Annotated in this window: 40 protein-coding genes, 2 tRNA genes and 3 rRNA genes (2 of these 45 cut by a window edge); 23 read left to right on the top strand and 22 right to left on the bottom strand. The window is 66.0% G+C overall.

Going from position 1 to position 57,671, the window contains the following annotated elements:
- Positions 1-927, bottom strand: partial view of a hypothetical protein gene (locus ABD017_RS06535; protein WP_425543678.1) — the 5' portion only. 87 nt of this gene lie to the left of the window's left edge; 927 of the gene's 1,014 nt are visible here — the first part of the coding sequence; its start codon is at positions 925-927; its stop codon lies beyond the left edge, outside the window.
- Positions 928-1,087: 160 nt separating this feature from the next.
- On the opposite strand from ABD017_RS06535, the gene ABD017_RS06540 reads away from it, so the two are divergent.
- A complete protein-coding gene (locus tag ABD017_RS06540) occupies positions 1,088-1,282 on the top strand; it encodes an antitermination protein NusB (RefSeq protein WP_343881385.1) in 195 nt (64 codons plus the stop codon).
- Between the two features lie 331 nt (positions 1,283-1,613).
- On the opposite strand, the gene speE is transcribed toward ABD017_RS06540, so the two are convergent.
- Positions 1,614-2,468, bottom strand: coding sequence for a polyamine aminopropyltransferase (speE, locus tag ABD017_RS06545; protein WP_343881387.1), 855 nt, complete (start codon positions 2,466-2,468; stop codon positions 1,614-1,616).
- 308 nt (positions 2,469-2,776) lie between these two features.
- On the opposite strand from speE, the gene speA reads away from it, so the two are divergent.
- Both speA and ABD017_RS06555 read left to right on the top strand, forming a co-directional pair.
- Positions 2,777-4,666, top strand: a complete 1,890-nt coding sequence (speA, locus tag ABD017_RS06550) for a biosynthetic arginine decarboxylase (RefSeq protein ID WP_343881389.1) — start codon at positions 2,777-2,779, stop codon at positions 4,664-4,666.
- Between the two features lie 106 nt (positions 4,667-4,772).
- On the top strand, positions 4,773-5,573 hold the full coding sequence (locus ABD017_RS06555; RefSeq protein ID WP_343881391.1) for a 3-hydroxybutyrate dehydrogenase: 801 nt from the start codon (positions 4,773-4,775) through the stop codon (positions 5,571-5,573).
- 109 nt (positions 5,574-5,682) lie between these two features.
- On the opposite strand, the gene ABD017_RS06560 is transcribed toward ABD017_RS06555, so the two are convergent.
- The 4 genes from ABD017_RS06560 to radC all read right to left on the bottom strand — a co-directional run bounded on the left by ABD017_RS06560 (position 5,683) and on the right by radC (position 9,975).
- Positions 5,683-6,438 carry an SDR family NAD(P)-dependent oxidoreductase gene (locus tag ABD017_RS06560; RefSeq protein ID WP_343881393.1) on the bottom strand — a complete coding sequence of 252 codons (756 nt, stop codon included), beginning with the start codon at positions 6,436-6,438 and terminating at the stop codon, positions 5,683-5,685.
- Between the two features lie 27 nt (positions 6,439-6,465).
- Positions 6,466-7,188, bottom strand: coding sequence for an SPOR domain-containing protein (locus ABD017_RS06565; protein WP_343881395.1), 723 nt, complete (start codon positions 7,186-7,188; stop codon positions 6,466-6,468).
- A complete protein-coding gene (gene argS, locus ABD017_RS06570; protein ID WP_343881397.1) occupies positions 7,188-8,873 on the bottom strand; it encodes an arginine--tRNA ligase in 1,686 nt (561 codons plus the stop codon). The genes ABD017_RS06565 and argS overlap by 1 nt, the downstream gene beginning before the upstream one ends.
- 430 nt (positions 8,874-9,303) lie before the next feature.
- Entirely contained in the window at positions 9,304-9,975 is a 672-nt protein-coding gene (gene radC / locus ABD017_RS06575; RefSeq protein ID WP_343881399.1) for a RadC family protein, read from the bottom strand.
- Between the two features lie 96 nt (positions 9,976-10,071).
- Between radC and coaBC the strand changes: the two genes are divergently transcribed.
- The 3 genes from coaBC (at position 10,072) to ABD017_RS06590 (ending at position 14,104) form a co-directional block, all read left to right on the top strand.
- A complete protein-coding gene (coaBC, locus tag ABD017_RS06580; RefSeq protein WP_343881400.1) occupies positions 10,072-11,277 on the top strand; it encodes a bifunctional phosphopantothenoylcysteine decarboxylase/phosphopantothenate--cysteine ligase CoaBC in 1,206 nt (401 codons plus the stop codon).
- Positions 11,274-11,741 (top strand): dUTP diphosphatase, encoded by a 468-nt coding sequence (gene dut / locus ABD017_RS06585; RefSeq protein WP_343881402.1) that lies wholly within the window; start codon positions 11,274-11,276, stop codon positions 11,739-11,741. Before coaBC ends, dut begins: the two co-directional genes overlap by 4 nt.
- A gap of 74 nt (positions 11,742-11,815) precedes the next feature.
- Positions 11,816-14,104 carry a phosphomannomutase/phosphoglucomutase gene (locus ABD017_RS06590; RefSeq protein ID WP_343881404.1) on the top strand — a complete coding sequence of 763 codons (2,289 nt, stop codon included), beginning with the start codon at positions 11,816-11,818 and terminating at the stop codon, positions 14,102-14,104.
- A gap of 22 nt (positions 14,105-14,126) precedes the next feature.
- On the opposite strand, the gene ABD017_RS06595 is transcribed toward ABD017_RS06590, so the two are convergent.
- The 3 genes from ABD017_RS06595 to ABD017_RS06605 all read right to left on the bottom strand — a co-directional run bounded on the left by ABD017_RS06595 (position 14,127) and on the right by ABD017_RS06605 (position 16,090).
- Positions 14,127-14,771: a DUF4124 domain-containing protein gene (locus ABD017_RS06595; RefSeq protein WP_343881406.1), complete on the bottom strand. Its 645-nt coding sequence runs from the start codon at positions 14,769-14,771 to the stop codon at positions 14,127-14,129.
- 134 nt (positions 14,772-14,905) lie between these two features.
- The gene (gene pyrE / locus ABD017_RS06600) at positions 14,906-15,553 is read right to left on the bottom strand and encodes an orotate phosphoribosyltransferase (protein WP_343881407.1); all 648 of its coding nucleotides are present in this window, start codon (positions 15,551-15,553) and stop codon (positions 14,906-14,908) included.
- A 21-nt stretch (positions 15,554-15,574) separates the two neighbouring features.
- Positions 15,575-16,090 (bottom strand): GNAT family N-acetyltransferase, encoded by a 516-nt coding sequence (locus tag ABD017_RS06605; RefSeq protein WP_343881409.1) that lies wholly within the window; start codon positions 16,088-16,090, stop codon positions 15,575-15,577.
- 14 nt (positions 16,091-16,104) lie between these two features.
- Between ABD017_RS06605 and ABD017_RS06610 the strand changes: the two genes are divergently transcribed.
- Positions 16,105-16,875 carry an exodeoxyribonuclease III gene (locus ABD017_RS06610; protein WP_343881410.1) on the top strand — a complete coding sequence of 257 codons (771 nt, stop codon included), beginning with the start codon at positions 16,105-16,107 and terminating at the stop codon, positions 16,873-16,875.
- A gap of 4 nt (positions 16,876-16,879) precedes the next feature.
- On the opposite strand, the gene ABD017_RS06615 is transcribed toward ABD017_RS06610, so the two are convergent.
- From ABD017_RS06615 to ABD017_RS06625, 3 genes are read right to left on the bottom strand one after another with little or no spacing between them, the layout of a single operon-like run.
- A complete protein-coding gene (locus tag ABD017_RS06615; RefSeq protein ID WP_343881412.1) occupies positions 16,880-18,196 on the bottom strand; it encodes an AmpG family muropeptide MFS transporter in 1,317 nt (438 codons plus the stop codon).
- A gap of 9 nt (positions 18,197-18,205) precedes the next feature.
- Positions 18,206-19,342, bottom strand: coding sequence for an anhydro-N-acetylmuramic acid kinase (locus ABD017_RS06620; protein WP_343881414.1), 1,137 nt, complete (start codon positions 19,340-19,342; stop codon positions 18,206-18,208).
- Positions 19,343-19,355: 13 nt separating this feature from the next.
- A complete protein-coding gene (locus tag ABD017_RS06625) occupies positions 19,356-20,801 on the bottom strand; it encodes an OapA family protein (RefSeq protein ID WP_343881416.1) in 1,446 nt (481 codons plus the stop codon).
- Between the two features lie 180 nt (positions 20,802-20,981).
- Between ABD017_RS06625 and tyrS the strand changes: the two genes are divergently transcribed.
- The 7 genes from tyrS (at position 20,982) to ABD017_RS06660 (ending at position 28,961) form a co-directional block, all read left to right on the top strand.
- Complete coding sequence (gene tyrS, locus ABD017_RS06630; RefSeq protein ID WP_343881418.1) at positions 20,982-22,193, top strand: tyrosine--tRNA ligase; 1,212 nt, start codon at positions 20,982-20,984, stop codon at positions 22,191-22,193.
- A 458-nt stretch (positions 22,194-22,651) separates the two neighbouring features.
- A 16S ribosomal RNA gene (locus ABD017_RS06635) occupies positions 22,652-24,196 on the top strand.
- 173 nt (positions 24,197-24,369) lie between these two features.
- Positions 24,370-24,446: transfer RNA gene (locus ABD017_RS06640), tRNA-Ile, on the top strand.
- Positions 24,447-24,464: 18 nt separating this feature from the next.
- A tRNA-Ala gene (locus ABD017_RS06645) sits at positions 24,465-24,540 on the top strand.
- Between the two features lie 206 nt (positions 24,541-24,746).
- Positions 24,747-27,629, top strand: a 23S ribosomal RNA gene (locus tag ABD017_RS06650).
- 255 nt (positions 27,630-27,884) lie between these two features.
- Positions 27,885-27,998, top strand: a 5S ribosomal RNA gene (rrf, locus tag ABD017_RS06655).
- The 16S, 23S and 5S rRNA genes sit together here with 2 tRNA genes alongside, the layout of an rRNA operon.
- 279 nt (positions 27,999-28,277) lie before the next feature.
- Positions 28,278-28,961, top strand: a complete 684-nt coding sequence (locus ABD017_RS06660; RefSeq protein ID WP_343881419.1) for a rhomboid family intramembrane serine protease — start codon at positions 28,278-28,280, stop codon at positions 28,959-28,961.
- Here the strand turns inward: ABD017_RS06660 and ABD017_RS06665 are convergent.
- Positions 28,926-29,729 (bottom strand): glutamine amidotransferase, encoded by an 804-nt coding sequence (locus ABD017_RS06665; protein WP_343881421.1) that lies wholly within the window; start codon positions 29,727-29,729, stop codon positions 28,926-28,928. The genes ABD017_RS06660 and ABD017_RS06665 overlap by 36 nt on opposite strands.
- Positions 29,730-29,760: 31 nt before the next feature.
- Complete coding sequence (gene tfpB, locus ABD017_RS06670; RefSeq protein ID WP_343881423.1) at positions 29,761-31,584, bottom strand: type IV pilus assembly ATPase TfpB; 1,824 nt, start codon at positions 31,582-31,584, stop codon at positions 29,761-29,763.
- An 80-nt stretch (positions 31,585-31,664) separates the two neighbouring features.
- On the opposite strand from tfpB, the gene glyQ reads away from it, so the two are divergent.
- Entirely contained in the window at positions 31,665-32,597 is a 933-nt protein-coding gene (gene glyQ / locus ABD017_RS06675; protein ID WP_425543697.1) for a glycine--tRNA ligase subunit alpha, read from the top strand.
- Positions 32,590-34,728 carry a glycine--tRNA ligase subunit beta gene (glyS, locus tag ABD017_RS06680; protein WP_343881427.1) on the top strand — a complete coding sequence of 713 codons (2,139 nt, stop codon included), beginning with the start codon at positions 32,590-32,592 and terminating at the stop codon, positions 34,726-34,728. The genes glyQ and glyS overlap by 8 nt, the downstream gene beginning before the upstream one ends.
- A 184-nt stretch (positions 34,729-34,912) precedes the next feature.
- Here glyS and ABD017_RS06685 read toward each other — a convergent pair whose 3' ends face one another.
- On the bottom strand, positions 34,913-35,311 hold the full coding sequence (locus tag ABD017_RS06685) for a hypothetical protein (protein ID WP_343881429.1): 399 nt from the start codon (positions 35,309-35,311) through the stop codon (positions 34,913-34,915).
- A gap of 412 nt (positions 35,312-35,723) precedes the next feature.
- On the opposite strand from ABD017_RS06685, the gene ABD017_RS06690 reads away from it, so the two are divergent.
- Both ABD017_RS06690 and ABD017_RS06695 read left to right on the top strand, forming a co-directional pair.
- Entirely contained in the window at positions 35,724-38,786 is a 3,063-nt protein-coding gene (locus tag ABD017_RS06690) for a TonB-dependent receptor (protein ID WP_483430738.1), read from the top strand.
- Between the two features lie 270 nt (positions 38,787-39,056).
- The gene (locus ABD017_RS06695; RefSeq protein ID WP_343881433.1) at positions 39,057-39,929 is read left to right on the top strand and encodes a YbaY family lipoprotein; all 873 of its coding nucleotides are present in this window, start codon (positions 39,057-39,059) and stop codon (positions 39,927-39,929) included.
- An 85-nt stretch (positions 39,930-40,014) separates the two neighbouring features.
- Here the strand turns inward: ABD017_RS06695 and ABD017_RS06700 are convergent, their stop codons facing one another.
- From ABD017_RS06700 to mnmG, 4 genes are all read right to left on the bottom strand, one after another.
- Positions 40,015-41,982: an autotransporter domain-containing protein gene (locus ABD017_RS06700; RefSeq protein WP_343881435.1), complete on the bottom strand. Its 1,968-nt coding sequence runs from the start codon at positions 41,980-41,982 to the stop codon at positions 40,015-40,017.
- A gap of 226 nt (positions 41,983-42,208) precedes the next feature.
- Positions 42,209-44,560, bottom strand: a complete 2,352-nt coding sequence (locus ABD017_RS06705) for a Tex family protein (protein ID WP_343881437.1) — start codon at positions 44,558-44,560, stop codon at positions 42,209-42,211.
- Positions 44,561-44,825: 265 nt separating this feature from the next.
- Positions 44,826-45,575, bottom strand: a complete 750-nt coding sequence (locus tag ABD017_RS06710; protein WP_343881439.1) for an RDD family protein — start codon at positions 45,573-45,575, stop codon at positions 44,826-44,828.
- Positions 45,576-45,642: 67 nt separating this feature from the next.
- Positions 45,643-47,520 (bottom strand): tRNA uridine-5-carboxymethylaminomethyl(34) synthesis enzyme MnmG, encoded by a 1,878-nt coding sequence (mnmG, locus tag ABD017_RS06715; protein ID WP_343881441.1) that lies wholly within the window; start codon positions 47,518-47,520, stop codon positions 45,643-45,645.
- Positions 47,521-48,131: 611 nt separating this feature from the next.
- On the opposite strand from mnmG, the gene ABD017_RS06720 reads away from it, so the two are divergent.
- Positions 48,132-48,311, top strand: a complete 180-nt coding sequence (locus tag ABD017_RS06720) for a hypothetical protein (protein WP_343881443.1) — start codon at positions 48,132-48,134, stop codon at positions 48,309-48,311.
- 19 nt (positions 48,312-48,330) lie between these two features.
- On the opposite strand, the gene pepN is transcribed toward ABD017_RS06720, so the two are convergent.
- Positions 48,331-50,982 carry an aminopeptidase N gene (gene pepN / locus ABD017_RS06725; protein ID WP_343881445.1) on the bottom strand — a complete coding sequence of 884 codons (2,652 nt, stop codon included), beginning with the start codon at positions 50,980-50,982 and terminating at the stop codon, positions 48,331-48,333.
- A gap of 67 nt (positions 50,983-51,049) precedes the next feature.
- Here pepN and ABD017_RS06730 point away from each other — a divergent pair, with 67 nt between their 5' ends.
- The gene (locus tag ABD017_RS06730) at positions 51,050-52,057 is read left to right on the top strand and encodes an aldose 1-epimerase (RefSeq protein WP_343881447.1); all 1,008 of its coding nucleotides are present in this window, start codon (positions 51,050-51,052) and stop codon (positions 52,055-52,057) included.
- Entirely contained in the window at positions 52,054-53,007 is a 954-nt protein-coding gene (locus ABD017_RS06735) for a pyridoxal-phosphate dependent enzyme (RefSeq protein WP_343881449.1), read from the top strand. Before ABD017_RS06730 ends, ABD017_RS06735 begins: the two co-directional genes overlap by 4 nt.
- A gap of 17 nt (positions 53,008-53,024) precedes the next feature.
- On the opposite strand, the gene ABD017_RS06740 is transcribed toward ABD017_RS06735, so the two are convergent.
- Positions 53,025-53,915, bottom strand: coding sequence for a DMT family transporter (locus tag ABD017_RS06740; protein ID WP_343881451.1), 891 nt, complete (start codon positions 53,913-53,915; stop codon positions 53,025-53,027).
- Positions 53,916-54,245: 330 nt separating this feature from the next.
- Between ABD017_RS06740 and pyrC the strand changes: the two genes are divergently transcribed.
- Complete coding sequence (gene pyrC, locus ABD017_RS06745; protein WP_343881453.1) at positions 54,246-55,298, top strand: dihydroorotase; 1,053 nt, start codon at positions 54,246-54,248, stop codon at positions 55,296-55,298.
- Between the two features lie 154 nt (positions 55,299-55,452).
- The gene (locus tag ABD017_RS06750; RefSeq protein ID WP_343881456.1) at positions 55,453-56,043 is read left to right on the top strand and encodes a DNA-3-methyladenine glycosylase I; all 591 of its coding nucleotides are present in this window, start codon (positions 55,453-55,455) and stop codon (positions 56,041-56,043) included.
- Between the two features lie 152 nt (positions 56,044-56,195).
- On the opposite strand, the gene treF is transcribed toward ABD017_RS06750, so the two are convergent.
- A protein-coding gene (gene treF / locus ABD017_RS06755; RefSeq protein ID WP_343881458.1) for an alpha,alpha-trehalase TreF crosses the window boundary here: on the bottom strand, positions 56,196-57,671 show its 3' portion. The gene runs 120 nt beyond the window's last position; only the last 1,476 of its 1,596 coding nucleotides appear in the window; its start codon lies off the right edge, out of view — the gene reads right to left on this strand; its stop codon occupies positions 56,196-56,198.

Genomic DNA, 57,671 nt, shown 5'->3' on the forward strand with positions numbered 1-57,671 from the left:
GCCGTTGCGCGCCAGCGCGAGCAGGTGCTGGGCCACGGCGGGGTCGGTTTGCGCGCGCGCGGAGAGTGCGGCGAAGTTCTGCACCTGCCATGTCAGGTTGCGGCGCGCCTGGCGGGCGTCATCCTGCTGGGCGGGGTCGTCGGCCAGGGTTTCGCGCAGGTGCAGGCCCAGCGAGCGGGCCAGCGGACTGGAGCCCCATTCCAGGAGTTTGCCGAGCTTCAGGCAATCGCTTTTCAGTGTGGCATCGTCGGCCGCGTCGTCGCACAGCTTCGCCGTGGCCGGCAGGTTCGGTTGCGGCTGGGCGCGGGCGCTGCCGAACACCATCATCACCTGCAGGCCGGCGGCGCCACCGGTGCTCTTCGGGTCCAGTGTGGCGGCCGGTGGCGGCAGGATGGTGACGGTGCTTGCCAGGGCCTTCAGGCTGATGCCGGCGTAGTCGTCATACAGCTTTGCGCCGGCGGCACGGGCCAGGTCCTGGCGCACCGCGTCGCCATGCAACTGGCGCTGGTCGTCGCCCAGCTTGAGCAGCCACACCGCGGCGTTGTCGGGGGCCTTGGCCTGCAGGGCGGCCAGCGCGTCGCCGTTGGGGCAGGCATCGGCCCTGGCGTCGCAGTCGGCCAGCCGCACCCAGTCGATCGCCGGGCCCGCATCCTGCGCTTTCGCCGCCCGGTCGATCAACGTGTGGAAACTGCTGTGGTCCGGCTGGTTGGGCAGCGGCCGCGCCAGCAGCGCGGCGCCCAGCAGCGGCAAGGCATCGGCGCGCGGCGCCAGTACGCTGACCAGGTCGCGCTGGAAACCGACCAGGGCCTTGTCGCGGGCCACGTCGGCCTTGTGGCCGGTGGCCGGCCCGTGCTGGCGAGCGGCCCAGGCCGGGCCCGTCATCGTGACCAACGCGCAAATCATCCATGCATGGCGCCATCCGCGCATCGCGCTCTCCCGGCAAGCAAAGTGCCCAGCTTAACGGTCGAATCTTAAGCGGGGCTGATCGCGCGGTTTGCACGGCGGGCGGGCATGCGCGAGGCTTGGAGGCTACGAACGTGGCCGCCTGTTCCGCGCGAGGCGCGGCGTCAACCTGAAGGAGACCGGCGTGAATCACTTTTCCACATGGGCCGACGGTGCGCCCTGGTTCGCAGGCTGGGGCACGCTGGCGCTGATCAACGCCGCCCTGGCGCAAGGCAAGAACCGCAGCGGCTTGCTTTGGTTTTTGCTGTCCCTGGTGCTCGGACCGCTGGCGACACTGGTGCTGGTGCTGCTGCCAAAAGTGCGATCGAAGATGTTCTGAGCGCACTAGCGGCGCGGTTCATGCAAAGCCGCAACTGCCGAACCTCAACGCCAGATCAGGCCGTAATACCCTCTCCCCTTGGGGAGAGGGCAGGGGAGAGGGCAGGGGAGAGGGGGACACGCCGCGGGGAAGCCCCAGCGAAAACAGAGCAGGCCGCGGGAAAGCCCCAACGACGCCGTCCACGACGCCGAAAAGCCGCGCCAACCCGCTTCCCCGCAAGCACCGGCCCCTCTCCTGTGTCCTCTCCCCAAGGGGGAGAGGAGGTCACGGTGTCTTCGGGCTTTTCCGTCTATCGATAAGGCGGGAACAGGACACGCCGCGGGGAATCCGCCTACTCCCCCAGTTCTTCCCGCATGAACTCCGGCTGCGCCAGTGCGCCCTTGTGCACCTCGGCGTTGTAGTAGCGGGTGGGGAAGTTCTTGCCGGCGGCGCCGCGCTCGCGGAAACCGGACAGATCGCCGCCCTTGCGCGCCATGGTGCAGCTCCACCAGCCGGTGGGGTAGCACGGCTGCGGGAACGGCAAGGTCTTCACCGCACTGAAGCCCGAGGTGCGCATGGCCGAACGCATCGACTTGATCAGGTCAAGGTGCGCCAGCGGCGATTCGCTCTGCTGCACCAGTAGGCCGCCGTGGCGCAGCGCCTTGAAGCAGCTGGCGTAGAAGGCGGCATTGAACAGCCCCTCGGCCGGGCCGACCGGATCGGTGGAATCGACGATGACCAGGTCCAGCGATTCGGGCTCGCATTCGGCCATGTACTTGATGCCGTCGATGAACAGCAGTTCGGCGCGCGGGTCGTTGTTGGCCTCGCACAGCTCCGGGAAATACTGCTCGGCCAGCCGCGTCACGCGCTCGTCGATCTCCACCTGCACCGCGTGCTCGACTTCCTCGTGCTTGAGCACCTCGCGCAGCGTGCCGCAATCGCCGCCGCCGATGATCACCACGCGCTTGGCCCGCGCATGGGTGAACAGCGCCGGGTGGGTCATCATCTCGTGATAGAAGAAGTTGTCGCGCGTGGTCAGCATCACGCAGCCGTCGATCACCATCAGGTTGCCCCAGTCGGTGGTCTGGTAGATCTCGATGTTCTGGAACGGGGTCTTCTCCGCGTGCAGCAGTTGCTCGGTGCGAAAGCCGATGGAGGAGCCGGAAGCCTGGTGGGCTTCGGTGAACCAGCTGAGCTGCTGCGACATGGCGGGTGTCCTGGAAAACCGTGAGGGAGCGGCCGCCCATTGTAGCGGCAACGCCCGCTACCGTGCGGGGTGCCGGCATCGTGTCCCCATCGTCACGGGCGGCCATTACAATGCCCGTCTGGCATCCACCGGCGCTGTGCACCGGTTGCCGACAAGCCCGATCGGCCCCGCGGCGTGCGAGGCTTCCGGTCGCCCGGGCCTGGTGGTTTCACCGAGCACCCCGTCAAGGTCCGCCGCTGCGACGATCATCCGTGGAAACGTGGCCCGCGACGGCAACCGTCGCGCTGGCTGCACAGGAGATGACATCGATGGCGAAACAGTGGACTACCGACGACGCCCGCCACATCTACGCCGTGCCGCACTGGGGCGATGGCTACGTGGACGTGAGCGCCGCCGGCGAGATGGTGATGCAACCGCGCGGCCCCGGCGGCCCGGCGCTGTCGCTGCCGGCGATCGTGGAGCGCGCCCGCGCCGACGGCCTGCGGCTGCCGCTGCTGCTGCGCTTTCCCGACATCCTGGCCGACCGGCTGGCGCACATGCAGGCCGCGTTCGCCCAGGCGATTGCCGAATACGACTACGCCGGCGGCTACACCGCCATCTACCCGATCAAGGTCAACCAGCAGCGCGGCGTGGCCGGCGAGCTGGTGGCCGCCGGCACGCACGGCTTCGGCCTGGAAGCGGGTTCCAAGCCCGAGCTGATGGCGGTGCTGGGCATGGCGCGGCCCGGTTCCATCGTGATCTGCAACGGTTACAAGGACCGCGAGTACATCCGCCTGGCGCTGATCGGCCGTCGGCTGGGCCTGCGGGTGCACATCGTGATCGAGAAACTGTCCGAGCTGGACCATGTGTTCAGCGAGGCCAAGGCGCTGGGCGTGGAGCCGCTGCTGGGCGTGCGCGTGCGCCTGGCTTCCATCGGCGCGGGCAAGTGGCAGAACACCGGCGGCGACAAGGGCAAGTTCGGACTGTCGCCCAGCCAGGTGCTGACCCTGGTGCAGCGGCTGGATGCGGCCGGCCTCAAGCACACGCTGAAGCTGCAGCACTTCCACATGGGCTCGCAGATCTCCAACGTGCGCGATATCGCCAACGGCATGCGCGAGGCCACACGCTACTTCGTGGAACTGAGCCGCATGGGCGTGCCGCTGGAGATCGTGGACGTGGGCGGCGGCCTTGGCGTGGATTACGACGGCTCGCGCTCGCGCAGCTACAACTCGATCAACTACTCCATCGAGCAGTACGCCTCCACCATCGTGCAGTCGCTCTCCGAGGCGGCCGCCGCCCAGGGCCTGCCGGCGCCGCACATCCTCACCGAATCGGGCCGCGCCATGACCGCGCATCATGCGGTGATGGTGGTCAACGTGACCGAGGTCGAGCAGGTGCCCGCCGGCACGATTCCCCCCCCGGCGGCAGATGAGCCGATGGTGCTGCGTCACCTGCGCGAGATCTGGGCCGAACTCGATCGGCGCCCCCCGCTGGAGCTGTTCCACGAAGCCCAGCACCACCTGGCCGAAGGCCAGACGCTGTACGCGCTGGGCCAGCTGGCGCTGGCCGACCGCGCGCGGCTGGACGAGATGTACTACGCGGTGGCCAATGCCGTGCGCACGCGCCTGCTGCCTGCCGAACGCTCGCACCGTGGGGCGCTGGACGAGCTGGACGAGAAACTGGTGGACAAGTACTTCGCCAATTTCTCCGTGTTCGAATCGATCCCGGACGTGTGGGCGATCGGCCAGATCTTCCCCATCGCGCCGATCGCGCGACTGGACGAAGAGCCGACGCGCCGCGGCGTCATCGTCGACCTCACCTGCGACTCCGATGGCCGCATCGACCACTACGTCGATGCCGACGGCGTCGACGTGAGCCTGGCGCTGCATGCGCTGAAAGACGACGAAAGCTACCGGCTGGGGATCTTCATGGTCGGCGCCTACCAGGAGACCCTGGGCGACATCCACAACCTGTTCGGCGACACCGACGCGGTGAACGTGAGGGTGGAAGGCGACGGCTTCGTGTTCGGCCACCCGCGCCGCGGCGACACCACCGACCTGATGCTCGACTACGTGGGCTACGACCTCGAGGCCTTGCGCGGCAGTTATCGCGAGCGCATCGCCGCCGCCGGCGTGACCGGCGCCGAGGCCGAACAGCTTTACCGCCAGCTCGATGGCGGCCTCACCGCCTATACCTATCTGGCCGAGGACAAGCACTGACGATTGTAGGAGCGCACCGTGTGCGCGATGCTCCGCCTGCCAAAAGCATCGCGCACAGGGTGCGCTCCTACAAAAAGCCACGATTCACGCAACGCAGGAGCAACGCATGACAAGTCTCAATGGCAAGGTCGCCCTGATCACCGGCGCGGCCAGCGGTATCGGCAAGGCGATCGCGGAGGTGTACGCGCAGCGCGGCGCGAAGGTGGCGATCGCGGACATCCGCCAGGAGGCGGCCGACGCCGTGGCCGCGCAGATCAACGCCGCTGGCGGCACCGCCATGGGTATCGCGATGGACGTGACCGACGAGGCCTCGGTCGATGCCGGCACCGATCACGTGGTGGCCGCGTTTGGCCGTCTGGACGTCCTTGTTTCCAACGCCGGCGTGCAGATCATCAACCCGATCGACCAGTTCGACTACGCCGACTGGAAGAAGGTGCTGGCCATCCATCTGGACGGTGGTTTCCTCACCACCCGGGCCGCGCTGCGCCACATGTACCGCAAGGACGACCAGGGCCGCAGCCATGGCGGCATCGTGATCTACATGGGCTCGGTGCATTCGCACGAGGCCTCGCGGCTGAAGGCGCCGTACGTGGCGGCCAAGCACGGCCTGCTGGGGCTGGCGCGCACGCTGGCGAAGGAGGGCGCGCCGCACAATGTGCGCTCGCACGTGATCTGCCCGGGGTTCGTGCGCACCCCGCTGGTGGAAAAACAGATTCCCGAGCAGGCGAAGGAACTGGGCATCAGCGAGGATCAGGTGGTCAGCGACGTGATGCTCAAGGACACCGTCGATGGCGTGTTCACCACGGTGGAGGACATCGCGCAGACGGCGCTGTTCCTGGCCACCTTCCCGAGCGCGGCCTTGACCGGGCAGTCGGTGGTGGTGAGCCACGGGTGGTTCATGCAGTGAGGCCGCGGGACACGGATAACTTGTAGGAGCGGCTTCAGCCGCGATGCTCTTGCTCTGATGCGAACGAGCGCAAAAGCGTCGCGGCTGAAGCCGCTCCCACAGGTGCCGATCAGCTGTCGCGATGCACCTGCAGACCCGCGGCCGACTGGTTCACCGGCATCACCTCGACGCGGTTGATGTTGAGGTGCGCAGGCAGGTTGGCGATCCACCAGATCGTGTCGGCGATGTCGGTCGCGGTGATCGGATGTACACCGGCATAGAGCTGGTCGGAGGCGGCCTGGTCGCCGCCGGTGCGTACCAGGGTGAATTCGGTCTCGGCCATGCCCGGCTCGATCGAGGACACCCGCACGCCGGTGCCGAGCAGGTCCACGCGCAGGTTCTGCGAGAACTGGGTGACGAAGGCCTTGCTGGCGCCGTACACGTTGCCGCCGCGGTAGGCGTAGCTGCCCGAGATCGAACTGATGTTGACGATGGCGCCGCGGCGCTCGATCAGCTGCGGCAGCAGCAGGTGGGTGATCGTGACCAGCGCGGTGACGTTGGTGTCGATCATCTGCTTCCATTGCGAGAGATCCGCCTGCTGCGCCGGCGCGGTGCCCAGCGCCAGGCCGGCGTTGTTGACCAGCAGGTCGATGCCCGCAAAGGCCGGCGGCAGCGCTGCATGCGCTGCGCGCAGGGCGGCCTCGTCGCGCATGTCGAACGCGGCGACATGCACCCGATCGGCACCGTGGCGCTCCACCAGCGGTTGCAGCCGCTCGGCTCGTCGGCCGCTGGCGATCACCCGCCAGCCACCGGCCACGAAGCGTTCAACGGCGGCAGCGCCAAACCCGGAGGTGGCGCCGGTGATCCATGCAGTCTTGGTGGTCATGTGCCGAAGCCTGGGCAATGAGAGGAACTAGCGGCCTTCCTTCAGCGCGATCGCGTTGATGCCCGCGCCGGCCAGCCGCTGCTTGGTGGATTCCAGATCGGTGGCGGAGGGGAACGGGCCCAGGCGTACTCGGTGGTAGGTCTGGCCGTTGACGTTGACGGTCTGCACGTTGGCCATGAAACCCTGCATCGCCAGCTTGGCTTTCAGGGTCTCCGCGTCGGCGGCGTTCGGGAACGCGCCCACCTGCAGCAGGTAACCGCTGCCTGAAGTGGCCGTCGGCGTGCTGCGCGGCGCGGCGACGACATCTTCGCTGACCGCGGCCGGCGCGTTCGGGTTGTTGGCCGGCGCCGTCGCCACCGGGGTGGTGCCGGCCGCCGCCTGTTGCTGGGCCTGCGTTGCCGCCTGTTGCTTCTGCAACTGCTCGGCGCGGGCCTGTGCGCTGATTTCGGCATCGGGGATGCGCACTTCGCGCTCGGACAGCACCGAATAGAAATCGTATTGCGGCTTCCTGGGCGCCTCGTCGTTGCTGCCCGTTTCCAGCACGCCCGGTTCGCTGGCGTGCTTGGCGGTGGCCTGCGGATTGGCCTGCGGGCCCTCGGGCTTGTGCAGGCTGGTGAGCAGGCTGCCGCGCAGCATCATCACCATCAGCACGGCGCCGACCAGCACGCCGACGATGGCGTAGCCCCAGGCCGGGAAACCGCCCTTCTTGTTGCGCACGGCCTGCCGGCCCTTGCCCTTGCGTGTTGCCATTACATCTTCTCCGGGGCGCCGAGGCCCAACAGGCCCAGGCCATTTTTCAAGACTTGTTGCGTGGCCACCACCAGCGCCAGGCGCGCGTTGCGCAGCGCGCCGTCGTCGACCAGGAACTGGTGCGAGTTGTAATAGGTGTGGAACGCGTTGGCCAGTTCGCGCAGCCAGCCGGCGACCAGGTGCGGCTCCAGGTTGAGCGCGGCGGTCTCGACGATTTCGGGGAACTTCGACAGCTCGGTCAGCAGGATCTGTTCGTGTTCGTTGTCCAGCCGCGCCAGCTGGGCGAGGCCGTCGGCGAGGTCGAAACTGAAGCCCTTCTCCGGCGCCTGCCGCAGCACGCTGCAGACGCGGGCGTGGGCGTACTGGATGTAGTAGACCGGGTTGTCGTTCGACTGCGAGCGTGCCAGGTCGATGTCGAACACCAGTTGCGAGTCGCTCTTGCGCGAGATCAGGAAGTAGCGCGTGGCGTCGCGGCCCACTTCGTCGATCAGGTCGCGCAGGGTTACGTAGCTTCCCGCGCGCTTGGAGATCTTCACCTCCTCGCCGCCCTTCATCACCGTCACCATCTGGTGCAGCACGTATTCGGGCCAGTTCTTCGGGATGCCCACGTCCAGCGCCTGCAGGCCGGCCTTCACCCGCGCCAGCGAGCCGTGGTGGTCCGAGCCCAGCTCGGTGATGGCGCGCTCGTAGCCGCGCTGCCACTTGCTGAGGTGGTAGGCCACGTCGGGCAGGAAATACGTGTAGGTGCCGTCGGACTTGCGCATCACGCGGTCCTTGTCGTCACCGAAATCGGTGGTGCGCAGCCACAGCGCGCCGCCTTCCTCGTAGGTGTGGCCGTGCGCCACCAGCTCGCGCACGGTTTCCTCGACCTTGCCGTCGCTGTAGAGCGAGGACTCCAGGAAGTAGGTGTCGAACGCCACGCCGAACGCCTGCAGGTCGAGGTCCTGCTCGCGGCGCAGGCTGGCCACGGCGAAGCGGCGGATGGCGTCCAGGTCGTCCACGTCGCCGCTGGCGGTGACGGTCTCGCCATCGGCGACCACGGCGTCGCGATCGAGGAACGCGCGCGCCACCTCGGCGATGTAGTCGCCGCGGTAGCCGTTCTCCGGCCAGTTGCTGTCCTCCGGCGTGATGCCGCGGGCGCGCGCCTGCACCGAGACGGCCAGGTTGGCGATCTGCACGCCGGCATCGTTGTAGTAGAACTCGCGCTTGACGTTCCAGCCGGTGGCTTCCAGCAGGCGGCTGAGGCAATCACCGATCGCCGCGGCGCGACCGTGGCCCACGTGCAGCGGGCCGGTCGGGTTGGCCGAGACGAACTCCACGCCCACGGTCTTGCCGCTGCCGGCATGGCGGCCGTAGGCGTCGCCTTCGGACAGGATGCGCCGCAGCTCGGCGTGATACGCGCTGGCGGCCAGGAAGAAGTTGATGAAGCCGGGCCCGGCGATCTCCACCCTGGCCACCAGGTCGTTCGCCGGCAGCGCCGCGACCAGCTTTTCGGCCAGGTCGCGCGGTTTGGCGCGCGCGGGTTTGGCCAGCAGCATCGCCACGTTGCAGGCGAAATCGCCATGGTCGCGGCTGCGCGCGCGCTCGATCACGAAGCCCGGCAAGGCCAGGTCGGCGGGAAGGGTGGCATCGCCCTGCAGGGCCTGGATCGCCTGCAAAATCAGTTCGCGCAGCTGTTCTTTCACGGGCTTTCAATAGCGTGATGGAACCGACAATCCTAGCAGACCGCCACGGTCCGGGCGGAGCCGGCGCGCCGCCATTACCGCGGTGGCGCGGCAAGCGCGTGGTTTTGCTGCAATGCAGTGGACACGCCTGTGGATAAGTCTGTGGGGAAAGCGCCGCCCGGTGGCCATCTGCCGCGTTGGTGCGGCGGCGCATAAGCGGGTTTGCGGGATAAATCGTTTCAGGTCAAAAGGATGCGGCGAGAACTTAGGGTGAAGATGGCGGGATGACCGCCAAGTTGCCGTCCGGTCGATTTGTGCATAAGTTTCGACGACTTGCCACGCCCGGATGCGCCCGGAATGCGCAAAGGGAAGGCGGCCGGGCGGCCTTGGAGGGCGAGGGGATGCGATCGTTGCGGGCAGGTTGTCGCCGGCCCGTGGGCATCGTGACCCGTCAGATCAGCCCGCGCGCCGCCATCGACACCGGCTCGCCACTGCCGATCACCAGATGGTCGAGCACGCGTACGCCGACCAGGCGCAGCGCGTCGCGCAGTTCGTGGGTGATCGCGCGATCGGCGGCGCTGGGCTCGGCCACGCCGGAGGGGTGGTTGTGGGCAAAGATCACCGCGCACGCGTTGTGCTGCAGGCAGGCGCGCACCACTTCGCGCGGGTGCACGCTGGCGCCATCGACGGTGCCGCGGAACAGTTCCTCGAACGCCAGCACGCGGTGGCGGTTGTCCAGGTAAAGGCAGCCGAACACTTCGTACGGCAGGTGGCGCAGGCGGGCGCGCAGGAAGTCGCCGCTGTCGCGCGGGTTGCCGAGGCTGGGCGATTCGCGCAACTGCTCGGCCAGGCTGCGGCGGGCCAGCTCCAGCGCGGCGGCAATGCGCGCACGCTTGGCCGGCCCCAGCCCACCGACCTGGATCGGATGATCGGGCCGCCCCAGCAACGCGCCCAGGCTGCCCGCGCCGGCGATCAGTTCGCGGCCCAGCGCCAGCGCATCCTTGCCGCGACTGCCGCTGCCCAGCAGCACCGCCAGCAACTCCGCGTCGGACAGCGCGCCGCTGCCGCGTGACAGCAGCTTTTCGCGGGGGCGTTCACCTTCGGGCCAGTCGCGGATACTCATCGCCGTAGCGTGTCCCGCCAGGGATCGGCGGGATAGCAGACAGCCTGAACGATTCCGGTAAGCTAGGCGTCTGCCCGTCTGTCAGGCCCGCCTTACATGTCTCTTGCCCAACGCCGCATCCTGCTGGGAGTGTCCGGCGGTATCGCCGCCTACAAGTCCTGCGAGCTGGTACGCCGGCTGCGCGATCTCGACGCCGACGTGCGCGTGGTGATGACCGAGGCGGCTACCCATTTCGTCACCCCCACCACGTTCCAGGCGCTGTCCGGCCAGAGCGTGCGGGTCAGCGGCTGGGACGCGCAGGCGGAGGCGGCGATGGGCCATATCGAGCTGGCGCGCTGGGCCGAACGCATCCTGATCGCACCGGCCAGCGCCGACCTGCTGGCGCGGTTGGCGCACGGGCTGGCCGACGATCTGCTGTCCACGTTGTGCCTGGCCAGCGCCGCGCCGCTGTACCTGGCGCCGGCGATGAACCAGCAGATGTGGGCGCATGCGGCGGTGCAGGCCAACCTCGCCACCTTGCGCCAGCGCGGCGCGCAGGTGCTGGGCCCGGCCGCCGGCGAACAGGCCTGCGGCGACGTGGGATCGGGCCGCATGCTGGAGCCGCTGGAGCTGCGCGACGCGCTGGCCGCGTCCTTCGGTGGCGGTGCGCTGGCGGGCCTGAACATCCTGGTGAGTGCCGGCCCCACCTTCGAGGACATCGATCCGGTGCGCTTCATCGGCAACCGCAGCTCCGGCCGGATGGGTTTCGCGGTGGCGCAGGCGGCCGCACAGCAGGGCGCGCATGTCACCCTGGTGGCCGGCCCGGTCAGCCTGTGCACGCCGCCGGGCGTGACACAGCGCATCGACGTGCGCAGCGCCGCGCAGATGCACGACGCGGTGCTGGCCCATGCGGCGCAGGCGCACATCTACATTGCCGCCGCGGCGGTGGGCGATTACCGCCCCAGCGAAGTCTCGCCGCGCAAGCTGAAGAAGCAGGCCGGCGCCGACCTGTCGCTGCAGCTGCGGGAAAACCCCGACATCCTGGCCAGCCTCTCGGCGCAGCCCTCCCATCCGTTCCTGGTCGGCTTTGCCGCCGAAACGCATGACGTGGCGCACTACGCGCAGGGCAAATTGCAGCGCAAGGGCCTGGACATGATCGCCGCCAACCAGGTCGGCGAGGGGCTGGGCTTCGAGACGGCCGACAACGCCATCAACCTCTATTGGGAGGGCGGCATGCTGGAACTGCCGCGCGCGGGCAAGGCCGAGCTGGCCCATCAGCTGCTGGCCTGCGTGGCCGAGCGCTACCGGGCGGCGCGCGGATGAGCCGCCCCGTCGTCGACATCGAACTGAAGATCCTCGATCCACGCCTCGGCGACAGTATCGCCCTGCCCGAAGCGGCCACCGCCGGCAGCGCGGGGATGGATCTGCGCGCCGCGCTGGAGCAACCGCTGACCCTGCGGCCGGGCGAAAGCGCGCTGGTGCCCAGTGGCATCGCCATCCACATCGGCGACCCGGGCTGGTGCGCGGTGATCGTGCCGCGCTCCGGGCTGGGCCACAAACACGGACTGGTGATGGGCAATCTGGTAGGTGTGATCGACGCCGACTACCAGGGGCCGTTGATGATTTCATGCTGGAACCGCGGCGCGGCGCCGTACACCATCGAGGTGGGCGACCGCATCGCCCAGCTGCTGCTGCTGCCGGTGGCACAGGCGCGGATGAACATCGTGTCCGCGTTCGCGCCCAGCCAGCGCGGCGACGGCGGTTTCGGTTCCACCGGCATCAACTGAGTGGCGGCCTGCGTGGCGGGCCACGCCGCGACAACCTGCGGGGGCGGGGATTGGCAATGAAAATGGCAACGGGGATGTCATTCGAACGACGCGGACTGCTGCCCCTGGCGGCCGGTACGCTGCTGCTGTTGCTGGGCTTGTTCTGCGCCTGGCAGGCCTGGCTGATCGCCGACGAGGGGCAGGCGGCGGCGCGCGTGCATGTCGCACGGGACCAGGCGGTGAAGGCGCTGGCGCAGGAGATCGCCGCGCAACGCGGTGCGGTGACCCGTGCACTGGCCACGCTGGACCCGGCCGTGGCCATGCAGGACCCGGCACTGGCCGTGGCCACGCTGCGCCAGCGCCTGCCCCATGCGCTGGCGGTGGAGCTCTACAGCGGCACGCTCAACGAAGTGCTGCACGCCAATTACCGCGAATTCGGCTACGCCAAGGCAGCGCAGTTGATGTCGGCGCAAACGGCCGACGGCACGCCGCCGGCGCAAAGCGTGTCGCATGGCGGCAACGATCGGCGGCTCAGCCTGGTCGTTCCGCTGGGTGCCGCGGACCGGCCGCAGGCCTGGGCCTGGGTCGAATTGCCGTTTGCCCCGTTGCGCCAGCGGCTGGACGCGATCGACCCGGCCGGCGGCCGCCTGGATCTGCGCCAGGGCGACGAGCGCGGCGACATGCGGCTGCTGTCCCATGGCGCCGCCTCGGCCGAAACCGAAGCGGACGGCAAACCGGTGCCCGGAAGCGCTTTCAGCGTCGGCGCTGCCCTGCCGCGCGCGTTCATCGTGCTGCCGCATTCAGTGGTGCTGGCCGCCTTGCTGGCCCTGGTCGGTCTGGGCGCGGGGGCGTTGCTGTTGTGGCGACGCGCGCGCCCGGCGGCCGAAACATCATCAGAACCCGAGGAGCAAGTCGTGCCCACCGAAATTCCCAGGATCGTGCGCGAACCCGCGCGGGCATCGGCGGCGGCCCCGCCGGCGCTGTCCCGCGACGAGGCCAGGGCCGCCGTGGACCCTTCCATTTTCCGCGCGTACGACATCCGCGGCATCGTCGGCAAGACCCTCAATCGCGACGTGGCGCACCTGTTGGGCCAGGCGATCGGCAGCCTGATGCGGGAGCGCGAACTGCGCGAGATCGTGATCGGCCGCGACGGCCGCTTGTCCGGGCCCGAGCTGGCCGGCGCGCTGGCCGACGGCTTTCGCGCGGCCGGCATCGACGTGATCGACATCGGCGCAGTGCCCACGCCCGTGGTCTATTTCGCCACGTTCCATTTCGAGACCGGCTGCGGCGTGGCCGTGACCGGCAGCCACAACCCGCCCGACTACAACGGCTTCAAGATCATGGTCGGCGGCGAGACGCTGGCCGAGGATGCCATCCAGGACCTTTACCAGCGCATCGCCAGCGGCGCGCTGGCAAGCGATGGCCAGGGCGCCTACCGGCATGTGGACGTGGTGCCCGACTACATCGACCGGGTCACCTCCGACGTGCTGGCCGAACGCAGCCTCAAGGTGGTGGTCGATTGCGGCAACGGCATCCCCGGCGCGCTGGCGCCGCAGGTGCTGGAGGGGATCGGCTGCGAAATCATCCCGCTGTATTGCGAGGTGGATGGCAATTTCCCCAACCACCACCCCGATCCCTCGGACCCGGCCAACCTGCAGGACCTGATCGTCTCCGTGCAGAAATCCGGCGCGGACCTGGGCGTGGCGTTCGATGGCGACGGCGACCGGCTTGGCGTGGTCACCCGCAGCGGCGAGATCATCTACCCCGATCGCCTGCTGATGCTGTTTGCCCGCGATGTGCTGTCGCGCCAGCCCGGCGCCACGATCATCTACGACGTCAAATGCACCGGCCACCTGAAAGGCCAGATCCTGGATGCCGGCGGCAGCCCGCTGATGTGGCGCACCGGGCATTCGCTGATCAAGGCCAAGATCCGCGAGACGGACGCGGAGCTGGCCGGCGAGATGAGCGGCCATTTCTTCTTCAAGGAGCGCTGGTTCGGCTTCGACGACGGCATCTACGCCGCCGCGCGGTTGCTGGAGATCATTGCCGGGGACGCGCAGGGGCGTTCGCCGGACGAGATCTTCGCCACCTTGCCCAAGGGCGTGTCGACCCCCGAGTTGAAGGTGGAGATGGCCGAGGGCCGCAACTACCGCTTCATGATGAATTTCCGCAGCAAGGCGGTATTCGAAGGCGCCACGCTGATCACCATCGACGGCGTGCGCGCGGACTGGCCCGACGGCTGGGGCCTGGTGCGCGCGTCCAACACCACGCCGGTGCTCGTGCTGCGTTTCGACGCCGACAATCCCGCGGCGCTGCAGCGCATCCAGAACGTGTTCCGCGAGCAGATGCTGGCGGTCGACCCGGCGTTGCGGCTGCCGTTCTGACGGCGCGGCAGCCGCCGGATCGCTACGGTTCCGGCGGCGCGTCCTCGGCCGCCTTGAGTTCGCGATAACGGGCCAGTTGCCTGGCCTGCGCGGCCACCGTCCTGTCGCGTTCGGCCTGTTGCCGCGCCAGCGCGTTGCGCTGCGCTGCCACCACGTTGCGCTGGGTGGAAATGTTGTCCGCCATGAACTTGGGTACCGGCTGCTTGGCCTGCTCGAGTTCGGCGGCGCGGTCGAGCAGGCCGGTGAGCGCCTTTTCCTGGCTTTGCAGGTTGATCCGCGTGGTGCGGATCTGCTGGTCCATGGCATCGACCGTCTGCTGCAGCGACATCTTGTAGGCGGCCTCGTCCGGGTAGGCGCTCATCATCTGCGCCTCGGCGCGGGCGACGTTCTGGCGCGCGCGCTCCTTCGCCGCCGCCTCGGCCGCCAGCTTGTTGGCCACCGCGCGCTCGGCGGCGGTCAGCTGGCGCGGTACCCGCTGCACCACCATGCCGCGATCGTTGACCACCTCGTAGCCCGACTTCATCGCCTCGGCGGTCAGGCTGTCGCTGTAATGCGCCAGCCCCTGCGTGTCGATCCACTTGTAGCGGTAGCCGTTGGTTTTCTGGGCGTGCGCGGCCGTGCCGGCCAGCAAGGCGCCCGTGAGGATGACCGACAGAAGCTTGCGCATGAATGCCCCCCTTTGCGGGCCAGTATAGCCGTGGCGTTCGTGCGGGCGGGCAGCGGACAAGTGCCGCGCCGTCACGTTTTCGCACACGAAAGGATGGTTTTGCCGTCTCGCCGGGCGCTTGCGTGAACCGAGGGCTACGGCGCCACGCCGTAGCGTTCGCGATAGCTCAGCAGGCGGTCGTGCTCGGCGGCCAACTGCGGCTTCTCGCCCGCATAGGCGAGCACGTCGTCCAGGCTGGTGATCGCGATCACCGGGATGCCGTGGTCGGCGGCGACTTCCTGCGCAGCCGACCGATCGCCCTGGCCGCGCTCCTGCCGGTCCAGCGCGATCAGCACGCCGGCCGGCGTGGCGCCGTGCGCCTGGATCAATGCCAGCGATTCGCGCACGGCGGTGCCGGCGGTCATCACGTCGTCCACGATCAGCACGCGGCCTTTCAGCGGCGCGCCCACCAGGGTGCCGCCCTCGCCGTGGTCTTTCTCCTCCTTGCGGTTGTAGGCCCAGGGCAGGTCGCGCTGATGCCGGTCGGCCAGCGCGATCGCGGTGGCGGCGGCCAGCGCGATGCCCTTGTAGGCGGGGCCGAACAACATGTCCACCTGCAAGCCCGAATTCACCAGCGCATCGGCGTAGGCGCGGCCGAGCTGGGCCAGCGCGGCGCCGGAATCGATCCGCCCCATGTTGAAGAAGTACGGGCTGAGGCGGCCGGATTTCAGGGTGAATTCGCCAAAGCGCAGCACCTCGCGCGCCAGGGTGAGTTCGATGAAGTCGCGCTGGTAGTCGTGCACGGGCGGTCTCGCGGCAGAGGGTCAGGGGAGGGCGCGCAGCAACAACCGCTGCGACCCGCAACGGCCGCCATGGTAACGCGCGCCGTCCTCCACGAAGCCGGCGCGGCGGTACATCCGCAGGGCAGCCGCGTTGTCGTCGTCGACGGTGAGCACCAGCAGCCTCGTGGAGGGATGGCGCACGGCAAGATCCGCCAGCAGCAGGGCGAGCGCGCGCGTGCCGATGCCGCAGCCTTGCCAGTGCTCATCCACGAACAGCGAGCGCAGACCGCGAGCCGGTTGCGCGAAATCGCGGCCGGTCACGCTGCGCGCGCCGGGATCGATGCGGTAGTAACCGATGGGCGCGTCGCCGCACATGATCGCCATCGGTTCGCAGCCCGGACATTGCGTCACGTCCGCCAGCAGGTCGGCCATGGCCCCCACGCGATCACGCTGCGCCGGCCGCACACGCAGGCGCAGCAGCGCGCGATGCAGCGGCGGCTGCACCGGCACCACGCGCAGCGTTTCGGCGGCGCTGCGATTGCTATGATCAGCGGTCACTTTCGGGAGGTCCCATGCGCATCATCAGCCTCAACGCCAACGGTATCCGCTCGGCCGCCAGCAAGGGCGTGTTCGAATGGCTGCGTGACCAGAACGCCGATGTGGTGTGCCTGCAGGAGACCAAGGCGCAGGAGCATCAACTGACCGACCCGATGTTCCGCCCGGACGGCCATCATTGTTTCTACCACGACGCCCGCAGCAAGAAGGGCTACAGCGGCGTGGCGATCTACGCCCGGCGCGAGCCCGACCAGGTGCTGACCTCGCTGGGCTGGGATGAATTCGACAACGAGGGCCGCTACATCGAGGCGCGGTTCGGCAACCTGTCGGTGGTGTCGCTGTATTTCCCCTCCGGCTCCTCCGGCGAGGAGCGCCAGCAATTCAAGTTCCAGGCGATGGAGTGGATCACGCCGATCTTCGATACGTGGCTGGCCAGCGGCCGCGACTACGTGATCTGCGGCGACTGGAACATCGTGCACACGAAGAACGACATCAAGAACTGGACGTCCAACCAGAAGAACTCCGGCTGCCTGCCGCAGGAGCGCGCCTGGCTGGATCTGCTGTTCCTGCAGCGCGGCTGGGTGGACAGTTTCCGCTCGATCCGGCCCGATGCGGTGGAATACACCTGGTGGTCCAACCGCGGCCAGGCGCGGGCCAACAACGTGGGTTGGCGCATCGACTACCAGGTATGCACGCCATCGCTGCGCGAGCGCCTGCTGGACTGCTCGATCTACCGCGACCAGCGCTTCTCCGACCACGCGCCGTATATCGTCGACTACGCCGATTGAGCACTCAGGCCGCGGCGCGCACGTCCACTTCGGCGATGGCGCGGTCGACCAGGCCACGGTGCATCATCCAGCCGAACAGCGCCACGCCCGGCAGCGCCACCACCGTCGTCATCAGGTAGAAATCCACGTAGCCCATGCTCTGGATCAGGCCGCCGGCGGTGGTGCCGGTCACCAGCCGGCCCACGACGGACGCGGCGGCGGAGAGCAGCGCGTATTGCGATGCGGTGTAGGACAGGTTGCACAGCGCCGACAGGTACGCCACCACGGCCACGCCGCCGATGCCGCTGGCGGCGTTCTCGAAGCCGATGGTGAACGCCAGCATGTCGTTGTTGTGGCCCATGTGCGCCAGTGCGGCAAACGACAGGTTGGACACGGCCATCAGCACCAGGCTCAGCAGCACCGCGCGTTTCATCCCCAGCCGCACGTACAGCACGCCGCCGATGAAGATGCCCGCCAGATACGCAATGAAGCCGAAACCCACGTCGTAGGTGGCGATCTCCTGGTTGCTGAAATGCAGGTCCTGCAGCAGCAATCGCACGGTGAGGTTGGCCAGCGTGTCGCCGATCTTGTGGATCAGCACGAACAGCAGCACCAGCCAGGCGCCGCTGCGGCGGAAGAATTCCGACAACGGCCCCACCACCGACGACAGCGCCGCGCCCAGGCCCTTCATCGGTACGGGATCGCGATGGCGGGCCGGCTCGCCCAGCCAGAACCCCACGAACGTGGCCGGCAGCACCAGCAGCGCGCACAGCGTATACGCCAGCGTCCAGCCCGATGACGCCGCCACCAGCAGCGCGACGGCACCGGCGCTCACCGAGCCGATGCGCCAGCCGTACTGCGACATGCCCGAGCCGACGCCCAATTGCCGCGGCTGTAGGATCTCGATCCGGTACGCGTCGATCACGATATCGAACGTGGCGCCTGCCACGCCCACCAGCACGGCGGCCAGCGCCACCGTTTCGAGACTGGCCTGCGGGTTGGCCGCGCCCAGAAAGACCACCGATGCGGCCACCGCCAGCGCCGCCAGCCACAGCCACGAGCGCCGTTGGCCATACCGGCCGAGCAAGGGCAGGCGCACCCGGTCCACCGCCGGCGCCCACAGGAACTTCAGGTTGTAGACCAGGAACGCCAGCGAAAAGGCGGTCACGCTGCGTTTGTCGATGCCGTCCTGCGCCAGCCGCGTGGTCAGGGTGGCGCCGATCATGGCGTACGGAAACCCGGAGGAGATGCCCAGCAGCAATGCGCCGATCGGCGCGGGCTCCAGATAGGGTTTGAGCGAGGCAAGCATGCCCGGGGAGCTGCGCGAGGCCGTGTTGGTCATGGGCCTATGCTAACGGGCTGGCGCGTTGCCGATGGGCGCGGCGTGCAACGCACCCAAAATGCGCGGGCCGCGCGCGCCGGTCACCGCCGGCAGGTTGCCGGCCAGCCCCAGCAGGCGCTGACGCGCCAGCCAGGCAAAGGCGGTCGCTTCCAGGTAATCCGGATCGACGCCGTCGCGGGCAGTGCTGACCAGCGCGCGCGGCGCCAGCAACTCGCCCAGTCGACGCATCAAGGCGCCGTTGTGCACGCCGCCACCGCAAACGAGCACTTCGCCGGCGGCAGGGGCGTGACGGTCGATCGCTTCGGCCACGCTGCGTGCGGACAGTTCCAGCAGCGTCGCCTGCACGTCGGCGGCATCGAGCGCCACCAGCTGCGGATGACCGGCCAGCCACGCCAGGTGGAAATGCTCGCGCCCGGTGCTCTTGGGTGGGGCCAGCGCGAAATAGGGATCGTCCAGCAACGCCCGCAGCAAGACCGGGTCGACCCTGCCGCTGGCGGCGAGCGCGCCGTCGCGGTCATACGCTTCGCCACGGTGGCGCTGGCACCAGGCATCCATCAGCCCGTTGGCGGGGCCGGTATCGAAGCCGAAAACGCTGCCGTCGGCAGCAAGCACGGTGATGTTGGCGATCCCGCCCAGATTCAGCACCACCCGGGCGTGTCCGGGACGCCCCAGCAGCATCGCGTGCACCGCCGGCAGCAAGGGCGCGCCCTGGCCACCGGCAGCGATGTCGGCGCGGCGAAAGTCGGCCACCACATCGATGCCGCAACGTTCGGCAATGACGGTGGGGTCGCCCAGTTGCAGCGTGAAAGGGTAGTCACCCGATGGCCGGTGCCGCAGGGTCTGGCCGTGCGATCCGATCGCCCGCACCTCGCTCGCCGCCGTGTCGCTGCCTTGCAGCAGTGCCAGTGCGGCGTCGGCAAAACAGTGCCCGATTCGGACGTCCAGACGTCCAAACGCATCGAGGTCAAGCGGTTCGTTGCCCTGTGCGATCGCCAGAATCTGCGTGCGCAAGTCCGCGGGCCACGGATGGTTGTGTGCCGCCTGCAGCTGCGGCTTGCCTTCCGGAAAGCGGACCAGCACCGCATCGATGCCGTCGGCGCTGGTACCCGAAATCAGGCCCAGGTAAAGGGCCTCCTCGCTATCCATGGGGCGTCGCAGGTCAGCTGTCGGCGTTGCGGGTGGGCTTGTCGTTGCGCGCCAGTCGCATGCGCGAATCGAGCGCCTCCAGGCGCGCCAACTGGGGCTTGACGACTTGTGCCTTGAACTTGGCCAGCTGCGCGGCCGGCAGCGGCTGGGGCTGCGGCAGGGTCACGGTTTGCGGATTGCGCTGCACGCCGTTGACGCGGAATTCGTAATGAAGATGCGGGCCGGTGGCCAGCCCGGTCATGCCGACGTAGCCGATCACTTCGCCCTGGCGCACATGTTCGCCCACGTGCTGGCCCTTCACGAAACGGGACATGTGGCCATACGCCGTGCTGATGGTCTTGCTGTGCTGGACCACCACGAAGTTGCCGTAGCCGCGCTCCCAGCCGTGGTACTTGATCACGCCATCGCCGGCGGCATGGATCGGCGTGCCGCTGGGCGCGGCATAGTCCACGCCCTTGTGCGCGCGCATGCGGCCAAGGATGGGGTGCATGCGTGCGGTGGTGAACTTGGAGGAGATGCGGGTGAAATCCACCGGAATGCGCAGGAAGGATTTCTCGATCGGCCGGCCGTCCTCGCTGAACCAGCCGAACTCGCCATTGGCCTTCTTGAACCGATAGGCGGTATAGCGCTTGCCCTGGTTGACGAATTCGGCAGCGATGATGTCGCCGTGGCCATAGCGCTGGCCGTCGCGGTACACGTCATCGTAGATCACGGTGAAGCGGTCGCCCGCGCGCAGGTCCTGCACGAAATCGATGTCGTACTTGAACAGGTCGGCGAGCTTGCCGACCATCGCCGCATCCATGCCGGCCTGGCCCGCCGCTGCATAGAGGCTGCTGTTGATCACGCCGTGGGCCACCTGTTCGCGCACATCCATGTCGCGCTTCTGGATGGCCAGCGTGGGCTGCACGCCATCGAGCCGGATGGTGGCCAGGCTGGCCGTATCCTTCTCGAAGCGGAAGCCGTCCAGGCTGCCATCCTTGTCCTGCAGAAACTCGAATTCCTGACCTGGCCGGATGCTGTGCAGGGCGCTGCTGGCGCCGCCAGCCGCGTCCATCACCGCCTGCAGGTCGCTCATGCTGAGGCCGCGGTCGGTGAAGATGTCCGACAAGGTCTGCCCCGGCCGTACGCGAACCGATTCCCAGTTGTCGTGTTCCGGTACCGCGATGGGCGAGGTGATCTCGGGTACGGCAAGCGGCAGCAGCGCGTGGACCTCGGGCAGCGGCGAGGGACGCATCGCGCTGGCCCAGGCGGGCATGATGAAGCCGGAAAGCAGGGTGATCAGCATGGCCGTGCCCGCCAGTACCCAGCGCTCCCGGTGCCACGAAATCGGTTCGATCTCACCGCTGCGGTTGAACGACCAATGCGAACAGCGCTCGTAGAAGTGGGAATGCCGCCACTGCGCCTTTCGGCAAATCGCTTGCCTGCGCGCCAGCCGCGCCCCCTTGCTGTCTTCTGCCATGCCCTACGCCCCGCGGTACAAAGTAACAAACTGCGCGTACCATAGCGGCCACGTGTAAATGGCGTCAACGCCTTTCCCATCAAGGGTTTGCGCGATATTTCTGGTTAACGCACAATTAACGCGAGCAGCACAGTCGATCACGGCTGCGGCGTGCATCCACGATCCATCAGAGAGGAATACATGAGCGAGCTGGAGCAGGCGCTGGCCACGATTGCGCGTGGTGCGGACGAAATCATCAAGCGGGAGGATCTGGCCGAAAGACTCAAGAGCGGGCGCCCCCTGCGGATCAAGGCCGGCTTCGACCCCACGGCGCCGGACCTGCATCTGGGCCATACCGTGCTGTTGAACAAGATGCGGCAGTTTCAGGACCTGGGCCATCAGGTGATCTTCCTGATCGGCGACTTCACCGGCATGATCGGCGACCCCACCGGCAAGAACGTCACCCGCAAGCCGCTGACCCGCGAAGACGTGCTGGCCAACGCCGAGACCTACGCCGAGCAGGTCTACAAGGTTCTCGATCGCGAGAAGACCGAGCTGCGCTTCAATTCCGAATGGTTCGGCCAGATGTCCGCCGCCGACATGATCAAGCTCGCCGCGCAGCACACGGTGGCCCGCATGCTGGAGCGCGACGATTTCACCAAGCGCTACGCCGCGCAGCAACCGATCGCCATACATGAATTCCTCTATCCGCTGGTGCAGGGCTACGACTCGGTGGCGCTGAAGGCCGACGTCGAGCTGGGCGGCACCGACCAGAAGTTCAACCTGCTGATGGGGCGCGCGCTGCAGGAGCACCACGGCCAGCCACCACAGATCGTCCTCACCATGCCCCTGCTCGAAGGTCTCGACGGGGTCAACAAGATGTCCAAGTCGCTGGGCAACTACATCGGCATCGACGAGCCGGCGATCGACATGGTCACCAAGACCATGAAGATCGGTGACGAACTGATGTGGCGGTGGTTCGAGCTGCTGAGCTTCGACGTGTCGTTGGACGAGCTGGCGCAAATGAAGCGCGATATCGCCAGCGGCGCACTCAATCCGCGCGATGCCAAGTTGCGCCTGGCCCGCGAACTGACCACGCGTTTCCACAGCGCGGCGGCGGCAGAACAGGCCATTGCAGGCTGGCATGCGGTGGTGCGGGGCGAAGGCGATACCTCCCTGCTGCCGCAGGCCGACATCGCGGTACCCGCCGAGGGCCTGCGCCTGGCCGCGCTGCTCACCGCGGCCGGGTTGACCGCGAGCAACTCCGAAGCCAGCCGCAAGTTGAAGGAACGCGCCGTGCGCATCGATGCCGAAATCGTCGAGGACGCGCAGCGAGTGTTCGTCGCAGGTTTCGAGGGCGTGCTGCAGGTCGGCAAGCGCAACTTCGCCCGCGTACGACTGGTCGCCGGTTGATCGCCCCGCTTTGCATCCGGCACGTACGAGCACGCACCGACCAGAAAAATTCGTCGCTTCCACAAGCGCTTGCGGAATCTCCGTGAAATTTCTCTGAAGAAACGCTTGCCAAATAATTTACGGGCCGTATTATTCGCAGCCCGCAGTCGCCCAACGTCGCAAGACGGACCGCCGGGACCTCGAAAAAAGCTTCAACGAGGGTGTTGACGGACAGGAAAAGCGATGTAGAATGGGCGGCTCACCTAGGACGAAACGTCTTGGGGCGGTACCGGGAAAAGCCGGTGCCAGGCGAACGATCTTTGACAGTGTGCGCAGGTGAATTGTGTGGACGTCTTGTGCTGATGGGTTGCGACCTGTCCAAGCAATGCAAGCGTCCCACCAAAGAAAGTCAGTAATGAGTTTTTTCGGTTGGGAAAGACGCTTCAGAAAGATAGATTGTCTTCGGATGATCGAAAACTTAAGTGAAGAGTTTGATCCTGGCTCAGATTGAACGCTGGCGGCATGCCTAACACATGCAAGTCGAACGGCAGCACAGGGGAGCTTGCTCCCTGGGTGGCGAGTGGCGGACGGGTGAGTAAAGCATCGGGACCTACCCAGACGTGGGGGATAACCTCGGGAAACCGGGACTAATACCGCATACGTCCTACGGGAGAAAGCGGGGGACCTTCGGGCCTCGCGCGGTTGGACGGACCGATGTGCGATTAGCTAGTTGGTAGGGTAATGGCCTACCAAGGCGACGATCGCTAGCTGGTCTGAGAGGATGATCAGCCACACTGGGACTGAGACACGGCCCAGACTCCTACGGGAGGCAGCAGTGGGGAATATTGGACAATGGGCGAAAGCCTGATCCAGCAATGCCGCGTGTGTGAAGAAGGCCCTCGGGTTGTAAAGCACTTTTATCAGGAACGAAATACCACGGGCTAATACCTTGTGGGGCTGACGGTACCTGAGGAATAAGCACCGGCTAACTTCGTGCCAGCAGCCGCGGTAATACGAAGGGTGCAAGCGTTAATCGGAATTACTGGGCGTAAAGGGTGCGTAGGCGGTTATTTAAGTCTGCCGTGAAATCCCCGGGCTCAACCTGGGAATGGCGGTGGATACTGGATAGCTAGAGTGTGTCAGAGGATGGTGGAATTCCCGGTGTAGCGGTGAAATGCGTAGAGATCGGGAGGAACATCAGTGGCGAAGGCGGCCATCTGGGACAACACTGACGCTGAAGCACGAAAGCGTGGGGAGCAAACAGGATTAGATACCCTGGTAGTCCACGCCCTAAACGATGCGAACTGGATGTTGGTCTCAACTCGGAGATCAGTGTCGAAGCTAACGCGTTAAGTTCGCCGCCTGGGGAGTACGGTCGCAAGACTGAAACTCAAAGGAATTGACGGGGGCCCGCACAAGCGGTGGAGTATGTGGTTTAATTCGATGCAACGCGAAGAACCTTACCTGGCCTTGACATGTCCGGAATCCTGCAGAGATGCGGGAGTGCCTTCGGGAATCGGAACACAGGTGCTGCATGGCTGTCGTCAGCTCGTGTCGTGAGATGTTGGGTTAAGTCCCGCAACGAGCGCAACCCTTGTCCTTAGTTGCCAGCACGTAATGGTGGGAACTCTAAGGAGACTGCCGGTGACAAACCGGAGGAAGGTGGGGATGACGTCAAGTCATCATGGCCCTTACGGCCAGGGCTACACACGTACTACAATGGTCGGTACAGAGGGTTGCGATACCGCGAGGTGGAGCCAATCCCAGAAAGCCGATCCCAGTCCGGATTGGAGTCTGCAACTCGACTCCATGAAGTCGGAATCGCTAGTAATCGCGGATCAGCTATGCCGCGGTGAATACGTTCCCGGGCCTTGTACACACCGCCCGTCACACCATGGGAGTGGGTTGCTCCAGAAGGCGTTAGTCTAACCGCAAGGAGGACGACGCCCACGGAGTGGTCCATGACTGGGGTGAAGTCGTAACAAGGTAGCCGTATCGGAAGGTGCGGCTGGATCACCTCCTTTCAAGAAACGACGGCGTGAGTCATCACGCAAGACGTCCACACAAGACACCTGTACTTTACGCGAAGTCCGTTTCGCGAAGAGCAAAACCGCACATCCGTGTGCGGACTCTTCGGGAACAGCCGCTTCGAACCGAATGCCAGCCAGCCTGGTGAGGTTCTGGGGGTTCAATCTCTGGGTCTGTAGCTCAGGTGGTTAGAGCGCACCCCTGATAAGGGTGAGGCCGGTGGTTCGAGTCCACCCAGACCCACCATTATGCCAAGGTTTCCTTGGGGCCTTAGCTCAGCTGGGAGAGCACCTGCTTTGCAAGCAGGGGGTCGTCGGTTCGATCCCGACAGGCTCCACCAAGGTTCGATCGGACGCGTGAAGTATCAGCACACAAAAGATTTTGAAATCGACCGGCATTGAGGCCGGCACGATGTTCTTTGAAAACACGTAAACGAGTGACAAGCGTCTTGGTTCAATCGAACCGAGGCAAGTGTTAAGGCACGAAACGAAGTAACTTGGCTGCACCTGATGAGGGTGCATGCCCCGAGGCGACTTGGGGTTATATGGTCAAGCGACTAAGCGTATACGGTGGATGCCTTGGCAGTCAGAGGCGATGAAGGACGTGGCAGCCTGCGAAAAGTGTCGGGGAGCTGGCAACAAGCTTTGATCCGGCAATGTCCGAATGGGGAAACCCACCGCTTAGGCGGTACCGTGCACTGAATCCATAGGTGTACGGGGCGAACCCGGGGAACTGAAATATCTAAGTACCCGGAGGAAAAGAAATCAACCGAGATTCCCTCAGTAGCGACGAGCGAACGGGGACTAGCCCAAAAGTATCTTGTGTTCTAGTCAAACGGGATGGAAAGCCCGGCCATAGATGGTGATAGCCCAGTCGACGAAAGGGCACTTGATATGAAATTGAGTAAGGCGGGGCACGTGAAACCTTGTCTGAACATGGGGGGACCATCCTCCAAGGCTAAATACTCCTGACTGACCGATAGCGAACTAGTACCGTGAGGGAAAGGCGAAAAGAACCCCGGAGAGGGGAGTGAAATAGACCCTGAAACCGTATACGTACAAGCAGTGGAAGCCCGCAAGGGTGACTGCGTACCTTTTGTATAATGGGTCAGCGACTTACTGTCAGTGGCAAGCTTAACCGTATAGGGGAGGCGAAGGGAAACCGAGTCTGAATAGGGCGCATAGTCTCTGGCAGTAGACCCGAAACCGAGTGATCTATCCTTGGCCAGGTTGAAGGTGCGGTAACACGCACTGGAGGACCGAACCCACATCTGTTGCAATAGATGGGGATGAGCTGAGGATAGGAGTGAAAGGCTAAACAAACTCGGAGATAGCTGGTTCTCCTCGAAAGCTATTTAGGTAGCGCCTCGGACGAATCTTCCTGGGGGTAGAGCACTGTTATGGCTAGGGGGTCATCGCGACTTACCAAACCATGGCAAACTCCGAATACCAGGACAGACTATCCGGGAGACACACGGCGGGTGCTAACGTCCGTCGTGAAAAGGGAAACAACCCAGACCCGCAGCTAAGGTCCCCAAGTTCTAGCTAAGTGGAAAACGATGTGGAAAGGCATAGACAGCCAGGAGGTTGGCTTAGAAGCAGCCATCCTTTAAAGAAAGCGTAATAGCTCACTGGTCGAGTCGGTCTGCGCGGAAGATTTAACGGGGCTAAGCTAGACACCGAAGCTCGGGGTGTGCAGTTTCGACTGTACGCGGTAGAGGAGCGTTCCGTAAGCCTGTGAAGGTGTGTCGTAAGGCATGCTGGAGGTATCGGAAGTGCGAATGCTGACATGAGTAACGATAATGGGGGTGAAAAGCCCCCACGCCGAAAGCCCAAGGTTTCCTCGCGCAACGTTCATCGGCGCAGGGTGAGTCGGCCCCTAAGGCGAGGCAGAAATGCGTAGTCGATGGGAAGCTGGTTAATATTCCAGCACTTTTCTCAAGTGCGATGTGGGGACGGAGAAGGTTAGGTCTACCGGGCGTTGGTTGTCCCGGGGAAAGGCGGTAGGCATGCATCTTAGGCAAATCCGGGATGCTTTATGCCGAGCACCGAGACGAGTCCTCTTTGGACGAAGTGACTGATACCACGCTTCCAGGAAAAGCCACTAAGCTTCAGCTTGAGAAAAACCGTACCGTAAACCGACACTGGTAGGCAGGGTGAGAATCCCAAGGCGCTTGAGAGAACTCGGGTGAAGGAACTAGGCAAAATGGCACCGTAACTTCGGGAGAAGGTGCGCCCCTTTTGGTGGCTACGTGCGTAGCTGAGCTGAGAGGGGTCGCAGTAACCTGGCCGCTGCGACTGTTTATCAAAAACACAGCACTCTGCAAACACGAAAGTGGACGTATAGGGTGTGACGCCTGCCCGGTGCTGGAAGGTTAATTGATGGGGTCAGCCGCAAGGCGAAGCTCTTGATCGAAGCCCCAGTAAACGGCGGCCGTAACTATAACGGTCCTAAGGTAGCGAAATTCCTTGTCGGGTAAGTTCCGACCTGCACGAATGGCGTAACGACAGCGGCGCTGTCTCCACCCGAGACTCAGTGAAATTGAATTCGCTGTGAAGATGCAGCGTTCCCGCGGCAAGACGGAAAGACCCCGTGAACCTTTACTATAGCTTTACACTGAACGTTGAGTTCTTCTGTGTAGGATAGGTGGGAGGCTACGAAACCGAGACGCCAGTTTCGGTGGAGCCATCCTTGAAATACCACCCTGAAGTGCTTGACGTTCTAACCTCGATCCGTAATCCGGACCAGGGACCGTGTATGGTGGGTAGTTTGACTGGGGCGGTCTCCTCCCAAAGCGTAACGGAGGAGCACGAAGGTACGCTCAGCGCGGTCGGACATCGCGCACTGTGTGCAAAGGCATAAGCGTGCTTGACTGCAAGATCGACGGATCAAGCAGGTACGAAAGTAGGTCTTAGTGATCCGGTGGTTCTGTATGGAAGGGCCATCGCTCAACGGATAAAAGGTACTCCGGGGATAACAGGCTGATACCGCCCAAGAGTTCATATCGACGGCGGTGTTTGGCACCTCGATGTCGGCTCATCACATCCTGGGGCTGTAGCCGGTCCCAAGGGTATGGCTGTTCGCCATTTAAAGTGGTACGCGAGCTGGGTTCAGAACGTCGTGAGACAGTTCGGTCCCTATCTGTCGTGGGCGTTGGAGATTTGAGGGGGGCTGCTCCTAGTACGAGAGGACCGGAGTGGACGTTCCGCTGGTGTTCGGGTTGTCATGCCCATGGCATTGCCCGGTAGCTATGAACGGAAGTGATAACCGCTGAAAGCATCTAAGCGGGAAGCACGCCCCAAGATGAGATCTCCCGAGAGCTTGACTCTCCTTAAGGCACCATCAAGACCAGGTGGTTGATAGGTCCGGTGTGGAAGTGCAGCAATGCATGAAGCTAACGGATACTAATGAGCCGTGCGGCTTGACCATATAACCCCAAGACGCTTCACGTGCAGATCCCTCTGCGAAAGCCCAGCCATCCCTGGCCGGACTCCTCGAAAGAGCGATCGCCCCGAAGCATTTGCCGAATCGTTCGATCGATCTCGACGCTTGTCACTCGTTTATGTCTTATTTGACGCGAAGTCCTTTTCGCGAAGAGCAAAAGCCGTCCTCCATGGCGGACTCTTCAGAAGGGCTTTGCTCCCAGACTGAAGCGGGCGCAATCTGCGCTGCTTCAACCCCTTCCCTGGCGGCCATAGCGGCGTGGTACCACCTGATCCCATCCCGAACTCAGAAGTGAAACGCGCATGCGCCGATGGTAGTGTGGCTCGCCCATGCAAGAGTAGGTCACCGCCAGGGGCTTTATCCCGAACAACCCTCACCGGAAACGGTGGGGGTTTTTCTTTGGTCGACGTTTTGCGCTGATGATCCTGCGCAGCTGGCGAAGCGCAGCATTCGGTGTTGGATGTGGCGCGCTCGCCGTACGTTGTTGGTATCGCCGATTTATCCAGGTGACGCGGCCGAATGGTCGCCGCGGCTGGCGTGACGCATGTCCCTTGAACGGAGCCGTGTGTCGTAGGTGCTGCCCCGATGGTCATCTATGATGGGGCGCGCCATGTCGCGTCCAGGAGTGCGCACTTGTTTGTCCATGTCGAAACACGTCGACGTACCCGTTGGCATTGGGCGACAGCGCTGATCGTCTGTCTTTGCGTCATGTGTTTCGTGGGTCTCGCGTTGACGCCCGCGCCGACGCGCATCGCGTTGCTGCTGGAGTGGGGCACGGTACCCGCCAATATCTTCGACACCCACGAGGCATGGCTGCCGCAGTTGGTCGATCCGGCCTTGCTGCGCCTGTTCACCGCGTTGTTCATTCACGTCACATGGTTGCACTTGATGAGCAACCTGCTGTTCCTGCTGATTTTTGGTCTGCCGGGCGAGCGGGCGCTGGGGTCGTTGCGGTTTCTGGCGCTGTTCGTGATCGGGGGGATCGCGGCCAATCTGATTGGTGCCCTGTCGCTGGCAGGCGTGCGGCTGCCGATCATTGGCTGCAGCGGCGCGGTATCGGCGGTGGTGGGCACGTATGTGGCGCTGTTCCCACGTGCCAAGCTCGGTCTGGTGCTGCCGCTGGGGCTGTATCTAGAGTTCGTCCGCGTGCCGGCCTATCTGTTGATCGGCATCTGGGTGCTGCTGCAGCTGCTTTTCAGCTATGCCGGCCCCAGCTACGGCGCCTACGTATGGTGGGCGCACATCGGGGGATTCCTGGTCGGCCTGGTATTCGCGCTGTTCTCACGCGACGCCGTGGCTCGCCGCCTGCGCTACTGAGTTGGCGGGAATATCCGCGATGTTCGGTCCCATATGCAGCTGGACGAACCGGCGGAACAATCCGCGCGCCACGGGCGTTGCGGCCACCTCTCGGAAGATCCGCCGCGGATCGGACCCTTCCCGCTGCATGTCGGCATGTTTGCGGCGGATGTAGGCGCGCATGACCTCGGCGTTGAATTCCGGGTGGAATTGCGCGCTATAGGCCTGCTTGCCGTAGCGTAGCAAGTGATTTGGATCGCGATCGGAGCGTGCCAGCACCGTGGCGTCGGCTGGAATCTCCACCACGCTTTGCTCGTGCGTGGTATGGGCGCGGAAGCTGGCCGGCATCCCTTCGGTGAGGGCATCCAGCGGTGCGTCGGCCAGGAACCTGATCGGCAGGGTGCCGATCTCGCGCCCGCCGGATAGATAATCGACGCGGCCGCCCAAGGCGTGCGCCATCAGCTGATGCCCAAAGCAAATGCCGAACATCGGCAATTCGGCATCCATCGCGTTGCGTATCCATCCGGCCGTGCGTTCGCTCCATGTGGCGCGCTCGGTAACCATCGCCGCCGAGCCGGTGATGAGTGCTCCCGCCACGTCGTCCGGAGCCGGCAGTTGTTCGCCGGCGGTCACGTCGACGACTCGGACCTGGCTGGACGGCAACCGCGCGGCGAGGCAGAACCAGTGGGCGAAATCGCCATGCCGCGCGCGGATGGGCTTGGGGGCGTGGCCGGTGCGGATCACCAGAACCGGCTTGGCCGGCGAAAAACGGAGCGGCGGAAATTTCATCGGATCGAAGAGACAGGTTGAAAGTGGACAGTCACGAAGCGTCGTCGCCGAGTGCGTCGATCGGTGGCAATACGGTAAGGATTTCCTGCACCGTGGTCAGGCCATTGGCGACCTGGTCGGCCGCCGAAATACGCAGCGGGCGCATGCCTTCAGCCAGCGCGGCCTGGCCGAACTTGCCAAGATCCAACTGTGCCGATATGAGTCCTCGCAGGTGCGGGGACAGCATCATCATTTCGTAGATGCCGGTGCGGCCCATGAAGCCGGTGTTGCGACATTCCAGGCAGCCCACCGGGCGGAACACCTGCTCCGGCACGGGCATGGACCAACCGTGGGTCAACACCGCCCATGTCTGCGGGTCCTGCGTGGTGGGTTCCTTGCAGTGGACGCACAGCGTACGCACGAGGCGCTGCGCCACCACGCCGGTGAGCGTGGATTGCAGCAGGTAATGCGGTACGCCCAGGTCGAGCAAGCGGGTGATCGCGCTGGGTGCGTCGTTGGTGTGCAGCGTGGACAACACCAAATGACCGGTGAGCGAGGCCTGCACCGCCATCTGTGCGGTTTCCAGATCGCGGATCTCGCCGATCATGATGATGTCCGGGTCCTGGCGCAGCAACGTGCGCACGCCGGCGGCGAAATCGAGATCGATCGACGCCTGCACCTGCATCTGGTTGAACTCGGCCGCCACCATCTCGATCGGATCTTCCACCGTGCACACGTTGAGCGCCGGCGTGGCCAGATGCTTGAGGGTGGAATAGAGCGTCGTGGTCTTGCCCGAACCGGTGGGACCGGTGACCAGCACGATACCGTGCGGGCGCTCCACCATGTTGCGCCACTGGGCTCCCTCGGCGGCGGAAAAACCCAGCTGCGCGAAATCCTTCACCACCAGGTCGGGATCGAAGATGCGCATCACCACTTTCTCGCCGAACGCGGTGGGCATGTTGGAAATGCGCAGTTCCACCTCACGGCCGGCCGACGAGCGGGTCTTGATGCGGCCGTCCTGCGGGCGGCGCTTCTCGGCCACGTCCATGCGGGCCAGAATCTTGATGCGTGCGGTGACCGCCGTCATCACCGGCGGCGGCAGCTCGAACACCTTGTGCATGACGCCGTCGATGCGGAAGCGGATCTGCCCGGCCTCGCGGCGGGGCTCCAGATGGATGTCCGATGCACGCTGCTCGAACGCGTACTGCAGCAGCCAGTCGACGATATGCACCACGTGGCGATCGTCGGCGCCCACCTCGCCGGTCTTGCCCAGCTCGACCAGTTGCTCGAAGTTGAGCAGGGCCGAGGTGTCGTAGCCGCCATTGCTCTTGGCATCCTGCGCCATCTGGATCGAGCGCTGTACGCCGTAGAACTCCTGCAGGTAGCGGTTGATGTCCAGCGGGCTGGAGACCACCCGCCTGACGTCGCGCCGCAGCATCTGGGCCAGGTCGGCGGCCCACGCCGCGTCGAAAGGTTCGCAGGTGGCGAACGTCACCGAGTCGGGGGCGGCGGCGACCGGAAGAATCCGGTGTCGCTGCGCATACGCGTGGCTCACGACCTGGGTGACCGAGCCGGCGTTGATCTTCATCGGGTCGATTTTGAGGTACGGCAGGGCGGCTTTCGACGCCAGCCATTCGGTCAGCGTCTCCAGGCTGAGCGGACGGCCGGGATCGCGCTGGTTGGGAAGCTTGGCGTTCGCCACGAGCACCAGCGGATGCAGCTCCACCGTGGCCCGCCCGGCACGGATACCCATGCGCACGCGCTTCGCATCGTCGCCCAGCAGGAAACCGTCCACTACCAGCGAGGCCAGCAGATCGTCCAGTTGCAGTCGGCCGCGGCGACCGAGCAGCGACGCGATAGGCGGTGACATGGTCATCCCGAAAGAAAGAATTCCCGTGGGCCCCTGGCTGGCCGCAACCAGCACCCAGGCGAGCTGCCGCTATACTAACGCGCTTTATCGCAAGGTCACGGAGAACCATGTCCGCCCGCACGTTCCAGGACATCATCCAGACCCTCAACCGCTATTGGGCGGCGCAGGGTTGCGTGTTGCTGCAGCCGCTCGATACCGAAGTGGGCGCAGGCACCTTTCATCCGGCGACCTTCCTGCGCGCGCTGGGTCCGGAACCGTGGTCGGCGGCGTACGTGCAGCCTTCGCGCCGGCCCACCGACGGCCGTTACGGGGACAACCCCAATCGCCTGCAGCATTACTATCAGTACCAGGTGGTGCTCAAGCCCAATCCGGAAGACATCCTGGAGCTCTACATCGGCTCGCTGAAGGAACTCGGCCTCGATCCGCTGGTGCACGACCTGCGTTTCGTCGAGGACAACTGGGAATCGCCCACGCTCGGCGCCTGGGGACTGGGCTGGGAAGTCTGGCTGAACGGCATGGAGGTGACCCAGTTCACCTATTTCCAGCAGGCCGGTGGCCTGGAATGCCGCCCGGTTTCCGGCGAGATCACCTACGGGCTGGAACGCCTGGCGATGTACCTGCAGAACGTGGACAACGTCTACGACCTGGTGTGGACGGACGGCCCGCGCGGCACGGTGACCTATGGCGACGTGTTCCACCAGAACGAGGTGGAGCAGAGCACCTACAACTTCGAACACGCCAACGTGGCCGAACTGCTGCACTGGTTCGACGTCTGCGAAGGCGAGGCCAACAAGCTGGTGGCCGCCAACCTGCCGCTGCCCGCCTACGAACAAGTCATGAAAGCCAGCCACACCTTCAACCTGCTCGACGCCCGCCGCGCGATCAGCGTCACCGAACGCCAGCGTTACATCCTGCGCGTGCGCACCTTGTCGCGCAGCGTGGCCGAAACCTACGTGGCGCAGCGCGAGAAACTGGGCTTTCCGGGCCTGAAGCAGGCAAAGGAGCAGGCCCGTGGCTGAGCACAAATCACTGCTGATCGAACTGGGCACCGAAGAGCTGCCGCCCAAGGCGCTGGACGATCTTGCCGGCGCCTTCCTGCGCGGCATCTGCGACGGCCTGGTCAAGCGTGGCGTGGAGGCCGACCTGGATCGCGCCACCGTCTACGCGTCGCCGCGACGGCTCGCCGTGCACATTCCCCGCGTTGCCACCCATCAGCCGCCGCAATCGATCGAGCGCCGTGGGCCGGCATTGGCGGCCGCGCAAGGCAGCGATGGCCAGCCGTCGAAAGCGCTGCTGGGCTTTGCCCATTCCTGCGGTGTCGGCGTCGACCAGCTGGAGAAACTGGAGACCGACAAGGGCGCATGGTTCGTCTGGCGCACGGTCAAACCGGGCCAGCCGGTTTCGGCACTGCTTGCGGAGGTCATCAACGAGGCATTGGGCCACCTGCCCATCCCCAAGCCGATGCGCTGGGCCGATCACGACTACAGCTTCGTGCGTCCGGCGCACTGGCTGGTGATCCTGCACGGTGCCGAGGTCGTTCCGGGCGAAGTGCTGGGCCTGGAGAGCGGCCGCATCTCGCGCGGCCATCGCTTCATGCATCCGCAGCCGGTCACGATCGCCGACGCCGACAGCTGGCTGGACACGCTGCGCGCCGCCTACGTGCTTGCCGATCCCGCCGAGCGCCGTCAGCGAATCCAGCAGGAGGTGGGAAAGGCTGCGCTCGAGACAGGCGGCGCGCCGCGCATGGATGACGCCTTGCTGGACGAGCTGGCCAACCTCACCGAATGGCCCGTGGCGATTGCCTGCGCGTTCGAGCGCGACTTTCTCCAGGTGCCGCCCGAGGCGCTGGTGACCACGATGGTCGCCAACCAGAAATTCGTGCCGGTATTCGACGCCAATGGCGCGCTCACCGAACACTTCATCGGCATCGCCAACATCCAGAGCAAGGACCCGGCCGAAATCCGCAAGGGTTATGAGCGGGTGATCCGGCCGCGCTTCGCCGACGCCAAATTCTTCTGGGACGAAGACCTCAAGACGCCGCTCGCCGACAACCAGGCGCAGCTCAAGAGCGTCACCTATCAACAGGCGCTGGGCAGCTTGTGGGACAAGAGCGTGCGCGTGGCGGAACTGGCGCGCATCGTCGCCAACCGCGTCGGTGCAGACGCCGGGCTTGCCACGCGTGCCGCAAGCCTGAGCAAGTGCGACCTGTTGACCCGCATGGTCGGCGAATTCCCGGAGCTGCAGGGCGTGATGGGACGTTATTACGCCAACCGCCATGGCGAACCGGCCCAGGTGGCGGACGCGCTGGACAGCTATTACCAGCCGCGCTTCGGCGGCGACGCCATTGCCGGCGACGTGATAGGGCAGGTGCTGGCGGTCGCCGAGCGGCTGGACACGCTGGCCGGCATCTTCGCGATCGGCATGAAGCCCGGCGGCAACAAGGACCCCTTCGCGCTGCGCCGCGCCGCGCTCGGCCTGGCAAGAACCCTGATCGAGGCGGACATGGATCTCGATCTGCGCGGAAGCTTCCTGGAAGCCCTGGAACTCATTCCCGACAGCGCGCTGTCGGCGGCACTGAAACCCGGCAAGGATGGCGTCCTGCCGCCCCCGGCCCCTGGCCGTCGCGCCGCCCTGGCGGGCGAACTGTGCGATTTCGTGTTTGACCGCCTGCGCGGCTACTACGCCGAGCAGGGCTTCGACAGCAACCAGTTCGAGGCCGTCCTGGCCGTACAGCCGGGCAGCCTGGTCGATTTCGACCACCGCCTGCGCGCCGTGGCCGAGTTCGGCCGCCGCCCCGAAGCCACCAGCCTGGCCGCCGCCAACAAGCGCGTGGCCAACATCCTGCGCAAATCCGAAGCCGAGGGAGCCGGCGCGCCGCCTGCGTTGGACCCCGCCCTCTTCGAAACCGACGCCGAACGCCAGCTTGCCGCCGAACTCGCCGCCGCCCGTCGCGATACCGCCGATGCCTTGGCCCAAGGCGATTACACCAGCGTATTGAGCCGACTGGCCCAGTTGCAGGCGCCGGTGGACAGCTTCTTCGACAGCGTGCTGGTCAACGCGGACGACCCGGCCATCCGCGCCAACCGCACCGCCTTGTTGCGACAGCTGCAGGATCAGTTCGCGGCGGTTGCCGACATCGCCAGGCTGTAGCGCGCGGCGGAACCCGGACCGTCGTGTCGACGGTGGTCGACAGCCGCCCCACGTAGCGTCACCTCCCCTGCAACGAGTGGAGTCTGCACGCTACGCCGCCGGGGCGTAGCGTATGGACGCCTGGACGTCCATTCCCAGCGGCCGGCCTCTTGCGTGGGCCTGGCGACGGACGCCGAAGGGCGTATCAGGGGCTGCGTGCCAGTTCGTTGGGTACAACGTCGGTGTAGTTCGCAAACTCGCTGTAGGTCAGTCGATGATCGCCATTGAGGTCGTATCGACTGAACTGGGAACGCAGGAGAGGCATCCCCGGCGGCACCTCGGAGTAGGACAGCACCTTGTCGCCGTTGCGGTCCAGCGAAAGGAAGGTTTCCGTTGACTCCATCGGTGTCATCAGCGGCGTGCGGTGCGCTTGCTTCAGCGCCTCGCGAGTGGCCTGCACGTCGAAAGGTTCCCCGCGCGCGCTGATCTGCCTCGTCATTTCCATTCGGGCTTCAGAGCGGCCCTTCTGCGCGTCCTGCGCGTACAGCGTCGTGGCGACCACAGCGCAAACGCCAAAGAAACACGATGCCCGAAATGTTTTCATAAGGTTTCAGTCCCATTCGATCGGCGTCGCTGTCGGTGGAGTTTCACCACTGGCATGCGCAATCCGTACTAAAAGTTCCAGCGGGCCAGGATCGTTGCCGTGGAAACCATTGATACAGCCTGCTGAATGACTTGCCTATTTTTACGCAGAGCGCGCCCAATCGACGCTCTAGCACGAAATATTTCGGCACTCAAGCGATCCATGTCCCGAGTCGGCCAAATGTTAAGATTTCGTACACGCGTGTTAGTAAAGTGTTGACCCCCATGATTCCATGAATTAACGTCGGGCGAACTCCGCAGCAACAGCCAGCAAGTCGATGCGACACCTGGGGCGATAGCGAAGGCGGAAGTTTAGGGTCCCACAATAAGTTTCATGCGCCCGGATACCCGGGTAGAACCTTGGAGTCACCACTATGAATTCGCGGAAAACATCCATCGCGCGCCAGCTTCCACGCACCGCGCTCGCCATGGCCCTCGGCCTCGGTCTCACCGGGGTGGCCTTCGGCCAGGCAACGACCGGCAGCATCTTTGGTCAGGTCCCCGCCGGCAACGGCGAGACCGTGACCGTCAGGAGCACGTCCGGCGTGACCCGCTCGGTCACGGTTGATTCGTCGGGTCGTTATGACATCGGCTCGCTGCCGCTGGGCAGCTACACGGTCACCTTGCAACGCGATGGCAAGACCATCGATTCCCGCTCCAACGTCACCTTGCGCGTGGGTTCGGGCACGGAAGTTTCCTTCGGCGGCGCCGAGGGTGCGCAGAACCTGGCCGCCGTCACGGTTCAGGCCAACGCCCTGCCGACGATCGACGTGACCGGCGTCGATTCGCGCACCGTCATCACCGCCGAGCAATTGGCGAAACTGCCGCTGGCCCGCAACGCGGAAGCCATCGCCTTGCTGGCGCCGGGTGTCACCCAGGGTAGCTCGCTGTTCACCAACGCCCTCGGCGGTTCCGTGATCTCGATTGGCGGCGCGTCCGTGACCGAGAACGCCTATTACCTCAATGGTTTCAATACCACCGATCCGCTGAGCGGCTTCGGTGGCATCACCCTTCCTTATGGCGCGATCGATCAGCAGGAAATCCTCAGTGGCGGCTACGGCGCGGCCTACGGTCGTTCCGACGGTGGCGTAATCAGCCAGGTCGGCAAGCGCGGCACCAACGAGTGGCACTTCGGTGGCCAGATCCTGTGGACCCCGGACGACCTCAAGGCCGATCCGGACAACTGGTACTACCGCAACAAGGATGGCTCGCGCGGCGATATCCGCCAGTACCGCCACGACAACAAGTCCTGGACCACCACGGTGGACGCCTATGTCGGCGGCCCGCTGATCGAGGACAAGCTGTTCATCTTCGCGGCGGTGGAAGCCGAGCGTCAGCAGGGCCGGAGCACGGGTTCGGATGCCGCTCCCTACGTCACCCATTATCGTTACGACAATCCGAAGTGGTACGCCAAGCTGGATTGGAACATCACCGATCGCAACATTCTTGAAATCACCGCGGCGTCGAACAAGTCGTCCTACGCTGGCACGATGAACAGCTTCGACTACGACACCCAGGAAGAGGGTGGTTTCAACAGCTATGACACCAGCACCAAGAACGGTGCCGACGTTTATCTGGGCAAGTTCACCAGCTACATCACCGATGACCTGACCGCCACCGTGATGTACGGCAAGATGAAGGGCACCTGGTATAGCGAAACGCCGGGATACGATCCGACGTATCCGTACCTGTTCGGCTACCCGGATCAGAACCCGGATGTACCCGGTGCGGGCAACCAGAACACCCAGACGGTTTCCACCATCAACCTGCCGGGCCACCGTTCCACCAGCACCAACTTGCGTATCGACCTGAGCTACAAGCTGGGTGACCACACCATCACCGGTGGTATCGACAACCAGACGGTCAACAATATCGACGCCGGTACCAAGTTCCCGGACTCTGGCCTGGGTTACGCCTGGGAATATGACACCATGAAGGGCGACGCCGACACCTATGTCGTCGGTGGCCCCGATACGGGTGCGGGCTGGGAAAAGCGCCCGTGGGTGGTCAACACCGGATCGCAGCCTGGTGGCGAAACGGGCTACTACGTCGCCCGGTACCGGTATCACGACAATGGCTCGTTCCGCGTGATGCAGCGTGCGCAGTATATCGAGGACAGCTGGCAGATCAGCGATCGCTGGCTGGTCAAGCTGGGCCTGCGCAACGACCAGTTCACGAACTACAACGCTGGCGGTGAACCCTATCTGCGTCTGACGTCGCCGCAGTGGGCTCCGCGCCTGGGCTTCAGCTGGGACGTCAACGGCGACTCCAGCTTCAAGGTCTACGGCAACGCCGGTCGTTATTACCTGGCGCTGCCCAGCAGCGTGGCACAGCGTTCGGCGGGTTCGTCGCTGTACACCCGCGAGTACTACACCTATGAGGGCATCGACGAGAACGGTATCCCCTACGGCCTGCATGCCCTCGACACCAGCGTGGGTGCTGGCCAGCCGTTCTCCGCCAATGGCGAGTACGGCCAGCCGCGCGATCCGAAGGTGGGCTCGGCGAGCAACCTGACGTCGGAATACCAGGACGAGTACATCCTTGGTTTCGACAAGTCGCTGGGCGACGCGTGGGTCTTTGGTGCCAAGGCCACCTACCGTAATCTTCGCAACGCGATCGACGATATCGGTGACTCGCCCTCGATCATTGCCAAGATGGACGAGATGGGCATTGATCCGACCACTTACGATGCTGGCGCGATCCCCGGCAGCTTCCTGATCAACCCGGGCAAGGATGCGGTGTACTCGATCAAGAAGCTGGATGGCGGCTACTACGAAGTGCCGATGCGGTGGAAGGAAGATTTCGGCTTCAACACCACCATGAAGCGCCACTACTACGGACTGGATCTGTACCTGGAGCATCCGTTCGACGGCAAGTGGTTCGGCAAGATCGACTACCTGTTCTCGCGCAGCTACGGCAACAGCGAAGGCCAGGTTCGTACGGATATCGGCCAGGAAGACGTGTCTGCCACGGTGGACTGGGATTACGCCGCGACCATGGAGTACGCCAACGGCGCGCTGGCCAATGATCGTCGCCATCAGCTGAAGGCCTACGGTTCCTACCAGATTGCCCCGGAATGGTTGGTTTCGGGCAATGTGGCCATTGCGTCCGGTGCGCCCAAGACCTGCTTGGGCTATTACGGTCCAGAGCAGACCAACCCCGGTCTGGGGTACGGTCCGTACTACCACTATTGCAACGGCAAGTGGACACAGCCGGGTGATACGCGTCATCCGTGGACGTACCGGCTGGATCTGAGCGCCGAGTATCGTCCGGAGTGGGCGGGCAAGAAGCTGGCCTTCAACGCGATGGTCTACAACGTGTTTGACAACCAGGTCATCACGCAGACGTACCCGATCTCGACCAGCAAGAGCTATGGTCGTCCGTATGGTGCGACGACCCCGCGCTACTTCCGCTTCGGTGTGTCGTACGACTTCTGATGAGCTAGCTCTACAACTCATCGAGGGTCGAGAACGAAGGCCGCCGGGTTTCCCGGCGGCCTTTTCTATGCCGCGTGCAAAATGCTTTGAATGGACTCGGCGTGCGGCCGCGTATGGCGCTGGACGAGCATGCACGAGTCCGCCTGAGTCCGATTGACTTTTCCGACTGGACTGTTTGGGCTATGCTCGGGGTTTCCCCCGCGAATGACTGTGGCGTTTCGGCGTCTGACAGGTTCGTGTCCGTTGAACGCAGAATTCGAGGTTTTCCCCATGCGCAAGCTGGTTTTGTCGCTGACGTCACTTGCGGCGTTGGTTTTGGCCGGGTGCAATGCATCCTCTTCGTCGCAGCAGGGCAGCGCCGGTGTTGCCGCATCCGGCAGCGCGGCCGCGGCCGTGACGACCAACGTGGTGAGCGGCACGGTTGCCTTGCGCGAGCCGGCGCAGTTGTCGCCGAACGCGAAGCTGGTGATCAGCCTGGTCAACGTGTCGTCGACGGCGCAGTCCGGTACGGCGCCGCTGGCCACCAAGACGGTGTCGCCCGCGACGACGTTTCCGCAGTCGTTCGAGCTCACTTTCGATCCCGCCAAGGTCAATCCGTCGGACCTGTATGTCGTCAAGGCGCAGCTGACCGATGGAGAGCGCCAGTACACCATGCCGCTGCAGGCCCCGGTGCTGACCAACGGCGCCAAGAACGAGGTGTCGATCCAGCTGGTGGCCGAGCAGACGGCGGCGGAAAAGGATCTGGCGGCATTCAACGAGCTGGAGCAGCAGATCGGCGGCATGATGGTCAAGAGCGGCACCAAGCTGGGTGATGGCGTTTCCCGCAGCTGGCAGATCTTCCGCCAGGCCGGCGACATCAAGTTCATCCGCGAGCTGGTGGATTACGGCGACAAGGGCTTTACCAGCACCGATTTCGCCTATCGTGACGGCAAGCCGTGGGCGGCGGTGCAGCAGAAGAAAGCCAGCCGCAACGCCAAGCCCACGTCCACCGACAGCGCGAGCTGGGCCGATAACGGCACGCTGGTGCTGAAGCGCCACGAGGCGGGTGGCAAGACCGAGACGCTGGATTCGGACACGGCATCGAGCCTGCACAAGCAGGCGGTGGATATCCTGAGCCTGGCGACCGGCGGCAAGAACAAGTAATAGCGGCTCACCCACCGCAAACCAAAAAGCCGCCAGTGCAACCTGGCGGCTTTTTGGTGGCTGGCGGATCAACGCCGGCAGATCATCAGAAGCCGATCTTCATGCCGATGTTGACGCTGTTGTACTTCTGGCTGTTGTCGCTGAAGCGGCCGCTGTAGCCGATCCAGCTGCTGATGTTGGACGTCAACTGCGCCGAGAGCCCCACGTCGGCCGTGCCCCAGCTGTCGTCGGGAATGAAGCCGGTCAGGGCGAACGTGCCGTTCATGCTGTTGAGGCCGGCGCTGACGGTGCGCGGGTCAGCCTTGCTGTCGTGGTTCCAAGCCACTTCGGCGTAGGGCGACAGCACGGTGTTGCCCGCCTGCCAGTGGCCTTGCAGGCGCCAGCCGGCGCTGGCCACCAAGGCATCGCGCTGCTGCCGCCCGAACCACATCGCGCTGCTGTCGTTGCCGTTCTCGGTATAGCCATTGATCTTGACCGTCTGCCATTCCACGGTGGCGAACGGGCCGGTGCGCAGGCCGTTGAAGTCGAGCCACCAGCCGCCGGTCAGTCCGCCGCCCAGATGCGAACCGTCCGCCTTGCCGGTTTCGACGCGATGGGCGGCGCCGAGCGTCACGTGGCGCTCGATATCCTTGAAATTGGATTGCCCGAAATTCGCGTAGCCACCCACGTAACCACCGCCGGCGTGATAGGTGACATAGGCCAGCCCGCTGATGTCCTGCAACTTGTAGCCGCCACCGCCGGCGAAATCGGCGGTGTGCTGGCCCACGCCCAGCGCCATGCCGGCGGACACGTGGTCGGTGGCGCGCACGTCGGCGCCCAGGGTGAGGTTGACGTTGTTGCTGTCGGTTTTCGGCGCGCCGTTGACGGCCTTGAAGCGCTGGCGGCCGTAATCGATGTTGAGGAAGGCGCGCGTGTCGCTGCCGGCGCCATCGGCCAGCATCTCGTTGCGGATCGCACGGGTCTGCGCACTGTTGGCCGTCAGCGGGGCTTCGCCCAGCAGCGAGACCTGTTCCGGCGCCCGCAGCACCGACAGCACGTACTGGCCCAGCATGGCGTGCGCCGCGGTGGTGGGATGCACGCCATCGGCGAACAGGTAGCTGTTTTCCGTTCCCGGTGCGTAAGTGACCGTGGCGCCCGGCGTGCCCTGCGGCGCGCATTCCACCGAGCTGCCGCTGCCGCCGGTGCAGGCCGGGTCGGTGACATTGCTGAAGCCGTACGTTTGCGGATTGGCCACCACTTCGTTCAACAGGCTGTAGGTGTTGATCGGGATGATGCCGGTGCCCAGCTGCGAAAGGCCGGCGTTGAGCTGGCCATTGAAGACCAGGCTCAGCCCGCTCAGCGAGGCCGCTGCGTCCGCGCCCTGCGACCGGGCCGAGGGCGTGATGCCCACGTTGGGCAGGTTGAACACCAGGATGTTGGTGGCGCCCGCGGCCTGCAATTCGCCGATCAGCTTGACCTCCTGCTGCGCGGCGGCAGCGACATTGGCCTGCACCTGCTCGGCGGTTTCGAAGGCGCTGACATGGGCCTGCGCCAGCACCTGGCTGCTGATCTGTGCGGCAACCTGTGCCGCCGTTTCCGGCGGCAAGCCGGCCGTATTCGCGGCAATCAGCTGTTGCGCCTTGGCACCGGCGCCCGCGGCAGTAGCGTGATAGAAGATGTCGTTGGCGCCACCCCACACCGAATACAGCGCGTTGCGGTCGACGGCGCCTGCGGCGAGATAGCCGTCCATTTGCGAGGTGAGCGTCGGTACGCCCGCGGGCGTACCCGGCGAATTGATGTTGATGCCAGCGCCACCCCACGCGTAATCGCTGCCACCGCCAAGCGAGGGCGTCAGTGAAAAGCCCAGCCCGGTGGCCACGTTCTCGATCGTGGTGGTGCCGGGATTGGTGGTGAACCGCATCGGCACCGGCGACTTCGCGAACGTGGAAATATTGCCGCTGTCGCTGAGGCTGTCGCCGAAGACGACGACGTTGCTGAACTGGGCGGCGGTGGCGCTGGCGCTGAACAGCAGCGCCGCGGAGATGGCCCCGGCGAGATAACGAGAACGCGGCATGGAAGTACTCCTGATCGGAAAACTTGTTATGTCCGAGTTACGTTAATCCAATCCATACGGAAGCGCATGCTGCGGTGCATGGCGGCCAACGGGGTGGGGTGCTTCCGTGTGTGGGAGCGACTTCGGTCGCGACGCCTTGCTCCCGCTGCCAAGGCAAAAGCATCGCGACTGAAGTCGCTCCTACAGGGCTGCGCCGCTTTTCGGTGTTGCCCCTGGCGTCGGTCGGTCAGCGTTGTCGTGCCTTCGCCAGGGCGTCGGCGAAAGCGCTGTTGACGGGAGCCGCCGTCTGTCTGGGCGTCGCGCCCGCAGGACGTGCGCCGCCCCCGCGTCCCTCGCGGGCGCTGCCACGTGACGATGGCTCGCCGTTGCCCGCCGGCTTGCCGCCGCGCGCCTGCCCCGGTTCGTCGTCCAGCCGCATGCTCAGGCCGATGCGCTGGCGCGGCAGGTCGATCTCCATCACCTTGACCTTGACGATGTCGCCGGCCTTCACCGCATCGCGCGGGTCCTTGACGAAGCTGTGCGACAGCGCCGACACGTGGACCAGGCCGTCCTGGTGCACGCCGATGTCGACGAAGGCGCCGAACGCGGCCACGTTGGTGACGCGACCTTCGAGGATCATGCCGGGCTTGAGGTCCTTCATGTCCTCCACGCCCTCGGCAAAGCTGGGCGCCACGAATTCGGGGCGCGGGTCGCGGCCGGGCTTTTCCAGTTCCTTCAGGATGTCGCGCACGGTGGGTACGCCGAACTTTTCGTCGGTGAACTGCTCGGGCTTGAGCGCGCGCAGGAAGCCGGTGTCGCCGATGACGCTTTTCACCTCCCGGCCGCACTGGGCGATGATCCGCTCGACGACCGGATAGGCCTCCGGATGCACCGCGCTTGCGTCCAGCGGGTTGTCGCCGTTGGTCACGCGCAGGAAGCCGGCACACTGCTCGAACGCCTTGTCGCCCAGCCGCGGCACTTTCAGCAGCGCCTTGCGATTGGCGAACGGGCCGTTGCTGTCGCGGTGCTTCACCACGTTCTCGGCCACGCTGGCGGAAAGCCCGGCCACCCGCGACAGCAGCGCGGCCGAGGCGGTGTTCACGTCGACGCCGACCGCGTTGACGCAATCCTCCACCTTCGCGTCCAGTGCGCGCGCCAGCTTGATCTGGTTGACGTCGTGCTGGTACTGGCCCACGCCGATCGCCTTGGGCTCGATCTTCACCAGCTCGGCCAGCGGGTCCTGCAAGCGCCGCGCGATCGATACCGCGCCGCGCAGGCTCACGTCGAGATCCGGGAATTCCCTGGCCGCGGTTTCCGAGGCGGAGTACACCGAGGCGCCCGCTTCGCTCACCACCACCTTCGACAGCTTGTGTTCCGGGTGCGTCTTGGCCAGGCCCTTGATCAGTTCGGCGGCCAGCTTGTCGGTCTCGCGCGAGGCGGTGCCGTTGCCGATGGCGATCAGGTCGACGCCGTGCTGCTTGCACAGGCGCGCCAGCGCGGCCAGCGATTCGTTCCACTGGCGTCGCGGCTCCAGCGGATAGATGGTGTCGGTGGCCAGCAGCTTGCCGGTGGGGTCGACCACGGCCACCTTGCAGCCGGTGCGGATGCCCGGGTCCAGACCCATCACGGTTTTCGCGCCGGCCGGCGCAGCCAGCATCAGGTCTTTCAGGTTGTCGCCGAAGACGCGGATCGCCTCGTCCTCGGCGCCTTCGCGCACGCGGCCGAACAGGTCCAGGGTCAGGTGCAGATGCAGTTTCACGCGCCAGGTCAGGCGCACGGTTTCGCGCAGCCAGGCATCGGCGGGGCGGCCGCGGTCGTGGATGTCGGCGCGGGCGGCCACGCGGCCTTCGGCTTCGGCGTGGCCATGGTCGGCGTCGGTGTCGGGCGCCAGTTCCAGCTCCAGCACGCCTTCGTTGCGCGCGCGCATCAGGGCCAGCAGGCGATGCGAGGGAATTTTCCCGATCGGTTCGACGTGATCGAAATAGTCGCGGAATTTCGCGCCTGCCGCTTCCTTGCCCTCGACGACCCTGGCGCGAATCTGGCCCTTGCTCCACAACCAGTCGCGCAGCTCGCCCACCAGTGCGGCGTCTTCGGCGATGCTTTCCATCAGGATCGCGCGCGCACCGTCCAGCGCGGCGCGCACGTCGGCCACGCCTTTTTCCGCATCGACGAAGGCTTCGGCGAAGGCTTCCGGCGTTTGCGTGGGATCGTCGCGCAGGCCCAGCGCCAGCGGTTCCAGCCCGGCTTCGCGGGCGATCTGCGCTTTCGTGCGGCGCTTCGGTTTGTACGGCAGGTACAGATCCTCCAGCCGCGCCTTGGTGTCGGCGGCGAGCAGGTCGGCCTTCAGCGCGTCGGTGAGCTTGCCCTGGTCCTCGATGCTGGCCAGGATGGCCGCGCGGCGGTCTTCCATCTCGCGCAGGTAATGCAGGCGCTCTTCCAGCAGGCGCAGTTGCGTGTCGTCGAGCCCGCCGGTGACTTCCTTGCGGTAGCGCGCGATGAACGGCACGGTGGCGCCGCCATCGAGCAATTCCACGGCCGCGCGAACCTGCTCGGTGCTGGCGGCGATGTCGGTGGCGATGCGTTGTTCGATGCTGAGCATGGGTGGCTTTCAATTCCTGGCAACGGCGCGGGCGCCGGGTGAATGTGGTGGATCGGCGATGATAACAAGCAGGTGCTGGCGCTCGGCGCGAGGTGTGCCCCAAGCATGCTTTCGCCCCGGCATCGGCGCCGGTGCCAGCCAGGCCCGTCCACCGTCATCCCGGTTTTCGCCGGGATGACGGTCTGGTGAGTTTGGCTGTTGTCCTGCAAGCGCCGGTTCGAGGAAATCGCCCCTGGTTCGCGCGCTCCAACGCACGTGGCGTGGGTCAGGCGCTGAAGGTGCTTCCGCCCGTGCTCGATGCCGGCCTGGTATCCGTGTCGCCGGCCCTGCCGTTCAACACCAGCGTCTTTGCCAGCAAATCGTGCAGGCCCTGCCGGCGCGCGGTCCAGGCGACCGCCAGGTAGCAGATGAGCGGGATCAGCGAGGTCACCACGTTGGCCAGACGCACCGCGTTGCGCAGCAGGCTGCGGCCCAGGGTGATCCGTTGCCCCTCAAGGTCGGTGACGCGCAAGCCCAGCGCGCGCTTGCCCGGCGTGGCCTGCCAGCGCGACTGTTCAAACAGCGCGTAATAGATGAAACCGGCCAGCAGCGCCAGCAACGCGGCCGGATGCATCGTGTGCGCGTACTCTGCCGCGGCGACCTCCAGGCCAACACCGGCCTTCAATTGCGCGGAGAAGCGCGCCAGGGCCGCCGGCGCGCCCATCGAGAACCCGATGATGGTGGCCGGCAGCATCAGGATCAGGTAATCGATGATCCATGCGCCCAGGCGCCTGCGGAAACTGGCGACATCGGCCAGTGCGTCGGTGGCGACGGGCGGCATCGGCGGGATCGTCGCGGTTTCATCGGTGGCGGCCTGCGCGGACGGAAACAGCACGGACAGCGGCTGCCAGTCGGCCAGCCCTTCGTACCAGCCCAGGTCGGCGGGGCTCACTTCCCCGCTGGCCAGCCATTGCCGCACATCGGCCTCGGTGTACGGGCCGTGGCGCTCGCCGTCCCGGCCGATCCAGACTTCCATCGTGCATGCTCCTGCAGAAAAACGGTAGCGGACATGATGCCACGCGCCACGCCGGCCGCCTCCTGCATCACGCCGCGTCGCGACGTTTCAGGTGCACCAGCAGCAGGGAGATCGCCGCGGGCGTGACGCCGCTGACGCGGGCGGCCTGGCCGATGGTGGCGGGCAGGGTGCGTTTCAGTCTCAGCAGCACTTCGGCGGACAGGCCGCGCACCTTGTCGTAGTCGAAGCCGGCGGGGATGGTGGTATTTTCGTGACGGCGCTGGCGCTCGATCTCCTCGCGCTGGCGTTCCAGGTAGCCGGCGTACTTGATCTGCACCTCGACCTGAGCGGCCACGTCGTCGCGTGTTACGGCCGGGCCGAATTCGGCCAGGGCGGTGAGCTGCGCGTAGTCGATCTCCGGTCGGCGCAGCAGATCCGCGGCGCTGGTTTCGCGGCTCACCGCGATGCCAAGTTGGCGTTCCATGGCCGCACCCAGCCCGTTGTTGGGGCCGGCCCACAGGCTGCCCAGCCGCTGCATCTCGCGTTCGACCGCATCGCGCTTGGCGCGCAGCGCGTCGAAGCGCGCCTGCGGCACCACGCCCAGCGCATGGCCGGTCTCGGTGAGGCGCAGGTCGGCGTTGTCCTCGCGCAGGTGCAGCCGGTATTCCGCGCGCGAGGTGAACATGCGGTATGGCTCGATGGTGCCGTTGCTGGTGAGGTCGTCGATCAGCACGCCGATGTAGGCCTCGTCGCGGCGTGGATACCACGGCGCCTTGCCCTGCACCGCGAGCGCGGCGTTCAGGCCGGCGATCAGGCCTTGCGCGGCGGCTTCCTCGTAGCCGGTGGTGCCGTTGATCTGGCCGGCGAAATACAGGCCGGGGATGGCCTTGGTTTCCAGCCACGGGCTGAGCCCGCGCGGGTCGAAGTAGTCGTATTCGATGGCGTAGCCCGGGCGGGTGATGTGCGCGTTTTCGAAGCCCTTGATCGAGCGCACCAGCGCCAGCTGCACGTCGAATGGCAGCGAGGTGGAGATGCCGTTGGGGTAGATCTCGAAGGTGTCCAGCCCTTCGGGTTCGATGAAGATCTGGTGCGAGGACTTCTCCGCGAAGCGCACCACCTTGTCCTCGATCGACGGGCAATAGCGCGGGCCGATGCCCTCGATCTGGCCGGTGTAGAGCGGCGAACGGTCCAGCGCGCCGCGGATGATCTCGTGCGTGCGCTCGCTGGTGTGGGTGATCCAGCAGCTGACCTGGCGCGGGTGCTCGTCGCGCGTTCCCAGATAGGAGAACACGGGCGTCGGCGTGTCGCCGGGCTGTTCTTGCAGCGTGCTGAAATCGATGCTGCGCTGGTCGATGCGCGGTGGCGTGCCGGTCTTCAGGCGGTCGGTGGCCAGCGGCAGCTCGCGCAGCTTGGCGGCCAGCGCGCTGGAGGGCGGGTCGCCGGCACGGCCGCCGGCGTATTGCGCCGGGCCGATGTGGATCTTGCCGGCCAGGAAGGTGCCGGCGGTAAGCACCACCGCGCGCGCCTCGAACGACAAGCCCATCTGGGTGACCACGCCGCAGACGCGGCCGTGCTCGATGACGAGGTCGTCCACCGCTTGCTGGAACAGGTCGAGATTCGGCTGGGTTTCCACGATGTGGCGGATCGCGGCCTTGTACAGGGCGCGATCCGCCTGGCAGCGGGTGGCGCGCACGGCCGGGCCTTTCGACGCGTTCAAGGTGCGCCACTGGATGCCGGCACGATCGGCCGCGTGGGCCATGGCGCCGCCCAGCGCGTCCACCTCCTTCACCAGATGGCCCTTGCCGATGCCGCCGATGGCCGGGTTGCAGCTCATCTGCCCGATCGTCTCGATGTTGTGGCTGAGCAGCAGCGTGCGCGCGCCGGTACGCGCGGCCGCCAGCGCCGCTTCGGTGCCGGCATGGCCGCCGCCGATCACGATGACGTCGTAGGGGGTGGGGTGACGCATGGAACTGACCTGGCCGTGCAAAAGGTGACGAAATAGGCGCTATGGTACTGCCATCAACCGGTTACGGCGGGATTTGGCGTTGCTGGCACGTATCCTGCTTTTTGTGTCCTGCACTTTCCCGGGCAGACGCTGCGCCCGGCGCGCCGAGATCGAACGACAGGGGTTTGATCGCGTACCGGGAAAGGAAGCCTAGACGGCACCCTTCGGGGTGCCGTCGCCTTTTGCGGGGCCGGAAAAGCCAGACCCCGCGACAAGCGCGGGTTGCGAGCCTGAAAAGCCAGACCCCGCGACAAGCGCGGGGTCTGGGGGCTGCTTAGATCTGGCGTCCGGCGGTCTCAGGAACAGGGGGAATCCAGGATGACCGTGTTGCCGGACGCCAGAAGCCGGGAAACTGGCGTGTTCGAGGCCGGGAGCGATCTCGAAACTTCGGTCGATAGTTACTCGTCGAGCGTGAACATGCAGTGACTGAAACGGAGATTTGTGTCCCATCGCGGCAGCAGCTGACACGCAACGGCAGATCATGCCTACGTTCACGCAAGTGCACGAATTCTCCCGCCCTTTTGGCATGCCAGTTGCACAAGGCACGGCAGACAAGGGGAGGCTGTCTGACCATGAATTTCGATTTTCAACCGGTGTATGCCCATCACGATCTGTTGATCGAGATCGGCCGTGTGGAACTGGCCATGGAGAATCTCGAGGAGCGCGCCGGCGAGGAAAGCTCGACCCTGCTGCCGCGACTGGTTTCGCGCATGAACAGCCTGCGCGAGGCGCTGGCCGATCTGCCCGCCTGACCGGCGAGTGGCCGCCGCGTCACTGCTTCAGCACGTTGGCAACAATCTCGCGCAGGTTGCGTGACAGGCCATCGCGATCGGCCACATCTTCGATGACCGCGCGGGCCGCCTGGCGGCGGCCCGGCTCCAGCCGCTGCCAGCCGTTGAATGCCGTGGCCAGCCGCGCCGCCACCTGCGGATTCAGCGCGTCGAGCTGCACCAGCCGCTCGGCCAGGAAGCGATAGCCTGCGCCATCCGCACGGTGGAATCCGCTGGGGTTGGCCCGTACGAAGGCGCCCAGCAGCGATTGCACGCGGTTGGGATTCTTCAGCGTGAACGCAGGGTCGCGCTCCAGCATCAGCACGCGATCCAGCGCTGCCTCGCCCGGCACCTGCGCCTGCACCGTGAACCATTTGTCCAGCGCCAGCGCGTTGTCGGCATGCCGCTGGCGGTAGTGTGCGCGCGCCGCCGCGGCCTGGGGGGCGTCGCTGCGCAACAGCACGGCCAGGGCGCCGAGCCGGTCGGTCATGCCCGGCGCGCTGTCGTACTGGGCGGCCGCGAGCGGCTGCGCCACGTCGGGGGCGATCAGGCACAGCAGTTCCAGCACGCGCTGTTTCAACCGGCGCTGCGCCTGGCTGGCGGCATCCAGGGCCGCGCTGGCTTCGCCCGCCAGCGTCCGATAGCGCTGCTGCAGCGCCTCGGCCCCGATACGCTCGGCCAGCTGCCGCTGCAGCTGCTGACGCAAGGCGTGTATGCGCGCAGGATCGACGCGGGCCTCCCGTTCGGCCCACTCCACCTCGGTCGGCGGTGTCAGCAGATTGGCCAGCAGGGCCTGCTCGACCTCGCCGCGGGCGAACAGGTCGGACAGCGCTCCGAGCCATGCGTCCAGCGCATGGCCGGGGGCACCGTCGCGCAGCTCGGCATAGGCCAGCGTGGCCAGTTGCTGGCCGGCCTCCCAGCGGTTGAAGCCGTCGGGATCATGGCGCAGCAGCAGCGCCAGTTCGGCGGCGTCGTAGTCGCATTCCAGGATCACCGGCGCGGAAAAGCCGCGCAGCAGCGAAGGCACCGGGGCCGAGGGCACGTCGTGGAAGACGAAGGTGCTTTCGTCCGTGTCCAGCACCACCACGGTCTCGGTGGCTGCTTTGGACGTCTGGGCGTCCATATGCAACGGCATCATCCGGCCGTCGCGATCGAACAGCGCCAGCTTCACCGGAATGGGCAGCGGATGCGTCTGTGCCTGGCTGGCCGTGGCGGGCGTGTGCTGGCGCAGGGTCAGGGCGTAGCTGCGGCGGGCCTCGTCGTATTCGCCGCGCGCCTGCAGGCGCGGCGTGCCGGCCTGGGCGTACCACGCCAGGTACGGGCCGAGATCGGTGTGGTTGGCCTCGCCCAGCGCGGCCAGGAAATCCTCCAGCGTGGCGGCCTTGCCGTCGTTGCGTGCGAAGTACAGATCCATGCCGCGGCGAAAGCCTTCGCGGCCCAGGCGCCCGGCCAGCATGCGCACCAGTTCGGCGCCTTTCTCGTACACCGTGGCAGTGTAGAAGTTGTTGATCTCGCTGTACTGCGCCGGGCGCACCGGATGCGCCAGCGGGCCGGCGTCCTCGGGGAACTGGGCGCGGCGCAGCAGCGACACGTCCTCGATGCGCTTCAGCGGGGCGGAGTTCATGTCCGCGGAAAAGCTCTGCTCGCGGAATACCGTAAGCCCTTCCTTCAGCGACAGCTGGAACCAGTCGCGGCAGGTGACCCGGTTGCCGCTCCAGTTGTGGAAATACTCGTGCGCGATCACCGATTCCACGTGGCGGTACTCGTCGTCGGTGCTGGAACCCGGGTCGGCCAGCAGGTACTTCGCGTTGAAGATGTTGAGGCCCTTGTTCTCCATCGCGCCCATGTTGAAATCGTGGGTGGCGACCACGTGGAAAACGTCCAGGTCGTAGTTGCGGCCGTAGGTGCGCTCGTCCCAGCGCATCGCGCGCTCCAGCGCATCCATCGCGTAGTCGCAGCGATCGATCACGTCGGCTTCCGCCCAGATCTTCAGCGTGACCGCGCGGCCGTCGGCGGTGAGGTAGTCGCGCTCGATCGACTGCAGGCGGCCGGCCACCACGGCGAACAGATAGCCGGGCTTGGGGTGCGGATCGACGAAGCGCGCCCAGTGCCGGCCATCGTCCAGTTCACCGGCGCCATCGGGATTGCCGCCGGCCAGCAGCACGGGAAAGCGGTCGCGGTCCGCGCGCAAGGTAACGGTATAGAGCGCCTGCACGTCGGGGCGGTCGGGGAAAAACGTGATGTGCCGGAAGCCCTCGGCCTCGCACTGGGTCAGCAGGAAACCCGCCTCGGCCGAGCCGGAAAGGTAGAGCCCCTCCAGCGCGGTATTGGCGGCGGGGCGCAGGCGCACGCGGGTTTCCAGCACGCTGCCGTCGCGCGCGCCGTCGATCTCCAGCACGTTGTTGGCGTAGCGGTAGGCGTCGGCGGCCAATGCGGTGCCATCGAGTGCGATCGACAGCAGCTCCAGGTTCTCGCCATCCAGCCGCAATGGCTGCGTCTGCGTCGGATCGCAACGCAGCCGCAGTCGCGCGGTGACTTCGGTGGTGTCGATGGCCAGGTCGAACGCCAGTTCGACCGTTTCGACGCGCCACGCGGGCGCGCGATACGCGTCCAGGCGGGTGGGGGCAGCGAGTTGTTCGGGGCGGGCGTTCATGTGCAAAAAGAAGTGGGAGCGGAAGACGATCAGGCTAACATGGGCCTTTTCGCGACAGGAGCATCCGATGACGCGCTATACCGTCGAAGAGGTGTTGTGGGACGAGCAGAGCGTCCTGGCGCTGACCGATCATGCGCAGCAGCGGCACGTGCAGGTCGCCCGCCATGGCGCGGCGCTGCTCACGTTCAAGATTCCCGTCAACGGTGTGCTGCACGATCTGGCCGACGGCTACCGCGATGCGGCCGAGATCGTCAGCCGGCCGAGTTCGCGCTTCGCCATCATGGTCCCGTTTGGCGGCCGCATCGCCGCGGCGCGCTACGAATTCGACGGCCAGGTGCAGGACCTGCAACCGGGTGTGGTGGGCGATCAGCGCGCCAGCCGCCACGGCTTCGTGCGCGGCGTGGATTTCGACATCGTGGCCTTGTCGGCCGACGAGCAGCGCGCGCAGCTGACCCTGGCGACGTCGGCGATCCGGCCGCAACCGGGCTACCCGCACGCGATCGACCTGCGCATCACCTACACGCTGGGCGCGCAGGGGCTCACGCTGGAGGCGGCCATGCGCAACGTGGGCGACAGTGCCGCGCCGTGCTTCTTCGGCTGGCATCCGTATTTCCGGCTGCCGGCGGGCGGCGTGGACGACTGGCAGCTGCAGATCCCCGCGCAGACGCTGATCCACACCGATGCCAACCTCATCGCCTTGCCCGGCGCGCCCGCGTACGTGGCGCTGGACGACGCGCCCGCGCTGGATTTCCGCGTGCCGCGGCGCATCGACGACGCCATCATCGACCAGGGCTATACCGACCTGGAGCCGGAAGCGGACGGTCGCATCCGCACGTATCTGCGCGACCTGGCCAGCGGCGTGGGCATTGCCGTGTGGCAGGAGCGCGGCATGATGCACGCCTTCACCGCCGACACGGTGACGCGTGACGTGCGCGGCTCGGTGGCGCTGGAGCCGATGGAATGCATGGCCAACGCGTTCAACCGGCCCGAGTGCGCCGACGCGATCCGGCTGCTGCCGGGGGCCGAGCGCCGCTTCCGTTGCGGGGTGGAAATCGAGACGGACGCCGTGGCATGAGCCGCGACGCGCTCCCCACCATCGACGATATTCGCGCCGCCGCCGCGCGCATCGCGCCGTTTGCGCAGGTGACGCCGGTGCTGCGCAGCGATGCGCTGGACGCGTTGACCGGCGCGCAGCTGCATTTCAAGTGCGAAAACCTGCAGCGTGGCGGCGCCTTCAAGTTTCGCGGCGCCTGCAACGCGGCATGGGCGCTGGACGATGACCAGGCCGCGCGCGGCGTGCTGACGCATTCGTCCGGCAATCATGGCAACGCGCTGGCGCTGGCCGCGGCCACGCGCGGCATCGCGGCGCACGTGGTGATTCCCGAGGGCGCGGTGCAGGCCAAGGTCGAGGCGATCGAGCGCGCCGGCGCCACCGTGCATCGCTGCGCACCCACGCAGGCCGCGCGCGAGGCGATGGCCGCCGAACTGCAGCGCCAGACCGGCGCCGTTCTCGTGCATCCCTATGCCGACAGCCAGGTGATGGCCGGGCAGGGCACGCTGGCGCTGGAGCTGCTGCGCCAAGTGCCGGACCTCGATGCCTTGATGACGCCGGTGGGCGGCGGCGGGCTGGCCAGCGGCGTGGCGATTGCCGCGCATGCGCTGGACCCGGCGCTCGCGCTGTTCGGCGCCGAACCGGCTGGCGCCGATGACGCGGCGCAGTCGCTGGCGCACGGTGCGCGGATCACGAGCGTGGTGCCCGATACCTTGTGCGATGGCCTGCGCGCGCTGGTGGGCGAGCGCAACCTGGAAGCGCTGCGCGCGCATCACGTCGATGTCATCACCGTGACCGACCAGGAAACCGTGGCCGCGATGCAACTGCTGTGGCGCGAGCTGAAGATGCTGGTGGAAGTGTCCAGCGCCACCGTGCTGGCGGCGATCCTCAAGCAACCGCCACGGTTCGCCGGCCGGCGCGTGGGCGTGGTGCTGACCGGCGGCAATGTGGATCTTGGCGCGCTGCCCTGGTGAAACCACCTGCAACATCGTCAGCGACCGGCGCGACGCAGGCCCACCCCGCTGATCGCCAGCAACCCCAGCAGCACCAGCACGATGCCGACCCACTCCATCGGCGAGGGCCGCTCGTGCAGGATCAGCCAGGCCAGCATCACGCTGGCGATGGGCACGCCCAGGCTGGAGACGCTGGCCACCGTGGTCGGCAGGCGCTGCAGCACGATCGACCACAACCACCACGCCAGGCTGGACGCCAGCAACACGCTGTAGGCCAGGCCGGCGATGAAGGCGCCGTTCCACTCGATGGCACGCTCCGGCGTCACCAGCGCCAGCACGCCCAGCGCCATGCCGCCCAGCAGCATCTGCCATGCGGTGAGGTTGAGCACCGACGGCGCGTGGCGCTGGAACATGCGCTTGCTGAGCACCGTGCCGGCGGCCCACGCCGCGCCGCCGGCGATCGCCAGCGTGGTGCTCAGCGCGCTACCCAGTTCGTGCCAGGGCTCGATGATGCAGACCAGGCCGATCGCGGCCAGCGCCACGCCAACCCAGTGGCGCGCGGTGGGGCGATCGCCCAGCACCAGCCAGGCCAGGAACACCGCCCAGAACGGCATCGTGTACGCCAGCAACGCCACGTGACCGGCGCCGCCATCCAGCAGCGCCCATTGCTCCAGCCCCTGGAACGCGGCGGTCTGGCACAGCCCGATCACCAGCGTGGGCAGCAGCGGCGGCGGCCGCAGCGATCGGCGCGCCAGAAGCAAGGCGACAAACAGCACGCCGGCGCCGAGCAGGTAGCGCAGCGCCGCGAAGTGGAACGGCCCGGCATACGCCAGCACCTGCTTCATCACCACCCAGCTGTAGGCCCAGATCAGGATGGTGCCGATCAACGCGGTCAACGCGCCGCGTTGCGGAGAGGGGAGAGTGGTCATGGCCGGGCGCTACGAAAGGTGGCGCAGTGTAGCGTGCCGCGGCGACGTGGCGTGGCCGTGGCAGCCATCGGCACGCGCGTTTCCAGGAAGCTCTGATTTTGCTCGTCATCCCAGCGAAAGCTGGGATCCAGTGCCTCTAAAGCTCTTGTAACGTAAAGGCACTGGATTCCTGCTTTCGCAGGAATGACGAGCAAGAAAGCCGGTTGATCAGACCTTCCTTGGTAGTGCGGCAGATCGGCATTCCACCTCGCCGCGATACCATGGGCGGATCGCGTGGCCGCCCGGTGAACGGCGGTCCCTCTCCCCAACCCGTTTTCGAGCCTGCACGCCATGAGCCCAACGCGCCTGGAAATCACCCGCCCCGACGACTGGCACCTGCATCTGCGCGATGGCGAGGCGCTGGCGTCGGTCGTCGCGCACACGGCCCGGCGTTTCGCCCGCGCCATCGTGATGCCCAACCTCAAGCCGCCGGTGACCACGGTGGCCCAGGCCGAGGCGTATCGCCAGCGCATTCTCGCCAGCCTGCCGCCCGGCGCGCGCTTCCAGCCGTTGATGACGCTGTACCTCACGGAAACCACCACGGCCGACGAGATTGCCCGCGCCGCCGCCAGCGAGCACGTCTTCGCGGTGAAGTACTACCCGGCCGGCGCCACCACCAACTCGCAATCGGGCGTGCGCGAACTGGCCCGCGTCTACCCCGTGCTGGAAGCGATGGAGCGGCATCAGCTGCCGCTGCTGATGCATGGCGAAGTGACCGACCCGGCGGTCGACATCTTCGATCGCGAGCGGGTCTTCATCGAGCGCCACCTGATGCCGCTGCGCGAGCGTTTCCCCGCAATGCGCATGGTGCTGGAGCACATCACCACCCGCCACGCCGCCGAGTTCGTCAGCGCCGCGCCGGCCAACGTGGCCGCCACGATCACCGCGCACCACCTGCTGCTCAATCGCAATGCCCTGTTCGAAGGCGGCATCCGCCCGCACAACTACTGCGCGCCGGTGCTGAAGCGGGAAACCCACCGCGCCGCGCTGCTGCAGGCGGCCACCAGCGGCGACCCGCATTTCTTCCTCGGCACCGACAGCGCGCCGCACATCCGCGAGGCGAAGGAATCGGCCTGCGGCTGCGCCGGCATCTACACCGCCCACGCCGCCATCGAGCTGTACGCCGAGGCGTTCGAGCAGGTCGGCAGGCTCGATAGGCTCGAAGCGTTCGCCAGCTTCCACGGCGCGGATTTCTACCGCCTGCCGCGCAACCAGGACCGCCTCATGCTCGAGCGCACGCCCTGGCAGGTGCCCGACGAATTCCCCATGGCCGGCGCCACCTGCCGGCCGATGCGCGCGGGCGAGTCGATCGCGTGGTCGATCGTCGACGACGCGGCGGCTTGAGAGCGCGGGGCTTTTGCTCCTCCCCCTGCTTGCAGGGGGAGGCTGGGAGGGGGTAGTCCGGGCTGGCGGGAAAGATCAAGAGCGCCCCCTCCCCAATCCCAGCACCCTCGACAGCATGTGGCAACATAACCGCTTTCCCGCCGGGCCGGTTTCCATGAGCGCCACCTCGAATCCCGTGCGCTGCGCCTGGGCCGGCAGCGACCCGTTGATGCGCGACTACCACGACACCGAATGGGGCGTGCCGCTGCACGACGATCGCGCGCTGTTCGAGTTCCTCTGCCTTGAGGGCGCCCAGGCCGGCCTGTCCTGGCGCACCGTGCTGGCCAAGCGCGACAACTACCGCCAGGCCTTCCACGATTTCGAGATCGCCCGCGTCGCCGCGATGACGGATCGTGCGCTGGAAAAGCGCCTGCTCGACCCGGGCATCATCCGCAACCGGCTCAAGGTGTCGTCCACCCGCGACAACGCCATCGCCGCATTGAAGGTGATCGACGAATTCGGCAGCCTCGACGCGTACCTGTGGTCGTTCGTCGATGGCAAGCCGCTGCTGAACCGCTGGCGCGAACCGTCCGAGGTGCCCGCCAGCACCGCCCTCTCCGACCGCATGAGCAAGGCGCTGAAGCAGCGCGGCTTCCGCTTCGTGGGCACCACCATCTGCTACTCGCTGCTGCAGGCGACGGGGATGATCAACGATCATCTGGTGGCTTGTTTTCGGCACGAGGCCTGCGGCGGTGCGCTGACTTAGCTCCGTCGCGGCCACCCGCAGCCTGCTGGGCCGCTTCGCGCGCTGGCTGGGTGCGCTGCTGCGGCGCGAGGTGTCTTTTTGACGGGATTCGGGATTCGGGATTTGGGATTCGGGATTCGCAAGAGCCAGAGCAGGAACAAAGGCATTGCGGCTCAGGCGTGGCTGGCGGCCTTGGCGATGTTGGCTTCGTTGGCGGGGTCTTCGCGCAGCAGGCGGCGGGTGACGCCGTTGGTCCAGCCAAAGCCGTCCTGCAGCGGGTATTCGCCGCCGCCACCGCCGACGGCGCCGTCGTCCTGTTTCATCACCACGTATTTTTCGACCAGCTTGCTTTCGCGCTGATACAGACTGCCGACGGTGTGCAGCCAGCGCTTGGCGATCTCGTCGGCGAGCGGATCGTCGTAGTGGCGCAGGCCGCCGATGGCCAGCCATTGCAGCGGTGCCCAGCCGTTGGGCTGGTCCCACTGCTGGCCGCTGACGCTTTCGCTGGTGCCGATGCCGCCATCCTGCAGCAGCCGCGCGCGCAGCGCCTCACCCACGCGCCGGGCCTGCTCGCGCGTGGCGATGTTGATGAACAGCGGCGTCGCGGTGGCCGCGTTCAGGGCGGTGCGTGGTGACTGCCGCTGCCAGTCGTAGTCGAGATAGGCGCCGGCCTTGTCGTTCCACAGCATCTTGTCGATCGCCGCGCGCCGGTCACGCGCCTTCTTCTGGAAGGCGTCGGCCTGCGCGTGCTGGCCGTTGGCGCGGCTGAGCAGGCCGATCTGGCGTTCCAGCTTGTACAGCAGCGCGTTGAGATCGACCGGCAGGATCGCCGTGGTGCGGATGCTGGCGAGGCTGTCCGGATCGTCGCACCAGCGTGCGCTGAAATCCCAGCCGGAGGCGGCGCCGGCGCGCAGCTCGCGGTAGACCTCGTGTACCGGCCGCGACGATTGCTTTGCCGTGGTCACGTCTTCCAGGTAGGACTCCTCGCGCGGGGTGTCGCGGTCGTCCCAGTAGCGGTTGAGCAGGCTGCCGTCCTCCAGCCGCACGCAGTGGCGGTGCGCGTCGCCGGGGCGCAGGTCGTCGGCGCCGTCCATCCAGTAGGTGTATTCCTTGCGCAGGCGTGGCAGGTACTCCATCGCCGCGCAGATGCCGTGGTGCTCGAACAGTTCCACCATCAACGCGAACACCGGCGGTTGCGAACGGCTGAGGTAGTAGCTGCGGTTGCCGTTGGGCACGTGGCCGTAGGTGTCGATCAGGTAGGCGAAATTGTTGGCCATGTCGCGCAGCAGGTCCTGCCGCCCGCTCTCGGCCAGGCCCAGCATGGTGAAGTAGGAATCCCAGTAGTACAGCTCGCTGAAGCGTCCGCCCGGCACCACGTAGGGGTTGGGCAAGGGCAGGATGGAGCTGTGTGCGGGATGTTCGCGCGGCTGCCGCGTGAGCACCTTCCACAAGCCGTCGATATGGTCGCGCAGCGACTGGCCGGGCGTGGAGACGTAGTGGCTTTGATGGACTTCCGGCGGCGAGAAATGCTGCTTGACGAATGCCTTGAGATCGAAGTCCGCCGCGTCGCTCTGGCAGCGGTAGGCATCCAGGATTTTTTCCGGGTCGCCGCGCGGCGCGCAGTCGACGAAGGTCTTGCTGTCCTCGAA

It is taken from the genome of Rhodanobacter caeni (assembly GCF_039523575.1).
GTDB lineage: Bacteria > Pseudomonadota > Gammaproteobacteria > Xanthomonadales > Rhodanobacteraceae > Rhodanobacter > Rhodanobacter caeni.

What these genes read in the sequence shown, in the direction of transcription:
- speE (WP_343881387.1), bottom strand. Translation starts at nt 2,468, where the DNA reads ATGTCGCAGCAGCTCAGCTGGTTCACCGAAGCCCACCAGGCTTCCGGC.
- speA (WP_343881389.1), top strand. Translation starts at nt 2,777, where the DNA reads ATGGCGAAACAGTGGACTACCGACGACGCCCGCCACATCTACGCCGTG.
- ABD017_RS06555 (WP_343881391.1), top strand. Translation starts at nt 4,773, where the DNA reads ATGACAAGTCTCAATGGCAAGGTCGCCCTGATCACCGGCGCGGCCAGC.
- ABD017_RS06560 (WP_343881393.1), bottom strand. Translation starts at nt 6,438, where the DNA reads ATGACCACCAAGACTGCATGGATCACCGGCGCCACCTCCGGGTTTGGC.
- ABD017_RS06565 (WP_343881395.1), bottom strand. Translation starts at nt 7,188, where the DNA reads ATGGCAACACGCAAGGGCAAGGGCCGGCAGGCCGTGCGCAACAAGAAG.
- radC (WP_343881399.1), bottom strand. Translation starts at nt 9,975, where the DNA reads ATGAGTATCCGCGACTGGCCCGAAGGTGAACGCCCCCGCGAAAAGCTG.
- coaBC (WP_343881400.1), top strand. Translation starts at nt 10,072, where the DNA reads ATGTCTCTTGCCCAACGCCGCATCCTGCTGGGAGTGTCCGGCGGTATC.
- dut (WP_343881402.1), top strand. Translation starts at nt 11,274, where the DNA reads ATGAGCCGCCCCGTCGTCGACATCGAACTGAAGATCCTCGATCCACGC.
- ABD017_RS06590 (WP_343881404.1), top strand. Translation starts at nt 11,816, where the DNA reads ATGTCATTCGAACGACGCGGACTGCTGCCCCTGGCGGCCGGTACGCTG.
- ABD017_RS06595 (WP_343881406.1), bottom strand. Translation starts at nt 14,771, where the DNA reads ATGCGCAAGCTTCTGTCGGTCATCCTCACGGGCGCCTTGCTGGCCGGC.
- ABD017_RS06610 (WP_343881410.1), top strand. Translation starts at nt 16,105, where the DNA reads ATGCGCATCATCAGCCTCAACGCCAACGGTATCCGCTCGGCCGCCAGC.
- ABD017_RS06615 (WP_343881412.1), bottom strand. Translation starts at nt 18,196, where the DNA reads ATGACCAACACGGCCTCGCGCAGCTCCCCGGGCATGCTTGCCTCGCTC.
- ABD017_RS06620 (WP_343881414.1), bottom strand. Translation starts at nt 19,342, where the DNA reads ATGGATAGCGAGGAGGCCCTTTACCTGGGCCTGATTTCGGGTACCAGC.
- ABD017_RS06625 (WP_343881416.1), bottom strand. Translation starts at nt 20,801, where the DNA reads ATGGCAGAAGACAGCAAGGGGGCGCGGCTGGCGCGCAGGCAAGCGATT.
- tyrS (WP_343881418.1), top strand. Translation starts at nt 20,982, where the DNA reads ATGAGCGAGCTGGAGCAGGCGCTGGCCACGATTGCGCGTGGTGCGGAC.
- ABD017_RS06665 (WP_343881421.1), bottom strand. Translation starts at nt 29,729, where the DNA reads ATGAAATTTCCGCCGCTCCGTTTTTCGCCGGCCAAGCCGGTTCTGGTG.
- tfpB (WP_343881423.1), bottom strand. Translation starts at nt 31,584, where the DNA reads ATGACCATGTCACCGCCTATCGCGTCGCTGCTCGGTCGCCGCGGCCGA.
- ABD017_RS06685 (WP_343881429.1), bottom strand. Translation starts at nt 35,311, where the DNA reads ATGAAAACATTTCGGGCATCGTGTTTCTTTGGCGTTTGCGCTGTGGTC.
- ABD017_RS06690 (WP_483430738.1), top strand. Translation starts at nt 35,724, where the DNA reads ATGAATTCGCGGAAAACATCCATCGCGCGCCAGCTTCCACGCACCGCG.
- ABD017_RS06695 (WP_343881433.1), top strand. Translation starts at nt 39,057, where the DNA reads ATGCGCAAGCTGGTTTTGTCGCTGACGTCACTTGCGGCGTTGGTTTTG.
- ABD017_RS06700 (WP_343881435.1), bottom strand. Translation starts at nt 41,982, where the DNA reads ATGCCGCGTTCTCGTTATCTCGCCGGGGCCATCTCCGCGGCGCTGCTG.
- ABD017_RS06705 (WP_343881437.1), bottom strand. Translation starts at nt 44,560, where the DNA reads ATGCTCAGCATCGAACAACGCATCGCCACCGACATCGCCGCCAGCACC.
- ABD017_RS06710 (WP_343881439.1), bottom strand. Translation starts at nt 45,575, where the DNA reads ATGGAAGTCTGGATCGGCCGGGACGGCGAGCGCCACGGCCCGTACACC.
- mnmG (WP_343881441.1), bottom strand. Translation starts at nt 47,520, where the DNA reads ATGCGTCACCCCACCCCCTACGACGTCATCGTGATCGGCGGCGGCCAT.
- ABD017_RS06720 (WP_343881443.1), top strand. Translation starts at nt 48,132, where the DNA reads ATGAATTTCGATTTTCAACCGGTGTATGCCCATCACGATCTGTTGATC.
- pepN (WP_343881445.1), bottom strand. Translation starts at nt 50,982, where the DNA reads ATGAACGCCCGCCCCGAACAACTCGCTGCCCCCACCCGCCTGGACGCG.
- ABD017_RS06730 (WP_343881447.1), top strand. Translation starts at nt 51,050, where the DNA reads ATGACGCGCTATACCGTCGAAGAGGTGTTGTGGGACGAGCAGAGCGTC.
- ABD017_RS06735 (WP_343881449.1), top strand. Translation starts at nt 52,054, where the DNA reads ATGAGCCGCGACGCGCTCCCCACCATCGACGATATTCGCGCCGCCGCC.
- ABD017_RS06740 (WP_343881451.1), bottom strand. Translation starts at nt 53,915, where the DNA reads ATGACCACTCTCCCCTCTCCGCAACGCGGCGCGTTGACCGCGTTGATC.
- pyrC (WP_343881453.1), top strand. Translation starts at nt 54,246, where the DNA reads ATGAGCCCAACGCGCCTGGAAATCACCCGCCCCGACGACTGGCACCTG.
- ABD017_RS06750 (WP_343881456.1), top strand. Translation starts at nt 55,453, where the DNA reads ATGAGCGCCACCTCGAATCCCGTGCGCTGCGCCTGGGCCGGCAGCGAC.